The following is a 57,671-nucleotide window of genomic DNA, read 5'->3' on the forward strand; positions in this document are numbered from 1 at the left end:
TTGAATAAAAGAGGCTCTAAATGCTTTTGATTTTTATAAACGTATCAATAAAACGCTCTCATATTTAAAGGGCGTTATCTGAAATAAAGCACATGATCAAAATGCGTCTTTAAAACGTTTTAAAATACTAAGCTCAAAATAGAGCTGAGTGAATTCAAATAACTGACATTCTAAAATCAAAACGTTTGGTAGCTTTATATTAATAATCAAGAGACATGCGTGTCAAAGGAATGTCTATAACAAAACCCGTTTTTTATATTTATGTGCATTGTTTTTTAAAAGTAGCGTTTCATAAGACAAATAAACAAACGCTTTTTAGAATATAAGGTTTTTAAGATTTGCTCTGCTGTAAAATCTAGATCTTTGTTTTTCGTAAATGAAACGTTCTTAAGAGCAAATGATAACTAAGTTTATAGCTGTTATAGAAACATCAGTTTCAAATGTTTAAACGTTTCCTTAAAGAGGTTCTTATAAGCGTATTTTCACTTTTCATTAAAACCTAATTTCTTTAAAAATTAACCAGTCCAAATTTGGAGGCGTTATTTTTAGAATAGAGCATTCTTTAAACAGGGTAACTTTTGACTCAAAATTTAGAAAAATCCTATGCTTTTATGATGTTACAATGGTTTTGAATTTTTCTTGCTTCTCTAAAAAGGAAAGCTAAAATCGCTCAATCCAAATTTGGATTGTCCAGTTTTAAAAGAAAGCCTTTCAAACTTTATAACGATTTTGCTATTCGCTTGCTTGCGTTATATTATTCATAAAGGCTTTCAGTTTCATAAGACATAACATACCTCTTTATCGTTTTCTAAATTTTTAGAAAGCGTTTAAAAGTGATCTTGTCTTTAAATCCTTTTATGCAACCTTTTAAATTAAACCCATAAGCTTATGATAGTTTCAAACGATTATTCCTTTTAAGGATTCGCTCAAAAAAGAGCAAAACTCATACCATTCTCTAAACGCATGCGATTTTTGAATGATAAAAACGCATCATAAAGTTTATGAACTGTTATGAATGGTAGCTGCTTTTCATTTCATTTGAATGCACACATGCGTTATAATATTCACATCATGATTTGCTTTTTATGGTCTATTCATACATGGCAATCTTATATAAAAAATGGTCAAATGAATCATGCATAAAAGGATGGATTCTGATGGGAGTGCATATACAATTATTTAAATAACATATTGATTTATTTATATTTTTATGTCATATGTGGCGCCGGGTGTTCGCCCTTTATAGTGTTCTGCTTGGTTTGTTATTTGTAGCGGCCTTTGCGTGGCGTGGTAATAAAATAGCATGGGTAGCGGCCTTGCCAAAAACAGAAGCAGATATTCGCTAAGATCTTATTTGCATCGGGTAAAGTTTAGTAGATAGATTTTTCAGTTATTAAGTCTTTTGCATCTTTTTTAGTCTATGGGGTGCAGCTGGGTTGCACTCCGTTACTTGCGGCGGGATAAGTAGTTTTTATTTCTTCATGTCAGGTTAGTGCTTTTTTTATTCTCGTATTTATGATTGTTATTATACGTATTTTTAATAACTGCGTGGTCTATCGCGGGCTTGTGACGAGTTTCCAGATGGTGCTTTTATGCAGAAACGTTCATGTACTCGGTGGATGTAATTGCATTTCTTCAAGCAAGAGAACAAGCGCTGTCTGATGTCAGTCGTGTTTTGAAAGTAGAGGGTGTTCTTTGTACTTCAAATTTTTACTATAGAAGGGCGCTTAGCGATAAAATGATTATTGACGTTTATAGCGCCATAGGGTTCAAACCTGATCCTGCTTCGACGCTGCATTATTGGTATGACTTTTTGGGCAAAGCAGGATTGGAACTGGATCAAGAAAAAGATTATGAATTATCGTCTCGGTCCTATGATGAGCTTAAAGACAATCTTCGTAGATATATTAGAATTGAAAATAAGTTCATTTGTTCGCTTGAGGAAAATATACAGGATGCATTTTATGAGCGATATCTTGCTATCCGTGCTCCTCTTAATGCTCAACGAGATTATCAGGGAGTTACCGTACAGTTATGGCGCAAAAAATAGTAGCTCAAAATATCATCATGGCAGCTAAACGACTGCGTGAACGCCAGCCTTATAGCGACGAGCCATTTTTTATATTCGATGTTGATTCTGCGCTGGACCGGGTTCTGCATCTGCAAGCGGTTTGTCAGCAATATTTTCTGGACGCAGTTATTGCTGTTTCGGTTAAGTCATGCTCGTTAGGTTTGTTGTTGCGACTAATCGCTGAGCACGGACTCAGTGCAGAAGTATGCACGGCAGATGAGCTTCAGCTAGCTTTAAAGGCGGGTTTTACTGGCGATAGGATTGTATTGGATGGACCTTATAAATCTCTCAAAGATCTTTCTCAAGGGATTGCTGAAAAGGCACTCATTCATGTCGACAGCCCGCACGAACTCAAGGCCATAATTGATCTGGTTTCTGATACTGACCGCGTAGTGGGTCTGGGCTTAAGATTGGCGCATTTTTACAAAGATAGCCAGCGTTCTCGTTTTGGAGTGACAGTGGAAGAATTTGAGGAAGAAATCGTTCCCTTGCTGCAATCTTGCAAGAATGTTTATCTTAAGGGCTTTCATCTTCATATAGATGCGAATCTGGAAAGTTCGGCACGAATTATTGAGAACTTGCGTGATTGGCTTCCCTTCCTTTTAAAAAATATGCCTAAGGGAGGGCATCTTGATATGGGGGGCGGATTTCCAGCAGACTCCTTTTCAGCAGATGCTGGAGTTACGGCTACAAAACCACGGGAGTTTTTCCAAGAAATTTTTAATGTTTTATCTGAACAAGATCTCACTTTACCTGCTAGATGGAAATTGATTTTTGAGCTTGGTAGGTATATCAGCGAAGATCATGGTTATGCTGTAGGAAGAACTGTGAGTATTAAAAAGCGCGATCAGGTCGATATCATACAGACAAATCTTGGCATTAACTGGATACCTTCTGTGCGTGTTTGGCATCATTCGCTTGTGCCGTTAGAAGAGAAAAAAAACGCTTGTGGTAAACATGGTCAGATATTAGTAGGTTTTAACTGTTTTGAAAATGACTGCCTTTTTCCCAAGGCAGATTATGGTTTGGGCAAAGATCAGTTGTTTATTATTCGCGGTTGCGGTTCTTATGATTTACAAACTGCTCATGAATGGACGCGTTTTAAACCTCCCGTATACGCTTTATACAAAAAAGAAATCGTAACAGCTAGGCTTGCAGAAAATGCCTTACCAGCTGGGCGAGTAGATTTATTGTATAGAGAGGAAGCTATTAGTGTGGATAAAAATATTCAACTCGCACCCGCGTCCTCGAGATATGCTTCCGAACTTTTTAATATTATAGATCGTAATAGAAAGGAATTCAGTCAATATATGGCTTGGCCACGTTATGTTACGAATGAATATGATGAAGCTATTTTTCTTGACGTTTGCTTTTTACAACATCAGAAGAATGATGGAAAAACATATGCTATTTTGTTTGATGAAGTTCCAGTGGGATTACTTTCTTTCAATAGGATTGATAGTGGTAATAAGACCGCTTATATCGGCTATTGGCTTGATTTAAAACTTCAAGGAAAAGGGATTATCACTAAGTCTGTGGAGGCCTTGATACAGTCTTATTTGAAATCTGGCGAAATAAAAAGATTTGTCATAACATGCTCAGTAGACAACCAAAAAAGCAACGCAGTAGCACAGCGCTGTGGCTTTGAGCTTGAGGGAAGATTGAAAAAAGCTGAATTGTTAAACGGAGTTTTTCATGATCAGAATATTTATAGCTTTATAATGTATGATTAGCTAAAAAAGTATTTCTTGATATACTGTGTCAGTTTGTACCGATGAGGTAAATTGTCAATGCTGAATAAGATTCAGCTGGGCAAATAAGAAGTCAGAAGTCATATGTATAGCGTTTGGAGAGGGGCAAGAAAATCATTGAGGAGGGTGGTGTTCTCAATCAAGCTAGATTTGTTAGCAGAATAGGAAATTCGCCTTTCGTTCAGCTGTCCACGAATGCTGAGCGCTTCTCGTTGTCTCAAGCGTTTATCGCAGTTGCGGTAAGGCGCAGTTAATGAGAAGCTATGATTGGGTATTTTGTTGTATAGATTTAGGAAGCAGAAGTGGCGATGCGTATCGCTTCTTTGTGGACATTAAAAGTAGAGCTATCATAATTACGTTGATCTTCCACTATAAGATTTTATATGGTTATTGCTTGCCAGAATAGCTTTAGGACTTTTGTTTTTTATAAACAGAACGTTAGCACAGATGTATCACATGCAGTGTCATTTTTCACTATGTTTAATATGATAAGCAGCTTATAATAATAACAAGGACTCTTTTGCCTTGATGGGAGTTGCATATTCTCTAAAAATTAAGTTGATAAGGATTTTTAGTAACGCTTAAACATGAAATGATACCATAATAGCGGGCTTTGATTGTTTTTAAAATTGGTGTGTTATGGTTGTGAAAAATGGTAAACAAATGAAAAAAAAAGGCTCTAAGCCTGTTTCTGGTTTTCTTAAAAAATTACGAGGTGTAAGCAATTGGCAGCAAGTTTCGCAGTGGCTAGCTTTCCGTAATGTAGAAGATATTGAATGTATTACCCCTGATCAAGCGGGGGTACCCCGTGGCAAAATGATGCTTTCTAAAAAATTTACCTCGGAAACATCATTGGCATTACCTTCAGCGGTTTTTGTCGCAACAATCTCAGGAGATTATCCTGAAGATGGTCATGGTTTTGAATATCCCAAAACTGATGGTGATCTACGCCTTGAGCCTGATTTGTCTACATTAAGCATTGTACCATGGGAAGATGCTCCCACAGCACAAGTGATTTGTGATCTTGTGTATCAAAATGGACATGTTGTCGATTACACACCACGAAATGTTTTGCGAAAAGTCGTTGATTTTTATACACAAATGGATCTAATGCCGGTTGTTTCACCAGAAATTGAGTTTTATTTAGTACAGAAAAATCCTGATCCTGATTATCCTTTAGTTCCTCCAGTTGGGCGTTCTGGACGTTCAATTGGTGGGGGACAAGGGTATTCGATTGCCGGTGTGAATGAATTTGATGAGTTCATTGATGATATTTATCATTTTTCGGAAGCGCAAGGGTTGGAGATTGATACCCTCATTCATGAGGAAGGGGCAGGGCAATTTGAAATCAATTTACGCCATGGTGATCCCATCGAATTAGCCGATCAAGTTTTTATGTTTAAACGAACAATTCGTGAAGCAGCACTAAAGCATAATATGTATGCTACTTTTATGGCCAAGCCTATTCAAGGGCAGCCAGGTTCTGCGATGCATATTCATCAATCCGTTGTTGATAAGAAGACAGGTATGAACATTTTTACACAAAAGGATGGTGAAGAAAGTGTTTGTTTTCGTCATTTTATTGGTGGATTACAAAGACATATGGCAGGATCACTTGTAATGCTTGCTCCTTATGTAAATTCCTATCGACGTCTTATGCCTGATATTTCAGCACCGGTTAATTTACGATGGGGATATGATAACCGTACCACAGCATTTCGTGTACCTCGTTCTGCTCCTCAAGCACGGCGTGTTGAAAATAGGCTTCCCTCGTCAGATTCTAATCCTTATTTAGCGCTTGCGGCTTCTTTGGCTTGCGGTCTCATTGGGCTACAGCAAAAGCTTGAACCCGATGAGCCAACAACAAGTAATGTGAATGCTGATAGCATTGAATTACCGCGTGGTCTCATTGAAGCGGTCAATTTATTTGAACAAGATAGAGCGATACGTGCTATTTTAGGGGATGTGTTTGTCAGTACTTATGCTGCAATCAAACGACAGGAATTTGAAACTTTTATGGAAGTGATTAGCCCGTGGGAGCGCGAATATCTCTTGCTTAATGTTTGAGGTTTATCACGATGATTGATTATAATCCGATTTCTCCAGGAATTTCTTGGTATGAGGACACTTTAGAAGAACGCCCCTCTTATCCGTTTTTAAATGAAAATATACAGTGTGATGTGATTATTATTGGAGGTGGATTTACCGGACTTTCGGCTGCTTACCATTTAGCGAAGTCTGGAGTGCATGTTGTTTTGTGTGAAGCTTCGCGTTTTGGTGATGGTGCTTCAGGGCGCAATGGTGGGCAATTAGGAACGGGGCAACGGCAATGGGTAGAAACACTAGAGAAAAAATATGGTTTTGAGCGAAGCAAGGCTTTGTTTGATTTAGCTGAAGAAGCCAAAAGAGATATCTTATCTTGGTGTGCAATGCCCAATTGTCAATGCGATTTTATGCGAGGACAGCTTTCTGTTACCCATAAAAAACGTGAACGAGCATCTTATCAACGGCATATAGAAACGATGCAGCGTTATGGTTATTACGGTCTTACTTTTATGGATAGGGATGAAACAGTAAAACGGCTTGGTTCCTCTTTTTATCATGGTGGTATTTATGATGCCGATACGGGTCATATTAATCCCTTAAAGCTTATTGTTGGGTTAGCAAAAAATGCGAAAAATGTTGGTGCTAAGCTTTATGAGAAAACCCAAGCAACAGGAGTGGAACGCAATGGTAACCATTGGAGGGTGATAACAAAACGGGGAAATATAAGAGCGGAGCATGTTTTACTTGCGACCAATGCGTATAAACTTGGACTTCAAGGATTTGTTGAGAAAAAGATTTTTTCTCTTCGCTCTTATATTGGAGCAACAAAACCGTTAGAGAAAGACAGCCCGATTCTTCAAGGGGGCGAATCGGTTGATGATTCTCGTTTTATGGTTCGCTATTTTCGCAAAAGCGTGGATAATCACTTATTATTTGGTGGAGTAGAAAGCTACGATAATCAATATCCTGCAAATTTAGAAAAACGTATAAAACGCCAGATTACTGAAATTTATCCTCAGCTACACTCTGTTAATCTAACCCATCATTGGGGTGCAACGGTCGCCATCACGGTTGAACGAATGCCTTATGTTCGACAACTTTTCTCAAGAATTACTTATTGTGGTGGTTATTCAGGTCATGGTGTTATACTTGCTCCTTTTATAGGGAAATTGTATGCTGAGTGGCTGACTGGAAAACGTGAGCGTTTTGCCTCTTTTCAAGACTTAAAGATTTCGTCTTTTCCAGGTGGGAAAATTTTGCGTTATCCGTTGGTATTTTTTGCAATGCATTGGTTTTCCTTATTAGATCATTTTTAATGAAATACCCTTTACAATGAAGAAAATTAATGGCTTGTTTAAGATCTATCTGCTTTAATGGTGGGAGCCTCTCTAAATTGTTTCAGCTTTTATAATTGAATGGGAAAATAGACAAATTCATGGTGAGTAAAATTATTCCAGTCTCTCCCTTTGATTGTATTGTTTTTGGTGGTAATGGCGATTTAGCATCACGCAAACTCATCCCTGCTCTTTATCATTGTCAGTGTGTTGGGCAATTCAGTGAGCCAACGCGCATTATTGGGATTGCACGTTCTCCATGGAGCAATGAAGAGTACCAGAATTTTGTTCGCACTTCTTTAGAAAAACATGTTCATCAAAAAGATCTCAATCAAATTGAACTTACCCGTTTTTTTGCGCGCTTAAGTTATGTTTCTATTGATGTTACCTCAAACCAAGGATGGCGAGATCTGGCTTTATTACTGTCAAAAGGTTCAGCGGATATTCGGGCTTTTTATTTAGCCGTTGGATCGTCACTTTTTCGTGATATTGTGGTGCGATTAGGGCAAAAAAGTTTGGTGACACAGCAAACACGGATTATCATTGAAAAACCTATTGGCAGTGATGAAAAAACAGCAATTGAACTCAATGATATATTCGCAAAAGTATTTCATGAAGATCAAATTTTTCGTATTGATCATTATCTTGGCAAGGAAACTGTTCAGAATTTGATGGCATTGCGATTTGTTAATACACTTTATGAACCGTTATGGAATTCCAATTATGTCGATCATGTTCAGATCACGGTTGCTGAATCTTTAGGGTTAGAGGGGCGTGCGGAATATTATGAAAGTGCAGGTGCATTACGTGACATGGTGCAAAACCATATGCTGCAATTGCTTTGTTTAGTGGCCATGGAAGTACCATTTACCAATAGAGCAAATGCTGTGCGTGATGAAAAACTGAAAGTTTTACATTCTTTAACACCTCTTGATGTTCATAATGTAGAGCACCATACTGTACGTGGGCAGTATCTTTCTGGTGTCTTGAAGGGTGATCCTGTGGGATCTTATCTTGACGATCTAGGGAAAAAAGCCAGCGAGAGCGAAACATTTGTAGCACTTAAAGTTAAAATTAATAATTGGCGTTGGGCAGATACACCTTTTTATTTACGAACCGGTAAGCGTATGTCTACGCGGATGTCTGAAATCGTTGTTATTTTCAAATCCATCCCCCATAATATTTTTAATGTAGATTCGGGTGAGATTTTTTCTAATCGGCTTGTTGTTCGTCTCCAGCCTGATGAAGGCGTAAAGCAATGGTTGATGATTAAGGATCCAGGTCCTGGTGGTATGCGGTTTTGTCATATTCCATTGGACATGAGTTTTGCGTCTGCATTTTCTCAGCGTAATCCTGATGCTTATGAGCGCTTATTGATGGATGTTATTCGTGGAGATCAAACACTCTTTATGCGTCGTGATGAAATTGAAGCTTCGTGGCGTTGGATTGACCCTATTCTTGAGGGGTGGAGGGTAAGAAAACAGCCTATTCATGGATATAGTGCTGGTTCATGGGGACCGTCTGCTTCGGCACTTTTGATGGAACGGGATGGACGGATATGGAATAATTTGGTTTAGAGCAATCACTATGCATGGAATAAATATTGACCGCTTAAATTTTGAAACACCAACGACCCTTGCTTTAGCGTTAGCTGATCATGTTGCAGCAGAATTGAGTGTAGCGGTTCTGGAACGTAAGCGCGCAATTTTAGCAGTTTCTGGTGGAAAAACACCAAAACTATTTTTTCATTATTTATCAAAAGCTGATATTGATTGGCAAAATATTATTATCACTTTGGTCGATGAACGTTTTGTCCCTGCTCATCATGAGCGTTCCAATGAACATATGGTACGGCATCATTTATTACAAAATTTTGCAGCTAAAGCGCATTTTGTAGGGCTTTATCATAAGGCCCGCACCGTTGAGCTTGCTGCTTTTTCGGCAGCTAGTCGTATCAATACTTTGCCTCAGCCCTTTGATGTTATTGTTTTAGGAATGGGGAATGATGGACATACGGCTTCTTTTTTTCCTGATTCGGATCGTCTAAAGCAAGCTCTTGATCTTCAAACACGAGCACTCGTTTTACCACTTCATGCAAAAAGTGCTATTGAGCCAAGACTCTCGCTCACTTTGCCAGTTATCATTCAATCTCGTTGCATTATTCTCCATTTTGAAGGTCTTCAGAAACGCAATTGTTTTGAAGCGGTTTGCCAAGATGGATATGAAATGGAAATGCCTGTTCGCGCGGTTTTACGCAATGCCCATCATCTTGTTCAGGTTTATTGGTCTCCCGATGAAAATGAAATAAGCGAAGTGAATAGATGAAACAGATGTAGATGATACGTGGTCTCTCTCACCCATGATGAGATCTGTAAGTAAAGAGGGGGAAAAACATGGCACTTTCCAAGACAATTGCTGAGGTTACACGAAGGATTTATGAACGTTCTCTACCAACGCGAGAAATTTATTTAGATTGTATTGCGAGTGCACAGACCAATCATCCTAAGCGAAGTTTTTTAGGCTGCGCCAATCAGGCGCATGGTTTTGCTGCTTGTGGTTCAATAGATAAAGAACGTTTGAAGCGTAATGTTGCTGGGAATATTGGTATTATTACCGCATATAATGATATACTTTCAGCACATCAACCTTTTGAGTCTTTTCCTCGCTTAATTAAAGAGGCTGCCCGCAGAGTGGGTGGTGTCGCACAAGTCGCAGGTGGTGTTCCCGCGATGTGTGACGGTGTAACACAAGGGAATGCGGGGATGGAACTTTCTCTTTTTTCACGAGATGTGATTGCAATGGCCACTGCTATAAGCTTATCACACAATATGTTTGATGCTGCACTGTATCTTGGGGTTTGTGATAAAATTATACCTGGTTTAATGATTGGTGCGCTAACATTTGGTCACTTACCAGGAATTTTTGTGTCTGCTGGTCCCATGACAAGTGGTCAAGGCAATAATGAAAAAGCGAGAATACGCCAGCTTTACGCGGAAAATAAGGTGGATCGTCAAACATTATTGGAATCAGAAGCACGTTCTTACCATGGACCAGGAACCTGTACATTTTACGGGACTGCTAATTCAAATCAGATGATATTGGAGATGATGGGGCTACAGATGCCAGGTAGCGCTTTCATTAATGCGAATACACCATTGCGTGATGCTTTAACAAAGGAAGCAACAAAGCGTGTACTTGAAATGACAGCTCTTGGCAATGATTACAGTCCACTTGGTATGATAGTAGATGAGCGCTCTTTCGTGAATGCTATTGTAGGTTTAAATGCAACGGGAGGATCTACCAATCATGCGATTCATTTAATTGCCATGGCTGCTGCTTGCGGTATTCGATTGACATGGCATGATATTGCAGAAATTTCGTCAGTTGTTCCTCTTTTAGCACGGATTTACCCCAATGGTTTAGCTGATATCAATCATTTTCACGCAGCTGGTGGTATGGGATTTGTCATTCGCGAGCTCATTGAAGCGGGTTTGGTGCATGAAGATATTTGCACAGTTTTTGGTACAGGTCTGAATTCTTATGCAATTGAAGTAAAGTTTTATGCCGATAGTCGTATAGTACGTGAGCCTGCTATGAATGAAAGTGCTAATCATAAAATATTAACAGGGTGGAGAAAGCCGTTTCAGCCTGAGGGCGGTATTCGTGTTTTGTCAGGAAATTTAGGGACAGCTATTATGAAAGTTTCATCTGTTAAATCTGAACATTGGCTTATTGAAGCTCCTGTTCTTGTCTTTAATGATCAAGAGGAATTGCAAAAGGCTTTTAAATCTGGGTCATTGAATGATAAAGATTTCATCGCTATTATACGTTATCAAGGACCAAAAGCCAATGGTATGCCAGAGCTTCATAAATTAACAACAATTTTAAGTGTTTTACAAGATCAAGGGCAAAAGGTAGCACTAGTAACGGACGGTCGTATGTCAGGTGCATCAGGAAAAATTCCTGCTGCAATTCATGTCACACCAGAAGCTTTGGATAATGGTCCTCTTGCACGTTTGCAAGATGGTGATATTGTTTGTCTCGATGCGCATGTGGGGAAGCTAACTCTTTTGGAAGATTTATCAAAATTTAACGCGCGCGCAATTGTAGCTCCTGATCTTTCAAAGAATAAATACGGTTTTGGGCGTGAGCTTTTTCATGTTTTTCGTCAGTCTGTTAATCGTGCGGATCAAGGGGCCTCTGTTCTTATGACATGAATAAAGTACGAAAAAAATGACAGCGATATGCATACAATCAATATTTAAAATTTTGGTACGGGCAAATTGTGTGCTCGAGCAGCTGCTTTAAGCGTATTAACCATCAGCATAGCGATTGTCATAGGTCCAACCCCTCCTGGAACTGGGGTAATTGCGGCTGCTTTTTCTTTTATTTCTTCAAAATCGACATCACCAACAAGACGCGTTTTCCCTACACCTTTTTCTGGAGCTGTAATGCGGTTAATGCCGACATCAATTACAACAGCACCTTTTTTAATCCAGTCTTTTTTAATCATTTGTGGGCGCCCTATAGCTGCTACTAAAATATCAGCGCTACGACACACATCATCAAGGTCACGGGTACGGCTGTGGGCTATTGTTACAGTGGCATTGGCTGCTGTTAAAAGGGCAGCCATAGGTTTTCCGACAATGTTAGAACGACCAACGACAACAGCATCAAGACCAGATAAGTCTTGTCCACATTGTTTTTCAATCATCATCATGGCGCCAGCTGGTGTGCAGGGGATGATAGCATCCTCAAGAGCATTGGCTGCCAATTTTCCTATATTGATATAATGAAAACCATCAACGTCTTTTTGGAAAGCAACAGCTTGTGTTATGCGGTCCGTATTGATGTGTGAGGGCAAAGGAAGTTGCACCAAAATGCCATGAATTTTAGGGTCAGAATTTAATGTTGCAATCAGTTGGAGGAGTTCTTGTTCTTGCGTTTCTTTGGAAAGCATATGTTTGGTTGAAAAAAAACCACACTCTTCGGCTTTTTTGCTTTTTGATGTGACATATACTTGACTTGCAGGGTCGTCTCCGACAATGATAACGGCAATACCAGGTTGTACATTACAGTGATTACGGAGTTTTGTTGTTTCAGCCTTAACTTTTACAATAATCTCTTCAGCGAGCTTTTTTCCGTCAATAATATGATTCATGAGAGAGATCCTTTCGATAGGGCTGTTTATTTTTGTGTAAAGCATTTGCTGACAATACAATAGAGTTTTATGCAATATTCATATAAGAGCTATAAGAATGGTTCGATAGTTTTATATAGATTCTATAGTTTTTAGAAGATCTTAAAATAATTACTTTGTAAAAAAGCAGCAACATTGCTGTTTGAATAAACTTTGGATAAGAACAAGAATAATGAAGTTACTAAATGAGATAGAGCAAAGTTTAAGATTATAAGAATTTTTTTACAATCATTTAGGTTATTTTTTAATTTGTTACTGGGGTAAAATTGTAGAGGAATATTGTGCGCGCCAGAATAATAAAATTTTTGAGCGGGATTTTTATTACAATTACTTTTGTATTTGGAGTTGGTATTCTCATTTTACCTTATCTTGTGTCTACAGATATGATTCGTATTCGTTTAGCACAAGAGTTAAGTGCATGGACAGGCTATAATGTGCAATTGCGTGATCCACCGCGGTTGAATCTTTTTCCCTATCCTAAAGCATATCTTTCCGGTGTTACTTTAACAGCAAAAATGAATCATGTTGTACCGTTGATGGAAGCTGAATCCATAGAAGTTGATCTTTCTTTGATAGATCTGCTGCGAGGGCATATTTCTTTTTCGGAAACGCGCATTGTACACCCTCAGTTTGTTATGGAAAAACCTATTACAACAGTCGCGGATTTTTTTGAGAGATTTTCACGATCACAAGGTGCATTAGGATTGGCAATACGCAATGCGCGTGAAATATTGAAGCATAATCCGGATCATCCAGATATAGATCGTCTTTTAAACCAGCCTTTTGGGCGGATTTCTATTGAGAATGGTGTGCTCGTATATCATGATAGTATCTCTAATATAGCAGAAAAAATAACAGGATTAAATGCGACTTTAGATTGGCCAGAATTGACCAAAGAAGCGCGGTTTCGTGCAGATGCTCGTTGGCGTGGAGAATTGACAAAGTTATCCATTGATGCCGATCAAGCGTTGCTGCTTTTAGCAGGAGGGAAAAGTCAAGTTAAGGCAAGTCTCAATTCTGTGCGTGGTGGTACAACCTTTATAGGACAGGCACGATTGTCTGAATATTATATTTTTGACGGGAAAATACTAATGCGTTCTCCGGGGTGGAGTCAGACGTTATCTTGGATTGGGGGCAATCAGTTTTGGGGATATAAGTTAAGAGCGCCTATCATATGGGAATCTGATTTTTTAGCACAACCAAGGCACATCCAAATGGATAATGTTACATTTACCATAGGAACAGCAAATGCGCGTGGAGCTTTAGAAGTTGAGTTTCAGGACTATGTACCAATTATAATGGGATCTTTAGCATTTGATAACCTCGATTTTAACCTCTTGGGATCAGCATTTTTGCCCATTAACAAGAAGAATCTGCTCCTTAATAGGGAAATTTTTGATCATATTGGGGTGGATATACGGCTTTCTGCACCGCAAGCAAAAATAGGCAATATTGTGCTTACGAATTTGGCTGCTACGATACAAATAAGAAATGGGCATGGTATGTTTGATCTTGGTCATGCGAATATTTTTGGTGGATTACTGCAAAGCAATATTGAAATTGCACCAGCTGATGAAAAAATGCGACTTGAAGGACGTGCGACAGGAACTTCCATTGATATGCAGACTGTTTCAGAGGTTTTAGGGATTGTCCCATTTGCACAGAGCAAAACGAATTTTACCGTAATGGTACGAACGCTCGCTCGTTCTTGGTCAGAAATTTTTGCGAAAATGCAAGGTGAATTAGCACTGAGTATGTTTTCCGGTCGACTATTAGGATATGATTTAAATGATTTACAAACAAAGCTTTCAAAAAATGAACAATTTCTTTTAATAAATCAGGATACCCTTTCAACAGCTTTTGATCTTTGGAATATTCAAACCATCTTTTCAGATGGTACGATAAAGATAACAGAATCATTGCTGCGTACAGCAGATTGGAGTTTATCCATTTGGGGAAGGATTGTATCTACTGTCATGCAAAATCAGCAAAATGCGTTTACATTACAGGCACAATTGCGAAAAAGTCATAGTTCAGCAACCCTCTGTAGAGATGTTGAGTGCCTTGCTAACAGCCTTGCACAGCCTTTTACATTCTCTCTTAGCTCTCGGGGACAAAAACATGGCAGTTTCTGGGTTGTAAAAGATATCGATGCAGATTAATTGCTATTCTTTATCATTGCTAGTAGCAAGAATTTTAGAGAATTTCTAGAAAATAGAGTGTTGTCGTAAAATTTTTTAGGATAAGCTAACCTGCGTTTATTGAAGCTTTAGAAGAAATACCATAACCATCTTTGCTGATTGTATGATCCTCATCCGCTCCAACAGAGCCAATGCCTATAGTAATGAGAATAAAGGCTAAAAGAGTGGTAATAGTAATAATTGCGGCTTTTTTAGCAGTCATATTTCCCCTCCAATCATACTTCAATGATTGAATGTAATGATAAACAGTGTGTTTTTATAAAGTTGTAAACAGAATCATTTAGAGTCTAATTTGTTCCATGCCTATCTCATAAAGCTAAAAAATTCTATAGTTCTTTATATGTTATAGCTCTATAGATATAACTTTTTCTTTTTGTTATATGTTCTTCTCCGTTTTTTCGATAATCATAATGAGTTTTGGTACGATTTTTTATGCGCATAAATTATAAACTTAAAAGATTGTTTATCCGACAACCACTTGCTTTGAATGAAGAAATAAAGATAGAGGGGGAGCAAGCTTCTTATCTTGTCCGTGTTTTGCGGATGCAAGAAGGAGCGGAAATTTTACTTTTTAATGGACAGGATGGCGAATGGCTTGCTAAACTCATTACCGTTAAGAAAAAATTTGTTGTCGCTCAGCTTATCCATCAAGAAAGATTGCAAACGACGCATTCAAATCTCATTTATTGTTTTGCTCCAATTAAAAATGCGCGTTTGGATTATATGGTGCAGAAAGCTGTTGAGATGGGGGTGTCGACTTTGCAGCCTGTTATAACGCATCATACACAGGTTACGCGTATCAATATGGCGCGTATGGAGGCTAATGTTATTGAAGCTTCTGAACAATGTGGCATTTTATCGTTGCCTGAATGTGCAACTGCTGTCTCGTTAGCAGAACTTTTAGAAAATTGGGATAGAGTACGCCCTTTATTCTTTTGTGATGAAGCGTGCAAATCGCATAATCCATTACATCTTCTACAAAGGCATGACATGACGACATCTGGTGTTCTCATTGGACCAGAAGGTGGGTTTAGTGAAAAAGAGCGAAACTTTTTAAAAAAGCACCCTTTTGTAATTCCGATATCTTTAGGACCGCGTATTTTACGTGCTGACACTGCTGCTGTTGCTGCTTTGGCTCTTCTTAATGTTACGGTGGGAGATTGGTCAATTCATTAAGAAGCGTGTAAGAATTATTCTAAACGATTCATTTAAATGATGTCACTGATGATAGGATGTAATAAGTTATGGCGCTTGATGTAAATGATGAGAGTGAAATTGATAACTTAGATTCCTTGGTGAGCTATTTCCAAGGGGGGTGTAAAGAAGAGCATGATTGGCGTATCGGTACAGAACATGAAAAATTTCCGTTCTACATAGATGGTTTTCGCCCCGTCCCCTATGAAGGATCAAGAGGGATTCGTGCACTTTTAGAGGGAATGCAAGAAGCTTTAGGATGGCGATCTATTTTAGATGAAGGGAATATTATTGGGCTTATAGGATCAGTTGATCAAGGTGCCATTTCTTTAGAACCTGGAGGGCAATTTGAATTATCTGGTGCACCACTAAAAACAATTGGTCACACTTATTATGAGCTCATGGAGCATTTAACTCTTCTTAAGAAAATTTCAGAACCATTGGGGATTGGTTTTCTCGGAATGGGTGCTAGTCCAAAGTGGACCTTAGCGCAAACTCCGCGAATGCCTAAATCACGCTATCAGATTATGGCTAATTATATGCCAAAAGTGGGGCACAGTGGTCTTGATATGATGTATCGCACATCAACAGTTCAGGTTAATCTGGATTTTTCATCTGAAACTGATATGCGGCGAAAAATGCAAGTTTCTATGAAATTACAGTCTATTGCGACAGCATTATTTGCCAGTTCACCTTTTACAGAGGGGAAACCGAATGGCTTTTTATCTTGGCGCTCTGAAATTTGGTGCGATACTGATAATCAGAGATCTGGAGTCCTTCCCTTTGTATTTTCTGAGAGTTTTGGTTTTGCTGATTACGTTGAATGGGCACTTGATGTACCCATGTATTTCATTGTGCGCGATAGTCATTATTATGATTGTACACATATAACGTTTCGTCAATTTATAAATGGGGCATTAAGAGGGCAGGTTGCAAATTCAATACCCAATATGGGAGATTGGATTAATCATTTATCGACTTTATTTCCTGAAGTCCGTTTAAAAAGATTTTTAGAAATGAGAGGAGCTGATTGTGGCTCTTGGAAGCGTATCTGTGCATTGTCGGCTTTTTGGGTTGGACTTCTTTACGATAGTGAAGCGCTTAATGAAGCAGAGGCTTTGACAAAAGATTGGTGTTTTGAAGAAGTTTTGGAGATGCGTGGACGTGTTCCTAAAGAAGGATTAAGAACACCTTTTCGTCAGACCACCATTTTAGAAATAGCCCGTCAAGCTGTTGCTATTTCACGCAAGGGCTTAAAAAATCGCCGACAGTATGATGCTGATGGTTTGGATGAGACGATTTTTCTGGTTCCTCTAGAAGAAGTGATTGCAATGGGACAGACAGATGCGGATAGGTTTTTATCTTTTTATCATTCACTGTGGAGTGGTACTGTAGAACCTCTATTTTTAGAATGTGCTTATTAAATTTAAAAGCAAAAACTGCTCTGCACTTTTACAGAGTGGCGTATCATTATTATGACTCATTTGTGGTTTCTCTTTAGAGAGACATTTCATTTGGCTTTAAAGCCTATTTTTCAGCTTTATCAAAGGTATAATGTTAAAAGTAATTGAGCATTCTCATTTAACTTAATGGAAATAATAGATCAGCACCATTATAATATTTCCTCAATCAAAATTGTATCTCTGCTCTTAATATTAATATGATTCATAAAGAGGCATGAGCTATTTCTTAAATGTCTTTATCAATAAAGCGAGTTTCATTTGTAAAGTATAAGAAAACAATTTTTTAAATATAAATTAAGAAAATTTAAATTTTATTTAGAGATATATTTTAATTTATAGATAAATAAATTTTTTATAAATAAAATGTGTTATTCTAAGAAAGTATTTTTGAATAAGATTTCAAATTTAAATATTGTTTTGTTACTTAATTATTTCTCTTTTTATCTTAATATATTATTTATTCTATACAGAGAGTAGCTTATGTTATTAAAAATAAACCTATAAGCACTCAATTATTATGCGAATAAGACAAAAAACTTTTATTATGAGATAAAAGCATATATTGCTCTATTTTTACTTTTTAAAGTGGTAATATCTCGTTGAGGCTTTTATTCCTCTCTTTACGACATAATAAAAGACATCTATATAGCAAGAGCGCAAATTATAACAGCGTTTTTTAACGATTCAGAGGATTGGGTGTTATTTTTTCTCGTATCCATAAGTTGCTTTTCTCGGCTAATACCAGTTGGAGAATTGAGAGTTTTTTGTGTACTCAAACATTGAATCATGAAAGTTTGTTGTAAATTTTACTAAAAGAAAATTTCTTTTAAATTATTCCAATCATTAATTGCATAAAGTTTGGAAAGCTTTAATTTCCTAAATTGCTTATTATTATATTCTCTCAGTATAAGGAGCTCGATTTTTCTCTTGCATATCCTTAATATATCCTTTAGCGACACGGTACTCTAAATCATTATCGTTTTTATTTTAATATAGCTATAAAGCTTATTCTATCTGATTTAGACTATATATCTTAGTACATCTCAATAATACAAATATAGAAGACAAACAATAAATTAGGCATAAAGAAATTGAGTTCTTGTTATAATAAACAAGTAGATGTGGAAGACAACTGCTGGAGTGCCAAATATTGCTTAACTAATTTATACAGATAATATGTGCTGTTTTTTGATAATTTATTCCAATTTATATTAAATAATACGCGCGATATTTAGAATAAAACATTTGACTTATAACGATAATTTATTGTTTTGATATTAAATGAGAGTCTCAAATATTATAAATTTTTCTTATTTCAAATCCCCTTATAGTGAAACAATTAAAAACAGTTCCTTGTATGCCGCAAGCGAGATTTGTAGAGAAAAACTATTGAAAAAAATGCCTCTAATAAGCCGTTTCAATACAAGGACTCTCGAAAAATAGTGAGCTGGTAAATAATTATAAGGGCGCTAGCTTACCCCTTTATAGCTTTTAAAGAGCTTAGTGTTCAATGGTTTTATGTTATACTATTTAGAGGATACGCCGTGCGGTGGACTTGGGAGCATTGAAAGGCATTTCTTTAAAACCAGCGTATCAATGTGCAGTACAATAATATGGTGTGCTTTGTGAGGAGTAAAACTCTATTAAAGAATGCTATACGTAAAAGATAATATGTATCTATCTGTTCTTGAATATGACATTATAAGTTCCAAAATCATTATATTTATATTTTTGTTATTTAAAAGGAATATTTATCACAGCAGAGAATGTACAACAGGTGTTTCAAATAACAAAAAAGAGGGTTTTACCGAGAGCTGAGAAAGAATATGTCAAGGTTCTTTTCGATAATATGATCCGTATTTTAAAAGAAATGATGCGAAAAACAATGCAAAATATTGATTATAAAATTAGCAAGGATAATTTGGGGGTATATGAAGAAAAACAAGCTATAGAATTATCCGGAAATTTACAGAGCATTATAAAAGGTTTTGTTGCTTTAAAAAGCAGGAGAAAATGCTCATGCTATTTATACAATAAGGTATATTGAAATTGTTTTTTGAGTTTTGAGATATAATGTGCACTGTTTATATTTTATCCATAAACTTTGATAGATTAAGGGGGGAGTGCTTTTATTTAATTTTTTTATCTTCTTTAAACAGCTATTAATAGATAAAAATTCCTCTTTTAACCTATAAATTAAAAAAATAATGATTTTGTAAAAGCTTTGTAAGCTTTATATTCCATTTTCGAATATTAGGCATTGATTTTAGATTGTGCATATTATTCAATCTCAAGCATAACAATAGTGGGCATAAACAATGACATTTAATTTTTTTATCAATTTATTTCTATTTGTTATTTTCTTATTATGGCTTGCCCAAAGTAAGAGGATGAAATGGAGTCTCTCACTACGTGTTATGCTAGGGCTTATCCTTGGTTTAATTTTTGGAAGTATTTTGCAGGTTATTTATGGCGAAGGTGAAACCACTTTGTTGAAATCGGTTGAATGGTTTAACATTGTTGGTAATGGCTATATCCTGTTACTACAAATGATTGTGATGCCATTGGTTTTTATCTCTATCGTTTCAGCAGTTGCTCATTTGCATTCTGTTTATGCTGTTGGAAAAATGAGTATAATGACAATTTCAATATTGCTCTTTACCACTGCTCTTTCAGCGTTGGTTGGAGTCTTAGTTGTTAATGTCTTTGGATTAACAACGAGTGGTTTGATCCATGAAGGACAAAATGTTTCTGCTGTTCTTGGGGATCGTATTTCTCAACTTGGAGATATGAATATTCCGAAGATGATTTTATCTTTGATTCCTAAAAACCCCTTTGCTGAATTGAGTGGAGCTAAACGTACATCAATTATCAGTATTGTTATTTTTGCATCATTTTTAGGGACTGCAGCTCTTTTTTTAAAGAAAGATGATCCAGAAAAAGGGGAAAAAGCACTTTTATTTATTCAAGTAGCACAAGCTTGGATTATGCGGTTAGTCCGTATTGTGATTGCTTTGACGCCTTATGGTATTTTTGCACTGATGACTAAAGTAGGAGCATCTTCACACGTTGCCGATATTTTAAATTTATTGGTTTTTATTATCGCTTCCTATGTTGGTATTATACTTATGTTTGCAATTCATGGTGTATTGCTTGGCATATCAGGAATTAATCCCTTCCGGTTTTTCAAAAAAGTTTTGCCAGTTTTGACATTTGCTTTTAGCAGTCGTTCTAGTGCTGCAAGTATTCCTTTGAATATTGAGGCGCAAACGCAATGGATTGGCGTACCACAATCAATAGCCAGTTTTGCAGCTTCTTTTGGAGCAACAATTGGACAGAATGGTTGTGCAGGTCTTTATCCAGCAATGCTTGCAGCCATGATAGCGCCCTCTATGGGGCTTAATCCTCTTGATCCTATGTGGATTGCTACTCTTGTTGGTGTTGTAACGTTGAGTTCTATTGGTGTTGCTGGTGTTGGTGGTGGTGCTATTTTTGCTGCATTAATAGTATTGCCCATTATGGGGCTTCCTGTTTCCTTGGTTGCTGTACTTATGTCTATTGAACCTCTCATTGATATGGGGCGTACAGCTCTCAATGTAAGTGATTCAATGTTGGCTGGAACGATAACCAGTCAGATGTTAAGGACAACGGATAGAAGCATCTTTGAAAAATAATTTCCATGTTAAATCTACAGTTTTTTAGGGTGTTTTACAAAAACATTTGTAAGAGATATTTGTGCTGATCCTGGTTTTATAGGTTTTTGCTGATTTGGGTGAGGGGCCCAACCAGACAGCCAAATAAAAGAAAAATGTGCGCGAATGCGACCATCAGGATCGCTAAATTGTTGTGCATAAATTTCAGCTGCACGGAGAAAAAAGCGTTTGGATACAGGACGCCGTGAGCGATTGATGAGCGCATTTTGCATTCCCATAGCTTTAAGATCATTTATGAGATCAAACATTGTATTGTAGCGTATGGTAACATCTTCAATATCTGCGACAGGCAGAGCAAAACCAACACGCTGCAAAAGAGCACCAACCTCACGAATATCGGCAAAAGGATAGATCCTAGGGCTTGCTCCATCATAGATTTCCATTTCAGCTTGAAGGAGGCATTCACGTAATTCTCTAAGTGTACCAGCCCCCGCCATAACAGCCAGAAATAAGCCATCTGGTTTTAGGATATTTTTTATCTGACTAAGAACGCCAGGGGTATCATTGGTCAATTGTAATGAAAGAAGTGACACGATAAGGTCACAATAATTGGGGGGAAAATCAAGAAATTCTCGAGAACGTAAATGAAATTTTTTGTCATGGCTTTGATAAAGCATATCGGTCTCGATACGTTCTATGCAATGGACTTTTCCAGTTCTCAGAAGAGCTTGCGCAGCAAGATCTGTATGGCTGTGTAAATCGAGCGCTAATGTAAAGAGACGATCAACAGTACTGAGGCGCCTAAAGAGATCTTCAGCCATATGGGACAGTAAAAAGTCATGTCCTTCTTTTGCTTTTTGGAAAGCACGTTTGCGGAATTGTTCAATGCGGTCGTGATCAAAAATGAAAGGATGTGACATATTGTTAAAGTCTTTCAATTTGTAATGCGTATATTTTGAGAAGGTTCATTTTTGCGCAAGCTCTGTCAAGCTTATGATGTGAAAGAAAAACAAATTTATAAGAAGTAAGAGTTTTTAAAGGAATTAAAGTTAAAAAATGTAAAAGGATTTTTTGTATAGGGAAGCTATAAAAGCCTAAATTAACGATGTTATACTTTCAGGAAGTGGCGTTAAATGGCGGGAGTATATTAAGTAAGTTCTTTGAGCGCTTGCTCACAGTTTTGTATCCACCAATTTGTCCTGGATGTAAGCAAAGAGTTTCTTCTTGTGGTACGATTTGTCCTGAATGTTGGAGAGGACTCCAATTTATTACAAAACCCTATTGTCCTGTTATGGGAATTCCTTTTGTTTGTGATATGGGAGATGGTTTTCTCAGTGGTGAAGCTCTTAAACACTCTTATCCTTTTTCGCGTGTTCGCTCAGCTATTGTTCACAAAGGCGTGGCGCAAGCTTTAGTAACGCGATTGAAATATGGAGATCACATAGAACTGGCATCTTTTATGGCGAATTGGATGGTATCTGCTGGGCGCGAGATTATAGATGATTGTGATGTTATTATTTCCATTCCTTTGCATTTTCGTCGTTTTTTGAAGAGACGCTATAATCAATCTGCTGAGCTTGCTCGTTATATTGCAGGAGCGCAGAAAAAAAATTTTAAGCCTGGCTGGCTTGTGCGTTGTCGACATACCCGTCCGCAGGTGAATTTATCTGCTAGGGAACGAAAACTAAATGTGTTGAATGCCTTTGAGGTACCTGATAAAGTGAAAAAATATTTAAGGGGGCGTTCTATTTTGCTCATTGATGATGTTTTCACAACAGGTGCAACAGTTACAGCAGCTGCTGCAACATTAAAACGTGCAGGTGCGCGTCAAGTTGATGTGTTGACATTTTCGCGTGTACTAAACGAGGCTTCTATTTTTCCTAATTTTTAAGAGAAGCTTTAAGCCAAAACGAATTTGAAAAGATTGGAGAATAACATTATGAAAGAGATCGTACTTTATACACGTCCTCATTGTCCTTACTGCACGAGAGCAAGAGATTTACTTGATAAAAAAAGGGTAAAATATACAGATATTGATGCGTCTACTTCTCTCCGCCAAGAAATGGTGCAGCGCGCCAATGGGCGTAATACATTTCCACAAATTTTTATAGGTGATTATCATGTAGGCGGTTGTGATGATCTGTATACTTTAGAAGAAGAGGGGGAGCTCAATTCTTTGTTGCAAGACGTAGAGAAATTGTAGATGTATGCTTACCGATTATTTTTTGCCAGAAACATATAGTTAACAGCCATATCTTTTGAACGATTCCAGCTGTCATTTAATGGATTATAAGTAATACCAAGCTCATCAACAACAGTAAGAGTATTTTGGAATAGAAAATTTTTAAGTTCGTGAGGTTTTAAGAATTTTTTATAGTCATGTGTTCCTTTGGGAAGCCAACGTAGGATGTATTCAGCACCTATAATAGCCAGTCCCCATGACTTCCATGTGCGGTTGAGTGTCGAGACAAACATCAACCCTTGTGGTTTGAGCATTTTTGCTGTGGCTGCTATGAAGAGATTAACATCAGCCACATGTTCAACAACTTCCATATTGAGGATGATATCAAATTGTTCTCCGTCATTGGCAAGTGCTTCTGCAGTGGTGATACGATAATCAATTGAAAGACCATTTTGGGCTGCATGTTTTTTTGCGACTTCAATATTTGTATGCGCAGCATCAGCTCCCACAACCATAGCACCAAGACGTGCCATTGGTTCGCATAACAAGCCACCACCACAACCAATATCAAGAATTCTCAAATTTTTGAAGGGTGTAAGTGAAACAGGATCACGCTTAAATTCTAAACAGATTTTTTCTCTAATGTAAGCAAGACGTGTTGGATTGAATTGATGAAGAGGGCGAAATTTTCCTTGTGGATTCCACCATTCCGTAGCGATACGTGAAAAATGATCAATTTCATCTTGGTCAATAGTCGTACGCTTTTCATTTAGCATGTCACGCTCCTTTTACTTTTTTATGATTAAGTCAGATGGATTTTATTTTAAAGTCAAGAGAAAATAATATAAACATAACGAAACTTGCACAAATGATAGATATTCGGTATGTGAAAGGATAGTTTGCTGATACGGTAGTAAGTCTCTATTCTCACTGTCGTTTGAGAGAAGAAATGTAAAGGTAAGAGTGTGAGCGATGGCACGCATTGTCATGAAATTTGGCGGAACATCTGTAGCAAACATTGAACGTATTCATAATGTTGCACGGCATGTTAAAAGGGAGGTGGATGCAGGCAATGAGGTTGCGGTTGTGGTATCCGCAATGGCTGGAAAAACCAATGAGCTTGTTCAGTGGACTTGTGAGGCTTCGCCAATATATAAAGATACTTACGAATATGATGTCGTTGTTTCTTCTGGGGAACAGGTAACAGCGGGTTTATTGGCTCTTACACTCCAAGAAATGGGCGTGAATGCTCGTTCATGGCTTGGTTGGCAAATTCCTATTCGCACCGACAGTGCGCATAGTCGTGCACGTATTACAGATATTGATGGATCTTTTTTGATACAGTGTTTTCAGGAAGGTCAGGTTGCCGTTATTGCTGGTTTTCAAGGGTTATCTCCAGATAATCGGATTTCTACTTTAGGGCGTGGGGGATCAGACACCAGTGCTGTTGCTATAGCGGCAGCTATACAGGCTAACCGCTGCGATATTTATACAGATGTGGATGGTGTTTATACAACGGATCCACGTATAGAGCCTAAGGCACGCCGTTTATCAAAAGTTGCTTTTGAAGAAATGCTGGAAATGGCTTCTCTTGGTGCAAAAGTTTTACAGGTTCGTTCTGTTGAATTGGCAATGGTTCATAAAGTCCGTACTTTTGTGCGTTCGAGTTTTGAGAATCCTGATCTATTAGATGCGAGGGATGCAATGAATTCTTCTGGAACACTTATTTGCGATGAGGATGAAATCGTGGAACAACAAAATGTTACTGGTATTGCTTTTGCTAAGGATGAAGCGCAAATTTCTTTGCGTCGGCTTGCAGATCGTCCAGGGATCTCTGCAGCAATTTTTGGTCCCTTGGCGGAAGAGCAAATTAATGTCGATATGATTGTGCAAAATATTTCTGAAGATGGCTCGAAAACGGATATGACTTTTACTGTACCGTCAGCAGATGTAGATAAGGCTGTTACTCTTCTTGAGAAAAATCGTAAAGAAATTGGGTTTGATGTTATCCAATTTGAGAGTGATCTTGCCAAGGTTTCTGTTATTGGTATTGGAATGCGCAGCCATGCAGGTGTTGCGGCTACGGCATTTAAGGCTTTGGCAGAAAAGGGTATTAATATTCAAGCAATCACGACCTCAGAGATTAAGATTTCTATTTTGATTGATAGCGCTTACACTGAACTTGCTGTGAGAACATTACATGCTGTTTATGGACTTGATAAGGGATAGACATTCTTTAGATCTAAAAAGATTTCTAAAAATATGGACTATGCATATATACAGAGTGTATAGGACAGTGGAGAATTTGCTGCATAAATGCCGAGAAGAAAAGAATAAGTATACCATCTTTTCAAAGAAACATGTTTAGAGAGGAAATTTTGTAAATGCTAAGATGCGTCCATGTTTTTGATTTCATAGGATTGTTTACACAGTTATACAAAATTGGTTTGCTGTACTATGTTTCATGGATATTTTCTATTTTCATAAAGCGATGATTAGAAAACTCTATCTGTATCTCGTAGATTTATTCTTTTCGTGAAAGATGAATAAAAATCTCAAATAAATGTTTGTGCAATAGTTACTCCTAAAGAAATATTCTCAATTGAGGAAATGTACCAAAACTCTCTTTTTCCCCTATCGTAATTGATTTATTTGCGCTTACAGGTCTTGGATATGGGGTATTTACAGTAAGCGCAGTAAAACATTTTCTTCTGATCTTTTTCTAGTCCTCAATAACGAAGATTCCCACCACTGCTAATCTATAAACAATCCAGCTCCTCTCGGTTGGTTTCACCTGCTGACCATTCGTATAATTCGCGTCGTAAGGTTTTAAGGAAAAGTCCTGCTTTGAATATCCACCACATCATCTAAAAACATTTAAAGTGTGTAGGGTCTTATATCACTACCCTAAATGACAATATTTTATAGCATAATAGGATAGCTCTCAATCAACCAAACGTCATGTATTCTGTTGTATACAACACATTGATTTATAAAGCTAATTTAGTGTTATTCATATTGAAGGAGAGTCCCGAGTATCGTAAGATTCTTTCGTTTCAAATCTGCTTATCGTGAATCAATCAAGTTCACTTGCTTGCACGTCAAAAGCGGGGCTGGAGTGTGAGTAAAAACTGTACAAGAAAGGAGTAAAAATGCCTCTTATGAATCGTCTTAAGTGCCAAGGGCTGTAGCAACATTGGGGGCTGGTAAATATAAAGATGATGCCGGCTTATTACTCCACAAGCGTAAAGATGGCGGTGCTCAATGGCTTTATTGTTGTACCATTCATGGGTGCCGTCGCGAAATGGGCTTGGTACCTTGAGAGATGTCTCTTTAAAACAAGCCCGTGAATTGGCAACTGAGTGGCATTCTGTTTTAACCACAGTTTGCGCAATGGGAGTATGTTGAGATACTTTTAAATATTATCTATTTTTCTGCAAATACTTGCAATGAGCAATTTGTTCTATGATGATTGCTTTATTGATTATCTCAATAGGCAAGGTCTCTTTGCATTTGTGAGTTAAGATTTAATCAGATGCAGGCATATTTCTCTATGTAGGTCAGACATTATTTAAATTCCATTTTTTTTATAAAGTTTATCAGAGAATAAGTTTGAAAGAAAATAAGCCTTTTTTACTGACTTATTGATGATGAGATAAAGCAGGTTAGAAAATTTTCCTCATTTTTCTCTACCATTAGAATAAATTTTAGCGCAATGAATAAGCTAAATTACCTTTTAAAAGCGAGCATAAAAAATACTGTTATTTGTTTTACTGAGAACTATGAAGAGCTTTTTTATTGCGCTTGATATAAATGAATCCATATCCAAGACCAGCCAGAGCTGATAAACCAGACCCACAAAGGACACCAATTTTTGCAGAATCAAGCAGGATAATATCCTTAAAAGCAAGCATTGAAACGAAAATAGACATTGTAAAGCCAATTCCTGCTAAAAAGCCAATGAGTAAAAGGCCTGTCCACGTCATCTGAGGAGGCAGGCGACATAATCCTGATTTCACTGCGAAATAACTAGCAGCAATAATACCACAAGGTTTACCCACAAACAGACCAATCACAACACCAAGCACAATGAACAACGATTCATGAGAAGAAAGATCAAAATTTGCAAAACTAACACCAGCATTTGCAAAGGCAAAAATTGGCATAACGCCGTAGGCAACCCATGGATGCAATGCTTTTTGAACACGTATTACTGGCGCGATCATATCGCGTTGTCCTTTACGCATTTTTTTCAATGCAGTTGAAATATGATGTAGATCTGTTTTGGTATTTTTTTCTTGAAGAACTTGCATTGCGTTGCTCAACATGGTGAGCGGTGCTACAAGAGTACGAGTAGGAAAAACAGGGGTCATCATGCCTAAAATCACGCCGGCAAGGGATGGATGAACACCTGTTGCCATTAACCCCCACCAGATGATTGCACCAGGCAGAATGTAAAGCCATGCTGATGCAAGGCCAATCCATTGAAAAAAGAAAACTAAAGCAATACCTGCTGCGGCAATAATAAGTCCACTAGGGTCAATATTTGTTGAGTAGAAGAAAGCAATAATGAGAACTGCAATGATATCATCAATAATTGCTAAAGATAAGAGGATAATATGAAGATTAGAAGGAATTCTTTTGCCAAGGAGAGCCAGAATGCCTAGCGCAAAGGCAATATCTGTTGCTGTTGGCACAGCCCAACCATTCGTATGTCCCCCATTAAAGTTGAAGCTAAAATAAATAATTGCTGGAAGACAAACTCCACCTATTGCTGCAACGATTGGTAGTACTGCTTGTTTAAAGTCGGCAAGAGCACCTTCATGAATTTCACGTCGAATTTCCATTCCTGCGACGAGAAAGAAAATAGTCATAAGGGCATCATTAACCCAGAAATGCAAATCCCATGAGAGGGAGAAATGGCCAAAGTTAAAGCCAAAAGGTGTATGCCAAAAAGATTCATAAAGAGACGCATATTGAGAATTGGCAAAAATGAGTGCAGCAGCAGCAGCTAATAAAAGGACAATACCGCTGAGAGCTTCAATATGGAGAAAACGCTCGATAGCGGAAAGTGCTTGGTTGGTAACACGAGAAGCACGATTGGGTAGGCGATTTGAAGATAAATCAGACATGAACAACTCCAACTATCAGCAATTTCACAAATATATATTTTGCACAAGCTACTCCGTATGATACTTTTTTTGTATCATACAAAAGAAAAAAGAGGAATAAAGCTTTTAAATTATAGACAACAACATCATGCTGAATGCTAAAACATGGCTTTTAAGGTAATGCTTCATTCTTTACGGAGAGATGTACTTTGTTCAAAACTGTGGACAAATCATTTTGTAAGGCAGATTCAAGATCATTTATTGTGAGTCCCTTGTTGTCTTTTGCTTTAATTTTGATAACCAAGGTTTGAGGATTTTCAGCAAACTCGCCAAAAGCCTTTGAAATCTTTTCCGCTTCGTCATGACTTTTTAGCAGTAGTTTTGGAGTTTGTGTCATCATCAGATAGAAGTTATCATAGAGTTCTTTTTTAAGATCATGTTTTGTGTCACTAAGATTTTGTGCAAGATAAGAAAAAAGCTTATCAATAAAACCAGCATCCGTATAGCTGATGTCAATATCGGTAAGACCAAGATTTTGAGAAGCAGCGATCATAAAATCTTTTTGGGCAGAAAAAAGTTTTTCATCAACATCAACAACCTTTGCGGTTATTTTTCCAGATCCAATATTTTTGATGTTGAAAGACATTGCATTAAGAGAAAGCATACGTTTTTTTTCATCATAAGAAATATCTAGTTTTCCTGAAAGATCAAAACGTTCAAGGTTTATTTTTTTGAGTAAATCTAAGTCTTTTTTTTCTATTTTTTTAGGTAAAACTGAAAAGTTATTAAGAGAAAGAAGAAGTTTTTTCGGTATAGGTTGCTTCCACAGGCTTGGTTTGAATTGGAATGATTCAAGCGTTGCTTTCAACTGTGGTATATCAATGGCGAGATTATTCACTTCTGCATCAGCTGAGGTAATAGCGAGCAGTGTATTGAGAAGGATACCATTTCGTGCTGTTTTTTCAGCGTCCTGATTATTTTCTTTTCTGGCGTTAAGATAAGCTTTAATCAATTTTTCAGGCGTTTGTTTAAGCGGCTTCATTTTTAGACCAGATGTTTTAAATTGTCCGAGCAAGAAAGAAGCATTTTTTTCTGTTTCTTGAAAAAGATCAACTCTTATATTATTCAAAGAAATGGTGCCAGTAATGGTTTTTCCTTGATTGAGAACGTTGTTTTCCCCCAGAATAATGGAATATGCGTAATTAATATCAATGTCATGGGCTTTTATTGCATCACTTTTAGCGACAAGAGACATCTGTTTAGCACCATTTACTGCTATCGTTGTTAAGTCCATGTTTTTAAAGCCAATAGAGCGAATATGACCATTTTTTAAATCAGAAAGCTGAAAATTCTTCATTTCAAATTTTTCAACATTTTGATGGGTATTGTTCACAGAAAGCTGTATATCCGGAGCAACGATTGAGGAAAGTTCAATCCGCATAATTGATTGCAAAAGGCGCGATGTGATTGTACTATCTTTTTCCTTTAGAAAGACACCATTGAGAGAAATTTGGGGAATTCTCACATGAATATCATGATACGTCAAATCAACATTATAGAATGTAAAAGCGCCAGGGATAAAAGAAATAGGAGGACGAGCAGAAAGAGCACCAATTTTAAGTGATGTGCCAGCAGGGGTCGGGAGTGTAACATTTGTTAAGTTGACTTTACCTATGATACTAACATCGGATGTTTCCGCTTTTATAGAACGGCGGGCTATTTCTTGTTTCACAAAATTATTAAGATAGGGTTTTGCCATATAAAAACCACCAACAATTATAATTGCTAGGACAGTAAAAAAACCAATAATACAAGTTAGCCAATATCTTAGATTACTGTGATACTCACTATTAAGATTAACCATCATTTCTTCTTTCGCTTTTATCATTGTATGTGAGAATATAGACAAGTTCCTTTAAGCGAGGACAAAGGTTCAGATAGAGTATGCACCGAACAGTTATCTCCCTCCACCCGCTTTGTACATGTAGAATCATTCTCATCTTTTTGGCAATATGCTTTCATCAGATGTCACCAAATTTCTTTAATTTCAATATTTTATAAAAAATCATTTCATAAGAAGAAAGTCTGTGTCGATTACGATTATGTTTGTCATTAAAATATTTAAAAGTTTTCTCATGTAAGCTTTTATCTTGCTGCTATTTATAGGGAAAGTTAAAAAATAAAACATATGTTATTATTTATTGAAATCTAATGGGGAAAGATGGGTATCATGACAGAAGATCAAATAATGGCGTTTACTATCATTGGATTCATGATGGTTGTTTTTATTTGGGATAGATTCCGTTATGATCTTGTTGCTATTTGTACCTTATTGATTGCTTGTACTGTTGGACTTGTCAGTCCGAAGGAGGCATTTAGCGGTTTCAGTAATGATATTGTTATGATCGTGGGAAGTGTATTTGTTGTCAGTACGGCTATATCGCGTTCTGGTATCATGGAATTTATTATCCAACGGATATGGCCAGATGTAAAATCAGTGCGCTTTCAGTTGGCTTTTTTGGTTATTTCCGTGGTGTTTTTGTCAATGTTTGTGAAAAACATTGGTGCTTTAGCTATCATGCTTCCGATTGCTTTTCAATTTGCTCGCCGTTCTCAGGTTTCGCCCTCTGTTTTTTTGATGCCTATGGCATTTGGTTCTTTGTTGGGCGGTCTTATGACACAGATAGGAACTTCTCCCAACGTTGTTATTTCAGCGATGCAAGAGCGTTTAACGGGGGCTCCTTTTACCATGTTTGATTTTACGCCGGTTGGTGCAGCTGTTGCTACTGCTGGAGTATTATACGTGGTGTTTTTTTCTTGGCGTTTACCTGTTCGTGTCCGTTCAGGTGTATCGTTTGATGATGCTATTGATATTCGTAACTATGTTTCAGAAGTACATATTCCAACAAATTCACCGATTGTAGGAAAAACCATTGTTGATTTGGTGAAGCCATCAGGTGGTGATGTTATGGTGCTTCAAATCATCAGAAACAAAGTGTCTATTTCACCACTACCAGATTTTGTTTTGTCTGAAAACGATATTGTTTTGCTGGAAGGTTCGCATACAGGATTAGATAGTGTAATGAATTCTGCTCGTTTAGAATTTTCTACGGATAGAACTCTTCCTACGGGTGATAAAGACAGTGACATCGATATTATTGAGGCCGTTGTTACACATAATTCGCCTCTTATTGGTATCAGTGCAAAAGAGTTTTCACTCTTTGATCGCTATAATGTCAATTTTCTTGCCTTAAGTCGTCAGCATGAAAGGATACGGGGAAGGCTTGGTGATATTGTTTTTCATCTTGGTGATGTAATTGTTTTGCAAGGGCAAGATATGATTATTCCAAATTTGTTACGGGAATTGAAATGTTTGCCCTTAGCCAAACGTAATATTGTGTTCGGTAATTTACGACATGGTTTCATCTCTTTGGCTATTTTATTTATAGCGATCATTTTTACGGCTTTTCATATTGTTCCTGTTGCCTTTGCTTTTTTTTCTGCTGCTGCAGCAATGGTTATTTTTCGCGTTTTACCAGCCCGTGATTTGTATCAAGCATTAGATGGCCAAATATTAGTTTTATTAGCAACTCTTATTCCAGTTAGTGAGGCGCTAGAGAAGACAGGATGTACAGATCTTATAGGACAATGGCTGAGTGAATTGGCGGTATTTTTACCACCATCTGGTGCTTTAGCACTGATGCTGGTTACAGCCATGTTAGTAACGCCATTTTTGAATAATGCAGCGACAGTCATGATGGTAGCACCAATTGCATCAAGTTTTGCCCATTCTCTTCATTATAAGCCGGAAGCTTTTCTTATGGCAGTTGCCATTGGTGCAGGGTGTGAGTTTCTTACACCTATTGGACATCAAAGTAATATGTTGGTAATGGCCCCAGGGGGATACCGTTTTAGTGATTATCCACGCTTTGGTGCACCACTAGCAGTATTGGTAGTTATTGTTGCTGTTCCAATGCTCATGTGGATTTGGCCATTACAATGAAATGCTTTTAGAAACTGTAGGTATCAGGTACAAAAGTTTGTCAAGGAGTGAAGAGATATTATATATACAAAGAGTTTTGCTTAAGATTGAGATTTTTATTCATCTTTCACGAAGCTCCAGCATTTATTGATCGGATTATAGGTATTTTCAATCATGACAATAAAACAATAGCTTTTTGTTCAAGAATTTTTAAAAGAATTGCCTTCCCATTATCATTTTACAAGCGAAAATTAAAAAAATGTAATACAACTATTGTTTTAAAGTTAAAAAAATGGCTGCCATACATACAGGGGGAAGGGGAATATAAAGAACTCTTGATAGAAGGGGCGATGGTGACATGATAGATCTTAAGGCAATGATCATTTCTCTCAAAATTTAAAGAGGTAAAAAACGCAATATGAACCAAAAGGCAGTTATATCATTTTTTGTTGATGCCATTGCAAAAGTCCAAGCGATTCGAATACATGTTGATTTGAAACACATGGATGAGAAAATTTAAAATTTTTAGTTAATAAGGGCTACCATCTTTGTTCATTTATGCGTAAAAGCATAAGAAAGTAATTTTTCCAAGGTATGATACATGTCGTATGATAGTTTTATTGCTGAAGTTAATGCAGAATTTCGTCAGGAAAAGGCTCTTGCTTTTTGGAGGCGTTATGGTTTTTCAATTATTGGGGCAGTTGTTCTTTTTATATTCATGATAATTGCTTATCAAGTTTATCATCATGAGCAGATAAAAAAAGCCGGTTCTGTTGGTGATGCATTTGTTAAAAGCTTTGATTTTGCGGATAAACGTCAATTTGATGAGGCGCTAAAGCAATTGGAAGATGTTAAAGTCTCTCATTTTGGAGGATATCCTTTTCTTGCTCGTTTGCATGAAGCCTCTTTATTTATGGAACAAGGTGATGTTGTTAAATCGGTAGAGGCTTTTGATTCCGTTGCTGCTGATGAAAAAGCACCGCAAATTTTGCGGCAAGTTGCAAGAATTCGTGCTGCCTATATTTTGGTTGATACAGGAACCTTCGATGATGTCAAAAAGCGTGTCAAAGAGATGGCAAATGATATTGATCCTATGCGTATGTTAGCAAGAGAGGCTTTAGGTTTAGCAGCATATAAAGCAGGTAAGATGGATGAAGCAGCTGATTATTTTCGGAAAATTTCTACAGAAGGTGTGCTGAGATCAAAAGTAATAGATCGGGCTCGAATTATGCTTGAGCTTATGCAAGCTGAGGGCAAAGCAAATAAGGAATAAATCTATGTCCCTTGCCATTGCTATCGTTGGGCGCCCCAATGTTGGGAAATCAACACTTTTTAACCGGTTAGTTGGGCAAAAATTAGCCTTGGTTGATGATAAGCCAGGCGTTACACGTGATCGGCGTATTCATGCGGCAAAACTTCAAGATTTGCGTTTTGATGTGATTGATACAGCCGGTTTGGAAGAGGCTGCTGATCATACCCTTGAGGGGCGTATGCGTTCTCAAACAAAAGTAGCTATTGATGAAGCAGATCTTATTTTATTTATGTTTGATGCGAAAAGTGGAGTAACACCAAGTGATTTAAATTTTGCTTCGCTAATACGCAAGTCAGGAAAACCAATTGTGCTTGTTGCCAATAAGTCTGAGTCGAAAGCGGCAAAAGGGGGAGAGTATGAAGCGTGGTCATTAGGGTTTGGAGAGCCTTGTCCAATATCTGCTGAACATGGTTTGGGGCTTACAGATCTTCGTGATGCAATTATAGATGCTATTGGCAGAGCGCGTGCTTTTGAAAGAGAACACAAAGGAGAGACTATTGCTGTAGAGCCTGCATCTGTTGGTGATGATGTGGAAGATTTGCAAGAAGAGGAGTGTGTTTACGATGAAAATAAGCCCATTCGGATTGCAATTGCAGGGCGTCCCAATACAGGAAAATCAACTCTCATCAATAGCATGTTGAAACAAGAACGATTATTAACAGGACCAGAAGCGGGACTTACGCGCGATTCTATTTCGGTAGATTGGCAATGGCGCGGTCGACATATTAAACTTTTTGATACTGCAGGTCTGCGTCGAAAGTCAAAAATTCAAGAAAAATTAGAAAAACTTTCTGTTGCAGATACTTTACGTGCCATTCGTTTTGCAGAGGTTGTGGTCATTGTTTTTGATGCAACGATACCTTTTGAAAAGCAGGATTTGCAAATTGCTGATCTTGTGATTCGTGAAGGACGCGTTCCGCTTATTGCTTTTAATAAGTGGGATCTTGTAGAGAATAGTCAGGAAACATTGATTGATTTGCATGAAAAATGTAGCCGCCTTCTCCCACAGGTTCGTGGTTTAAGAGCTGTCCCTTTATCAGGACAATACGGTCAGGGAATTGATAAACTGATGGAAAATGTCATGATAATGCACCGTGTATGGAATCGCCGTATTTCCACGGGCAAATTGAATCGATGGCTTGAAACTATTGTTGCGCATCATCCTCCACCGGCAATTTCGGGGCGTCGACTTAAAGTTAAATATATAACACAGGTTAAGACACGTCCTCCTGGGTTTGTGATTTCTTGTTCGCGACCAAAAGTAATGCCTCAATCGTATTTACGTTATCTATCCAATGGATTGCGTGATATGTTTGATATGCCTGGTGTACCAATTCGCATATCATTACGAGCATCTGATAATCCTTTTGCAGTACGTTCCAGAAAGAAATAATTCTTCTTTGAGTAAGTGAAGGTCTGTTGAATAATGCATTGAAAAGTCAGCTTATTTCACAAATATAATGTATTATTCTCAAGATTGAATTGATCAATTCAATAGATAATGTCGTTATTTTTAATAAAAGAGAAAACAGCTCTTTATTGAGCAAGAGATTGCTTCATTTTGTTGTAGCGTAAACGTCATTCTTTAGCATAGTGATATGAGGCATATAAAACTGTACATGTGGGGTGTTTTTATGAATTGTATGGCGAATATTCAGAGTAGAGTCTGTCCAAAGTGTTTATGAGATGAAACATTATGAGTGTCAACAGTAAGGCTACCTTCGAGAAAATTCAGATTGTTTACAGAGAGGCTCTGGGAGAAGCCCTTGTGCTATTTCAACTTCTCTTGCCCAGAAAAAAGAAAATTGTTTATGGAGAGGTTGTGAGAAGAAGCAATATATGAAACAAAATCGTTTTGGGAAAAAACGCATAACAATGCTGTTTTGTGTCAAGAAAATTGCTAAACATTTAGCATTATGGGACAGAAAAGCAAATTTACAGTGATTTATTCAAATAAAAAGCAAAGCTATTTCCTAGTTTATCAATATTCAACAGTGAAGAGACGATCAAGAAAGCGCTTACAGTTGTGAAAAATTGTATTAGCTATATCTAAAATTCTCTTTATAGAAAAATCCATAAATCAGAGTCTGAAGATTATATTTTAAGATAAAAAAAGCTCTCATGAGAACCATATATTATTTACTTATGATGGATGAGATATACAATAAAGATATTTTTCAATATGTTTTAGAGTTGTGTTATAAGGAGAGAAAGTGCATTAGGGTGAGAGAGCACTGTATGATTTGCAGATGAGAGATGATTATTTTAAGATATATCAGTGATTGAAATTTGTAAAATTGGAAGGCATATTATTTATTGCGATAAATTGTGATAGATTTCTTTTAGCGTCTTGACGAATAAATTCGCGAACAATATGATGCCCAAGGTTTTGTAAAGTACGTTTTGACTCTGCTTTTTAACGAAGGAGCTGATGATGGCAAAGGACGGTGAACCCGTTATGCCAAGAGAGAGAGCTGAAGGAAAAAAGCAAGGAGACTGTTTTCATTCAGAGGATTTGGAATGTCGTAGTCATAAGTTAGGTTTAGCTTTAATGCGTAAACAGGCATTAAAGAAGCGGGAAGAGAAGGATGGGGGAGAAGAAAAAGACGGTGGAATTGCACGTGCAGTTAAGCTTTCCAGTGAGTTTTTGGCAAGTATTGTTGTAGGTGTTGTTTTGGGGTTGGGATTTGATAAGATAGCAGGTTCATTGCCATGGGGGTTGGTATTTTTTCTTTTTCTTGGATTTGCTGCTGGTGTATTGAATATTCTTCGGTCTGTGGGCTATATTGCTCCCAGTCAATTAGAGAAAAAAGGCGTATTGCGCCAAGACAAAGGGGCCAATGAAAGGTCCGATAAATGAGGTTGAAGTGACATCGCACGCTCCAGATCCTATTCATCAGTTTGAGGTTTCACGACTGATTAAGATTTCCATAGGAAATATGGATTTTTCATTTACAAATGTATCACTTTTTATAGTGGCGACAGTTGTTGTAACGTCAGTTTTTCTTTTCATGTCATCATCAAGTCGTGGATTAGTTCCAACACGGATGCAGTCTCTTTCAGAAATGGCGTATGAGTTTGTAGCGTCAACTTTGCGAGAATCATCTGGAGTGCAGGGAATGCAGTTTTTTCCTTTGGTTTTCTCCTTGTTTAGTTTTATTTTGGTTGCTAATTTTATTGGTCTTTTCCCTTATTTTTATACGGTTACTTCTCAGATTATGATCACGTTTGCATTGGCGATGTTGGTTATTTTGACGGTGATAGGTTATGGTTTTTATAAACATGGTATTGGTTTTTTGAAGCTATTTGTTCCCAGTGGTGTCCCTGTTATGATTTTACCTCTTGTGACGATGATTGAGGTTATTTCTTTTCTCTCTCGTCCCATCAGTCTTTCACTTCGTCTTTTTGCTAATATGCTTGCTGGTCATATTACCCTCAAAGTATTTTCAGGTTTTGTCGTTTCAATGGTTGGGGTAGGAATCGTAGGCATTGGTGGTTCAATTTTACCGCTTATTATGACCGTAGCGATTACTGCTCTTGAATTTTTAGTTGCATTTCTTCAAGCTTATGTCTTTACGGTTTTAACTTGCATGTATCTTAATGATGCAGTTCATCCAGGACATTAATAAAACTGGCGGTTTTCCGTCGAATGGTACAATTTCGCTTTAAAGGAGAATAATATGGAATTGGTGCTTGCAGCAAAATATATTGGTGCTGGTCTTGCTTGCTTTGGTATGGCGGGTACGGCTTTGGGTTTAGGAAATATCTTTGGGAGCTATCTTTCTGGTGCGTTACGCAATCCATCTGCTGCCGATAGCCAATTTGGCCGTCTCGTTTTTGGTTTTGCTGTAACAGAGGCTTTGGGTATTTTTTCATTGCTCATTGCTTTGTTGCTTCTTTTTGCGGTTTAATCAATTTTTAAGTAAGGGTATGTCTGTTGTCTTGTAACAGGCAGACATGCCCTTTTGCTTTTGAGCCAAAGGATGTGAGTGAATTGCTGTCAGTATCAAGGACTTTTCATTAAGTTATTTGGAGGATAAAAAAGGATGTTTGTTTCCAGCGCTTATGCACAGACCACTGAAGCATCGATAGAGCATATCAAGAATGCAGCAGGGCATGTAGATCGTGTATTTCCGCCTTTTGATTTTGTGCATTTTGCTTCACATCTTTTTTGGTTAGCGATTTCTTTTGGTTTTTTTTATCTCTTCATCTCTCGTGTGATTGTACCGCGTATTGGCGGCGTTATTGAAACACGTCGAGATCGAATCGCATCTGATTTGGATCAGGCAATGCGTATGAAGCAAGAAGCAGACACCGTGGTTGAAACTTACGAACGCAAATTAGCAGAAGCACGTTCACAAGCATATGTTATAGCACAGGCTGCTAGTGAGGAGATAAAGGAAAAGGCTGAACTTGAACGCAAGGAAATTGAAGCAAGTTTAGAGAAAAAGCTAGCAGATGCTGAGAGAAAGATAGTAAAAATACGAGATAAAGCTATGCAAAATGTTGGCTCAATTGCTGAAGAAGTAGCTTCTGAAATTGTAAAAAAATTGATTAATGTTGATGTTAACAAAGAGATTATTCATTCAACTGTTAAAGCTGCGGATTACTAAAGGATACAAAAATGACTGATACTTTTTGGGCTTTTGTTGGATTAGTTCTTTTTTTGGCTCTTTTGGTCTATTTCAAAATTCCACAGATGGCGGTGCAGCATCTTGATGCACGAGCAAAACGTATCAAAGATGAACTTGATGAAGCTCTGCGCCTTCGTGAAGAGGCACAAGAATTGCTGTCTGAATATCAGCGTAAACATGCGGAAGCGGAAAAGGATGCGCAAGAGATTATTGCAGCAGCTAAGCATGAAGTTGCAGCTGTGGTTGCTGAGGCGCGTGCAAAAGCAGAAGAGTATGTAAAGAATCGCAATAAATTGGCAGAGCAAAAAATTGCTCAAGCAGAAGCTGATGCGGTAAGGATGGTTTCTTCATCTGCTATTGATTTAGCAGTTTCTGTTGCTCGTACGCTTATTGCCAAAGAGTTGACTTCTAGCAAAGAGAATGAGCTTATTGAAGAGGCTCTTTGTGAAGAATCCCTTACTAAAATAAAAACATATCTTAATTAATAGCTTAGGCTTTTTAGAAAATTAATCCTTCACAGTACAGTTTCTTTTGAAGAATTGAGTTTTTACGTCTTTCGAATTTATCTCATGATATTAATTGATATACTTCATTGAGGTATATCTCTACAGCTTTCAGGCTTATCTTGGAATGCCGTTCATAAAGATGATAACGCAAGAACCATAAGATATGGCTATTTTTATCTTTATGAAAACATGAAGATTTCCTCGTCATTTTATTGATAAGCTCAAAATGTTGCAACAGCTCTTGTATTAAGATATTTCCTGAAAAGCCTATAGGCTTTTTTCTCAAAGAGTTTTTATCCATATATTTATTTCTCTTATAAGAGATAAAAAGATATTTTTTACCATGAAGAGAGTTCGAAGAGAGATATTTTTACTTATTTTATATTTTCTTTTAGATATCTAAAACGGTAAATTATCATTATCAATTCATGCGCTATTTTCTGAGGATGTACTAAATTTTTCACGAGCTATTATACTATCAAACACCATCATATAAGGTGTATAAAATTTTACAGATGAGATATGGAGATGAGTATTCAGTGTGTAGAGTGTCTTGCAGAACTTATAAGTAAACCGCATAGAATGATCAGATAAGTGAAGTTTGCCAAGAAAAGTTGAACTGTTTACAGAGAGGCACTGGTAGAATCCTTGGTTATTTAAAGCAGGGAAAAAGTCAGAAGTATTATTTACAATTATAAATTTTACAATGAATGAAATTTCTCTCAAGTTTTATAATGATATTTTCTATATTTAGTGCTCAAAATACTCAAATAGAATTCTCTTCTTTTTTAATATTTTTTCAGTTGAGAAGATGTTTAAATTTTAAATTACAAGTTTTGAAAAATCCGCTATTGCTTCTGTACTGGTATGAATACGTCTAAGAAGAGCAAGACGATTAGTACGAATATTAGGATCTTTATCATTTACCAATACTTTTTCGAAAAATCTATCGATCAATTTTCCCAGTGGGGTTAGGATATTGAGTGCATTTGATAAGTTTGTTGCACGGATGTCGTTACAAATCTTATCTTCTATCTCAATAATTGCTTGATAGAGTTGTATTTCTTCTATCTCAATAAAGAGCTCAGGATTAATTTCATTTATTATTGTTGCTGTATCTTTTTGAAATTCGTTCTCAAGAATATTTACGGTACGTTTCACGGCGGCTAAAAAATTACTTCCATCACTTGTATTGATAAAAACGATGAGTGCTTCGACGTGACGTGCAACGAGCAAAAAATCATCAGCATTTTTACTTAAGACTGCTTCAATAGCATCATAACGTGCACCTTCCTCTTTGAGATAAATTTTTAAACGTTCATGGAAAAAAACTAATAGATCTGATAAAATATATTCTACTTTTTCCAGAAAGCGATTTGGCGATTGTGTATTTTCTCTTTGCGATGTCTCATATTCTTTTTTTTGTTGTAAAAAAAGATTTGCTGCCAAATGAAACAATGGCATAAGATTAATTTTCCAGTCACGCAAAAGCACAAGCCTAATAATTCCCAATGCTGCTCGTCTTAATGCATAGGGATCTTTTGAGCCGGTTGGTTTTTCATTAATCAGCCAAAAACCGACAAGCATGTCAATTTTATCAGCTAGCGCAATTGTTATAGCAAGAGGCTCTTGCGGAATGCGATCTGTTGGGCCAAGAGGTTTATAGTGGTCTTCAATTGCTTCAGCTACGCGAGGATCTTCTCCCTGAAGAAGAGCATATTTTCTTCCCATGAGTCCTTGCAATTCAGGAAATTCTCCGACAACTTCTGTTTGCAAATCAGCTTTTGCAAGTACTGCTGCACGTTTTGCTAACAAAGGATCAGCTTGCACCAAAGGAGCAATTTTTTGTGCGAGTGCAGCGATGCGTTCTATTCTTGCACCTTGCGTACCTAATTTTGCATGGAAAATTACATTTAAATGATCAAGTCGTGCCATTCTTTGATCGAGAGGCTTTTTAAAATCAAGATCAAATTTTTTTATAGAAGATTCTAAGTTTTTGATATCAGGCAGATCATGCTGGTCTGTTTGCCAAAAATAGAGTGCATCCGAAAGACGAGCACAGACAACTCTGCTATTCCCCTTAGAGATTTCCTTGCCCTCGTCACTTGCAAGGATATTAGAAACAAGAATAAAATAAGGAGAAAGCTTAACTTTTTCACCTTGTTTTCTTGTTACAAAACATTTTTGATTGGCTCGAATGGTTAAGCGAATAATTTCTGGAGGAATATCAAGGAAAGATTTATCAAAATTTCCCATAAGCACCACAGGCCACTCAACGAGTCCTGCGACTTCTTCTAAGAGGGCACTATCTTGAACCAGCTCTAAGCCATTTGCAAAGCAAAGATTTTGGGCATCTGCCAAAATAATATTCTTTCGCTTTTCCGCATCAAGGATAACTTTATGGGCTTCAAGTTTGGTAATATAATCCTCAAAGCGGCGAACTTGGATTGGTTTTCCGTCACTTAAAAAACGGTGACCATAGGTCAGATTATTGCTTTTAAGGGAACCAATAGTAAAGGGAACGACATGCGTTTCACCAATTTCTGGTCCAAAGATGCAGAGAATATTTTGTAAAGAGCGAATCCATTTCAGTGCTCCACTTTGTTCTGAATCTTTTCCCCAGCGCATAGATTTTGGCCATGGAAAATTGCGAATAATATCCGGTACAATATCAGCGATAATTTCTTCTGCATTCCGGCCTTTTTTTATGATCTTAGCGATATAAAATTCACCTTTTTTACTATCATGCGCAATATGTGCTTCAGAAATATCCCTTAGACCTGTTGAGCGTAGAAAGCCATCAATCACATGCTGTGGTGATTTTGTACTGGGACCTTTACGTTCTTCATGGACATCTTTTGAACGCAGTGAAAGGCCACGGATGTCTAATGTTAATCGACGAGGTGTCCAATATTCACAGGCAGCTTTATAGGTTAAACCTGCATTGACAAGTTGATCTGTTACACATTTTTTGAGATCAGCGGCAGCTTTTCGTTGCATGCGTGCTGGGATTTCCTCGCTAAAAAGTTCAAGAAGAAGATCAGACATCAGGCTTCTCCTTTAGTATGTATTTGTCCTGCCTCTGTGTGTAAGAAGGCTTCTCCACAGCGGCGTGCGAGATCGCGAACGCGCAATATATAACTCTGTCGCTCAGTTACAGAAATAACACCCCGTGCCTGTAAAAGATTAAAGATATGGCTAGCTTTAATACATTGATCATAAGCCGGTAAAACACACAAGTGCATGCCATTTTCATGATTTGGTTTTCCCGCCTCAAGAAGTGCAATGCACTCGCGTTCTGCGTCAATAAAATGTTGATGGAGAAGACTAGTATCAGCAAATTCAAAATTATAGTATGAATATTCTTGTTCTGCTTGTAAAAAAATATCTCTATAAGTTATTTTGTCTTTTCCCTCTAAACCATTAAAGTTGAGATCATAGACGTTATTAACACCTTGGATATACATTGCTAGACGTTCAAGCCCATAGGTGAGTTCTCCTGAAACTGGAGCACATTCAATGCCACAAACCTGTTGAAAATAAGTAAATTGAGAAATTTCCATTCCATCACACCAACACTCCCATCCCAGTCCCCAAGCTCCAAGCGTTGGACTTTCCCAATCGTCTTCAACAAAACGGATATCATGAAGTTTTGTATCAAGACCAATCGCTTGTAGCGATTTAATATAAAGCTCTTGTAAATTGAAGGGCGAGGGTTTGAGAAGGACTTGAAATTGATAATAGTGCTGTAAGCGATTTGGATTTTTACCATATCGCCCATCTGTTGGGCGTCGAGAAGGTTGGACGTAAGCCACTTTCCAAGGGCGTGGTCCCAGAGAGCGCAGTGTGGTGGAGGGATGAAAAGTTCCAGCTCCAACCTCCATATCATAAGGTTGCAAAATTGCACACCCATAATGAGCCCAATAATTTTGCAAAGTTAAGATAAGTCCCTGAAAAGAACGTTTGGGATTAAGATGTTCAGGCAGTTTCACACTTTATACTCTTTAATACGTTATACTCTTTTTAATATTTAACCAACAGACAGCAACCAAAGGAGTTTCAGCCTCTATCACTGTCTATTATTTCATGTGCTTGTGGTCAAGCATCGTTGTTTATTGCAAGCCAAATTTCAATTTTTTTTCGATTTTTTTGGAGTCTTTTGCTTCATTATCAATGGCATGATTCCATTGAAAGATTGCTTCATGTTTGCGTCCGACTTGCCAATAGGCATCGCCTAAATGATCATTTAATGTTGGATCTTCAGGTTGCAATTTAACAGCATTTTCTAATATCTGCACAGCTTTGTTATATTGTTTAAGCTTGTAATAGGCCCATCCTAGAGAGTCGAGGATATAACTGTTTTGCGGCTGTAATGCAGAAGCTTTCTGGAGCATGTTGAGCGATTCCTCAAGTTTTTGATCACGATCAACAAGTGAATAGCCTAGATAATTAAGAACTTGCGGTTGATTGGGAACAAATTCAAGAGCTTTTCGCAGGTCGCTTTCAGCTTTTGACCATTGATCTAGACGTTCGAAAGCAATACCACGTTGATAAAAGAGTTTCCAATCATCTCGTTGAAAATTTTTTATCTGCGCAATAGCACGATCTAGGACTTTTGTAGCTTCTACAAATTTATGATCTTGCATATAAAAGGCAGCCAGCGTTATCAACATAGCGCGGTCATTGGGAAATTTTTTATTTAATGCGTTAAGTAATTTGATAGCTTCATTGTAATTATTGTGATTGGCAAGAAGAAATGCCAGCTGAAGCTGTCCATCTTTATAATAAGGCGACTTAGGTGGTAAAGCGCGATAAAGTTTAATGGCTTGATCAGGATTATCTAATTTAGCAGAAATAAGCGCGAGTTGGAACAGCGTTGCATCACTTTGAGGATAAAGGGCAAAAGATAATTGTTTGAAAATACGTGCAATTTGTCCTGAGTTTTTATAATTGAGTGCTGTTCCAAAGTTGTATAACACCTCACCAGCTCCCTGTTGAGGTGTCTTAATTAATCTTTCTAAGGAAGCACCTTTTTCAATTTTTTTCAGGATATTTTTAAGAACCTCTCGGCCTGACAACATTTGTTCGCCATGCTTCATAGTTTGAAGAGCCTGATTGCGCATGTTATGGCGCAATTGGAATGAGGCGTAGGCTATAATAATACGCTCATAGGTATTAGGAGCTATAAGATTCCCTTGTTTGTTATTGAGCGCCTGTATGAAATGTTTTTTTGCTTCTTGTGTTTGCTCTGCAAGGTCGTTCATAAGTGCAAGATGATAATGTATAAAAAGGCTATACCAAGCAGGTCCTTTGATCTTTTCAAGATCAGCAATTGCTTGAGCTTTTTGTCCAGAACCGAATGTGATCCATGCACCGATGAGTTCAGGTATTGGATTATTATGACGTGCAGGAGGTCCTTTTAATTGCAAAAGAAGTTGAGCATTCTTGTAATCTCTTTTGATGAGGCTTTCTATCGACAATGTCAAGGACACAAAAGGAGTTATAACATTTTGTTCTTTAAGTTTTTTTGCTTGCTGAACAGCTTCTTTAAAGTTTCCCACAGAAAGCATAGCTTCAAGGAGTTCTTTTTGTGTTTCAATGTTATCAGGTTTGTAAGAGAGTGCTTGTTCAAAATAATGAATGGCAAGATCTATTTTATTTTCATGATTTGCCACTCTTCCAGCTAAATAGGCACCCGTAAATGATGTTGGATTTATAGTGGTGTTTATTTTGCTAGAGGTTGCTGATGGCATCAGCATGATACCCACGATAAAGAATGTCAAAAAGCGGGATACCGTTGCATTGCACATAGGGCTAATCCTTTTCAAGATAATCAATCGATTGTATAGTTTATAGATCATGTCCGATTACTTTGTTGAAAAATATTGTGTTTCCTGCCAAGTATCAGTTTATGCGTGCAATACAAAAATCAACAGTCTCAATAAGAGCATTGTAGGCAAGATTTTTGTTGAGGTGGGCAAGAGCGTCAATTGCACGCTTTCCATAAAGGCGAGCTTGTTCTATGGTATCTGTGAGGCTATCATATTTTTCTATTAAGTGCCGTGCATATGCAAAGGCTTCATTATTGTTATGACCGTCTTCAAGAGCTTGTTTCCAGAATGCTTTTTCTACCGTATCACTACGTGCATATGCGAGAATAACAGGCATTGTGATTTTTCCTTCTCTAAAATCATCCCCTATATTTTTTCCCAAATTTTGAGCAGAACCACCATAATCAAGTGCGTCATCAATCAATTGAAAAGCTAGTCCTAGCAATGTTCCATATTCACGCAATGCAGAACGCTCTTTATCTCCATAGTCCGCAATAATTGGTCCGACTTCAGCGGCAGCTGAAAAAAGTGCTGCCGTTTTTGCATTGATAACTTTGAGATAGTCTGAAGCGCTGGTTTCAATGTTTTTTGCAACAGAAAGCTGCATCACCTCTCCCTCAGCAATAATTGCCGCAGCATTTGCAAGAACAGAGAGCGCTTCTATAGAACCAACATCAACCATCATTTTAAAAGCTTGTCCCAACAGAAAATCACCAACAAGTACGCTTGCTTGATTTCCCCAAATCATTCGTGCAGTAGATTTTCCTCGTCGTAACTCACTCTCATCAATCACATCATCGTGTAATAAGGTTGCTGTATGCATAAATTCAACGGCTGTTGCAAGCCTTATATGCCCTTCATTTTGATAACCAAACAGATGAGCGGAAGCTAGTGTGATCATTGGACGTAAGCGTTTTCCACCTGATGAAATAAGATGGTTAGAAATTTCAGGGATCATTTCAACCTCTGATTTTGCCATAGAGAGGATCAATTGGTTGACGCGCTCCATATCATTTTTGGTAAGATTAATGAGGGATTGGAGGGATATTTGATTGTTTTTTGTTTGATCTAGTTTTGTAGCTACGCGCAATATGTTTACTCCCAGAGTATTGCAATGGACTTATGTAATTTCTATTTTGTCCCTAACATAAAGGGGGTTTTGTTTTGACACAAGCTTTGGATGATATTTGCAAGAAATGTTTTTAAATTTATGGAATGTTGCTGTGATAAAATTTCAAGAGTAAAAGTTTGAAATAGCTTTGTTTGAGCAGTACTGAATAAGAAATAAAGACAGTTTATAATAAAATTAGGCTTATCATAAATGGATAAAACAACGAATCAGACTGATGAAACAATAGACAGTTTTCATCGCGGGAAGTTTTATTTGGTTCAACCACGCACCTATGGTCATCGCTCTGGAATGGATGCTATGTTGTTAGCCAGTTTGGTTCCCAGTAATTTAAAGGGCAAGGTTGTTGATTTAGGAGCGGGTACTGGTGCAGCAGGTTTGGCGGTTGCTGCGCGTTGCCCACAAGTTTATGTTACATTGGTTGAACGCTCAGTTTTTATGGTATCTTACGCACAAAAAACGCTTCAGCTCAAACAGAATGAAAAATTAGCTGAGCGAATTTGTTTGTTAGAAGCAGATGTTACTTTGAAAGGGAAGAATCGTTTAGAAGTAGGATTGGTGGATAATTCTTTTGATTTTGCGATTATGAATCCACCTTTTAACAATCCAGCCGATCGCAAAACACCGGATAAACAAAAGTCTGAGGCACATGTTATGCCTGAAGCCATGTTTGATCATTGGCTACGAAGTGCAGCCGCAATTGTTAAGCCAGGTGGATATTTAGGATTAATTGCACGTCCGCAATCATTAAATGATATTCTCTACGCTTTTAAAGGGCGTTTTGGTGGTATCTGTATCATTCCCGTTCATGCACGTGCAACAACGGCAGCAATTCGTATTTTATTTTATGCAAAACGAGGAAGTAGAGCGGCCTTGTCTATATTACCGGCATTGATTATGCATGAGGGCAGTAGCCATGCTTTTTCACCGCGGATTGACGCAATCAATAATGGATGTATAAGTTTGTGGGAACTTTTAAAATGATATCTTGTATTTTTCAAGTTATTATTTAAATTCAAACTTAGATCTTTAACCCTCTAAAGGAGATTTAGATTTTGAGTGAAGTGGGATGTGATACTATATTTTGGCTTTGTTTAGGCAATTTTGTGTTTAGTTATGTTGTTCCCTTTTTATTAGTTTATCTTTTCTCCTAGCTTATAAGGAAGTTTTATTTTGATGGAAGTTATCAAAAATCTTATTCCGCATCGTTTTTATTCTAGTAAACTTGAAATCCCTGTGGTGCGCCTTCATGGGGCGATTATGGATTCAACGACACTAATGTCACGTACGCTTTCCTTGGGGAGGTGTGCGAGTCTTTTAGACAAAGCTTTTGCATACAAAAAGGCACCGGCTGTTGCACTTATTCTTAATTCTCCTGGTGGTTCGCCGGTGCAATCGCGTCTTATTTTTAAACGCATCCGTGATTTGGCAGAGGAAAAAAAGAAACAGGTTCTTGTATTTATTGAAGATGTAGCTGCATCGGGTGGTTATATGATTGCTTGTGCGGGGGATGAGATTTTTGCTGATCCTTCTTCGATTGTTGGCTCTATAGGAGTTGTGTCAGCTTCCTTTGGTTTTCCTGAGCTTTTGAAGAAAATTGGTGTTGAGCGGCGTGTTTACACGGCAGGAAAAAACAAGGTTACCTTAGATCCATTTCAGCCTGAAAAGAAGGCAGATATTGAGCATTTGAAATCTCTACAACTTGAAGTTCATCAGACTTTTATTGATTTGGTTAAAGAACGGCGTGCAGCGAAGCTATCAAATGATCCGGATATTTTTACAGGAATGTTTTGGAGTGGGAAGAAAGGCATTGAACTTGGCCTTGTTGATGGATTGAATGATGTACGTTCTGTTATTAAAGAACGTTTTGGGGATGATACAAAACTTCGATTAATTACGCCTCCAAAAAGTCTTTTAGGACCTAAAACGCCTGCAGGAGTTACGGCTCATGTGGTTTCTACAGCAGTTGACAGTGTATTTATAACCGCACAAGAGCGTGCACTGTGGCAACGTTATGGTTTGTGATGAGGGCGACAATTTAAGAGCTACGCGGGAGAGCTAGTAATTTTACCTAAAAATACTTGTAAGAAAGAACGAACTTGAAATGGTGCGAATGATTGCATTCAGTTTATTGTGTATAGCAGCTTTTCATATTTATTATTTAATAAGAAAACGGTTGCAGAAGATGTTCTGGGGAGGAGGGGTAGAAGAAGCTAAACCGAGTACAAAAAAACGGGGTAGGTTGGTAAAGGATCCCTACACAGGTGAATATTACGTCAGATGATCTCGGATGTACGAACTTCATTCAAAGGTTATTCTTATAGATTCACCCCCATTAAGCTGAATTTGGCTTTGCATGTTGTTGGACAGCGCGCTGATGGTTATCATTTAATAGAAAGTTTGGTCTATTTTAGTCTCAGTGGTGATTGTTTAAGCTATGCTTCGTGTAAAAATGATCACTTTATTCTAACAGGTCCATTTGCAAAAGGGCTTATTGCTGATTCAGATAATTTGGTTATCCGCGCACGTGATTTTATGCGCAAGACCTTTCCTGAAAATGCTAAACCAGCTTTTTTTAAACTTGTTAAAACATTGCCTATTGCTTCAGGTATTGGTGGTGGCTCTGGTGATGCAGCGGCTGTTGTGAGTATATTGCATCAACAGTGGAATCTTGATGATTCTTGTGAAAAATTAGCAGAAATGAGCGTCATTCTTGGTGCCGATGTACCAATGTGTCTTTTGGCATTGGAATATCAGCAGCCGCTTTTTGTCAAAGGAATTGGCCAAGATATTACACGAATAAAGGAAGCTTGTTCTCTTGCAATGGTGTTAGTAAATCATGGACAACAGATTGCAACGGAAGCTGTTTTTAAAGCTGTAGAAAAGCACAACCATTCGCCTCTAAAGATTGATCCAGAAGCTCTGAAGACAGTTGATGCATTGGTTGAGGCGTTACAAGAAACGCGCAATGATCTTTTTGCTCCTGCTTTGAAAGTTGCGCCTCAATTAAAGGAAGTGTTATCCATATTAGATGGGTGTGGCTCTCTTTTTTCTCGCATGTCTGGAACGGGAGCAACTTGTTTTGGTATTTTTAAGAATCAACAAGCAGCACAAAAGGCAGCTCTTTTTATTAAATCAATGCATCCAAGTTGGTTTGTGCAACCGATTATGACTTTAGGAAAGATTTAAGAGAGAAAGATTTTTGTTATGTGCAATGGAGAGATTAGATACTAGAATAAGTATTTTTGGTTTCTAGATCAGAGGGGCACATGCTAAGATAATGTTTAGTGGAGGAATCAGAGAGTGGTGCGAAGACTCTATATTTAAGCTCTTTTATTTCTATGCTTGCAGAAAAAAGCAGGCTGTGAAATGGTGTATTTCTTTGTATTTGTGATTTATAAAAGATGTCTAATCTACCACTTCAGCCGAATTTTTCATATGAATTAGATTTGCAAAGCCAAGGTTTTTTTCATATAGCAGGTATTGATGAAGTAGGACGTGGGCCTCTTGCTGGGCCTGTAGTAACCGCGGCAGTCATTTTGGATAAAGATCATATTCCTGATGGGTTAAATGATTCAAAGAAGCTGTCTTTTCTACAACGCGAGAAATTCTATAATGAAATTTTACAAAATGCATTAGCAATTTCAATTACGAGTCTTTGCGCCCATACGATTGATCAGTCTAATATTAGAAAAGCAACTTTAGAAGCAATGCGTCGCTGTCTTACAGGATTAGCAGTTCCAGTTCACTATGCACTCATTGATGGACGTGATATTCCTTCTGAATTACCATGCCCAGCAACTGCTTTGATTAAAGGTGATCAACGTTCGGTTTCAATCGCAGCAGCATCTATTATTGCTAAAGTAACGCGGGATCGGATGATGGAATATGCAGGGCAAATTTATAAAGGCTATGGTTTAGAGAAGCATGTAGGATATGCAACGCGAGCACATCGTGTTGCTCTTGATAAATATGGGCCAATTGTGGGATTACATCGTTATAGTTTTGCTCCTCTCAAATGGCGCTATAGGAATGATGTTTTATGACAATTCTGCCTCTCAATAGCGCTTCGATAAAGCAAGCCGTTGCACTTCTTGAACAGGGGAAGTTAGTCGCTCTACCAACAGAAACGGTCTACGGATTGGCTGGTGATGCAACCAATGGGAGGGCAGTAGCTTCTATTTTTTCGACAAAGAGGCGTCCACAATTTAATCCTCTTATTGCTCATGTCAGTAGCATTGATATGGCGCAGCGCTACGTTGAAATTGATTTTCTTTCGCGTCGATTAATGGAGGTATTTTGGCCAGGACCTTTAACATTTGTTCTTCCTTTAAAGGTACAGCATAATATCCACCCTTTAACCACTTCTGGTCTGAATACACTGGCTGTTCGTTTTCCCAATAGTCGTTTTGCAGAAATTGTGGAATATTTTGGTCGACCTCTTGCTGCTCCTAGTGCCAATCAGTCAGGGCGTCTTAGTCCTACTTCGGCTGAAGCTGTTTTTGCATCTTTAGGGAGATCTGTTCCTTTGATACTTGACGGAGGAGTTTGCACAATAGGGATTGAATCAACAATTATTAAGGTTTGTAATGAAGATATTTACCTTTTGCGTGCTGGAGGGCTTGTGGTGCAAAAGATTGAAGAAGTTGCTGGAAGATCTTTAAAACGGATAGATCAGCGGGTTACGATTGAAGCACCAGGTATGTTAAAATCGCATTATGCACCAAATGCTGCGATTCGTTTGAATGTAGATAAGGTTGAAAATGGTGAGGCCCTTTTAGCATTTGGTAGACAACGCATTATGGGGGCTGAAAATGCTATTTCTGTTTTAAATCTGAGTGAGAGTGGACAGCTGGAAGAGGCCGCCTCTCATTTATTTCAATATTTGAGAGAATTGGATTCATTAAAGGTGAGATCTATTGCAGTAGGACCTATTCCAACATATGGATTAGGTGAGGCTATTAATGATCGTCTTATACGTGCAGCGGCTCCAAGAGAGGATTGAAGATGGAGAAGGAGTTAATTGAAAAATTTACAAAACTTGTTGGAGTTGGGAATGCTATAACAGATCAGGCATTGATTGCACCCTATTTGCTTGAAGAACGCGGACGATTTCATGGGAAAACATCATTGCTTTTACGACCATCTTCTCCTGCAGAAGTGTCGTCAATTATGCAACTCGCTAGCCAATCGCGCACACCGATTGTACCGCAGGGGGGAAATACGGGGCTGGTAGGTGGTCAACAACCAGATGAAAGTGGGAACAGCGTTCTTTTATCTATGGAACGACTTAATAAGATAAGATGTATAAATCTTGAAGGTAATTTTGCTGTGGTGGAGGCTGGAGTTATTTTACAAGACTTACAGAAAAAAGCAGATGAAGCAGGTCGTTTTTTTCCTCTTTCTTTGGCTTCAGAAGGTTCCTGCCAGATAGGGGGAAATCTTTCATCTAACGCTGGAGGAACAGCTGTCTTAGCTTATGGAAATATGCGTGAACTTTGTCTTGGTTTGGAAGTCGTTTTGCCTGATGGTCGTATTTTAAATGATTTACGTTTTGTTAAGAAAGACAATAGCGGTTATGATTTGAAAAACCTTTTTATTGGAGCAGAAGGCACTTTAGGAGTTATAACAGCAGCGGTCTTAAAATTGTTTCCAAAACCTAAAGGAAAAGCAGTTGCTTTAGTTGGTTTATGTAGTCCAGCTAAGGCTCTAGAGCTTTTATCTCTTGCACAATGTTATGGAGGAGAGATGTTGACAGGTTTTGAGCTCATGGGAAAACTGAGCTTACAAATGGCTTTAGACTATAAGATGTGTGATAGGTCTCCTCTTGAACAGGAGCATGAATGGTATGTATTGATTAATGTTTCATCATTACAGGGGGAAAATGAAGCCTTTTCAGTGCTTAGTGTTATTTTGGAAGAGTCTTTAAAGGATGCTGTGATAGAAGATGCTGTTGTTGCACAATCGTTAAAGCAGCAAGATTTTTTTTGGCAATTGCGTGAAAGTATATCACCTGCACAGAAATTAGTAGGAGCATCCATTAAGCACGATATTGCAGTACCTATTGCGTCCATTCCTGATTTTATCTCCGATGTAGAAAATATTGTTGAAGAAATTGTTCCAGGTGCGCGGATAGTTTGTTTTGGTCACATGGGCGATGGAAATTTGCACTATAATATTACCCAACCCGTTGAAGCTGATCCTGCAGTATTTTTGCAGTTATGGTCACAAATGAACCATAGTATTCATAGTTTAGTGATGCACTATCAAGGTGCGTTTTCTGCTGAGCATGGAATTGGTCAACTTAAGCGTGAGGAACTTCGTGCCTTCAAATCGCCTGTCGCATTGGATATTATGCAAGCGATTAAGAAAGAGCTCGATCCTTTAGGGATTATGAATCCTGGAAAAGTCTTATAATGCAAGAGAGATAAATTGTATCATGTGTTTTTGTTTAGATTTCAATAACCAAAAAAGAAACCAGTTGTTTTTTATTCAATCTTTTAATAATCCAATGAGAAAAAGCTGTTAAAGGGTGTAGTATTATTAAAATAAATTGGGACACTATATATGGCTAATCAATGCTTTAATCAGGCAAAAGCGGTGCTTGAATTTCGGTTGGATCCGTGCCATTTGCCACAAACAACAACCTATTTTTCATCAAAAACGGGCAATAAAATACTTTGTTCGTTAAGTGAACGTGGTGTTTTCTTTAAAACAGAGACCCCTTCAAGCTTATCGCATTTAATGCCCTCTTATCATTTCAAAGGAATTGTAGCACGTACTGTAAAAACGCATTCAGGAGAAAGAGCCGTTGCATTAGAATTGCTGCATAGAGATGAGGAAGTTTGCATCCCCCTTTTAGTTTCTAGAGATTTGAATAATGTTCTTTTAGACTGGCGCTTATGGGCAGATACTTATGATCTTCCTATGCTTATGATCAATGAAGATAATCGTGTTATTGTTGTCAAAGATCGTTTCGATTTACGCCGGTTCTTTTATAAAACTCTGCATTCTAAGCAAAAGCGTTTCTCACTTCGTTATAGCAATCCGTTAGGTTTGCGTTTGGTTATCGCGAATCGAGTTACCCTACAGTAGATCTTATATGCTTTCATGTTTTAGGATTATGCTGCCATAGCTGTTTATTCTGCTGTGTTTTGCTTTTGATTATCAATAAGAGTTTTGCTGGACAACATATGTTGACAGAAGGTTTTCGCGTTAGATATTTTTATTATTTTAAAGGCAAAAATAATATCTTTCCAATCCATGGCTGTTATATTTTGTGTTTTATGGAGTTGTTGACGTAAAAGAGCACGTGCTTTTTCTACTGCCTGTAAATCAACATCCAAACCTAATGCAGCCGCATGTTTGAGACACATATTGAGACGCTTGAGAGCTCTATAAGCAACTCCAGCTTTTGTATGCCAAATGGGGGTAAGAATATTGCGTATCTCTATTTGCGTAATCTCTGAAACCGGTAAACAGCCTAATTTTGGTAGAATATAAAGGCGTAAAGGCGAAAACCAGTTTCCATTTTTACCATCCCCTTTTAATTCAGCTTTACGACTTTCAAAAGCATCTAGTGCAATATCTTTTAAATAATGAAGATTGCTTACTGCTTCACGCTTTTGTTTGTTGCGTTCTTTAATGGGGTCACGACCCTCACGTAAAACAGAACGCCATTGGTTTGCTAATTCACGGGCTTGTTTTAAAGAGACATGTCTTAAGGCACCCAAACCCATTTCACGACGGCGCCCGTGAATGGTATAACGATAAAGCCATTGAGCACCTCCATCTTTACGCTTATGGAGTAACAAGCCGGCACCATCATTATATTTGCCAGCTCCCAATGTTGCGACAGCCCTTGTATTAAGACGGTTCATAAGAGCCATTTTTAGTCCTTTCTTATACAATTTTTACTAACACACCAGCCCCGCTTTTGACGTGCAAGCAAGTGATATTAATTGATTCAATCTGAGAGGGTTTAGAATGAAAAAACCTTACTATATTCGGGTCTTTAATTCAACATGCAGAACAGTGAATTATCTATATAAATCAGTGTGTTGCTAGCACCAGGCGCCTTTATAGGCTGTCAATTGAAAACAATATTAACCCGTAAGGATTTAGTTATGACAAATATAGCAAAAAACCCCCGTTATTTCTTCTATTTCAAATAAAACCGCCCTTGTTAATAAACAAGAGCCTACAAAAAAATACGAATTTACAGGTGAAACAATAGAGGTCGGTGATTATACTCTTTATCGCATTCGTGCTTTAAGGGATTTTGCCAATGTAAAGGCGGGGAACCTTGGCGGCTTTATACATAAGGTTGCAAATTTAGCTCATAATGGCAATTGCTGGGTCGGTGGCGATGCCATAGTTTATGGCGATGCGCGGGTTTTCGATAATGCTTATGTTTCTGATAATGCAAAGATTACTGGATCTGCTAAAACTTATGAAAATGCAAGGGTTTATGGCAATGCTAGCGTGCATATTAGAGCTGAGATTTATGGAAATGCACAAGTCTATGAGAACGCATTGATTTATGGCAATGCTGAGGTTTATGATAAAGCATGTGTGCTAGGAAGCTCTCAAGTTTATGATAATGTTCATGTTTATGAAAAAGCTATAGTTAAGGAAAGTTCAAGGAATTCAGCTTTTTTGCGCAATGGCTCTCCAACCAATATCGCGGCGGACAAAACCTTCGGGCCAATCAATACAATCGACAGCTTCATAGGCGCGCTTTTGCGCATGTATGACGGTTTTGCCCATTGCTGTTATATTTAAAACGCGTCCACCATTGGCAATGAGTTCTCCATTGCTCAATAGAGTGCCAGCTTGAAAAACTTTCACATCAGAAAGAGCCTTTACCTTATCAAGATTACGGATAACAGTACCTTTTTGGGGAGATTCTGGATAACCTTTTGCAGCCATAACGACAGTCAAGGCAGTTTTTTGAGACCATTGCAGGGGCTTTTGTTCAAGATTTCCCTGAGCAGCAGCAAAAAGAATTGGCAGAATGTCATCTTCAAGACGCATCATTAAAACCTGACATTCAGGATCGCCAAATCGCACATTAAATTCAATAAGTTCAGGTCCTTTTTGTGTTATCATCAATCCGACAAAAAGAATACCTCTAAAGGGAGATCCCATTGCATTCATACTATGTAGAACCGGTTCAACAATCTCTTTGAGAGTACGATCAATTATTTTTTCGGTCATGATAGGAGCTGGTGAATAAGCCCCCATGCCACCGGTATTTGCTCCAGTATCACCATCCCCCACACGTTTATGATCCTGAGCTGATCCAAAAGGCAGGGCAATTTTACCATCACAAAGACAAAAGAAGCTTGCTTCTTCACCTTCAAGAAAAGACTCTACAACAACTTTTTTTGCCACATTGCAGGAGGTACTTTTAAAGCAGGCATCAACAGCATTAAATGCTTCTTCCATAGTTATTGCAACGACAACACCTTTACCGGCCGCTAAACCATCATCTTTAACAACAATGGGAATACCTTGTTGCTGAATATAGGCTTTGGCTTTTGCAGAATCATCAAAGCATTGATAGGAGGCTGTAGGAATGTTATTTTTACGGCATAGATCTTTCGTAAAAGCTTTTGAACCTTCCAACTGGGCAGCTTTTTGAGTAGGTCCAAATACACAGATACCAGCCTTATTAAGGGCATCTGTTATACCTGCAACGAGTGGTGCTTCTGGTCCAACAACGACAAGATCAATAGAATGCGTTTTACAAAAGTCAATGACGAGAGAATGGTCATCAATGTTTAAATCAATATTTTCACCATGTTCCATTGTTGCAGGATTTCCAGGAGCACAATATAATTTCGTTAGCAGTGGCGATGCTGCTATTTTCCACGCCAAAGCATGTTCGCGTCCGCCCGAGCCGATAAGAAGGATGTTCATCATTTGCTCCTATCATAGAAGATAATTAAATTGATTCTTGTCATAAGAATGAAATGCCTCTATCGCAAGACTAAAGGTAAGATTATTTAATGAAAAAAAGTAAAAATATTGCACATATTCAATCCTGCGAGAATCAGGGACGAGTGATGGATGCATCTTCCAAACAGTGGGTCTATCGTTTTCTGCCTGCTTCGATATGGTTTTATGCTCAATTAGCACGTTGGGACCGTCCTATCGGGTGGCAGTTACTGATGTGGCCTTGTTTTTGGTCAACAACGATGGCTTTTCTCTCTTATAAAATGCACCAATTACCTTTTATATCAATGTTCTTTCATTGGTGTTGGTATCTCTTTCTGTTCTTTTTAGGTTCTGTAGCGATGCGGGGGGCAGGGTGTACTTGGAATGATCTTATCGATCATCAAATTGATTCTCAGGTAGAGAGAACACGTTCTCGTCCATTACCAACAGGGCATGTGAGTCGTTTTCAAGCAAAGCTTTTTATATTGGTGCAATGTTTGGTTGGTTTAGGCATTCTATCACAATTTAATAGATACAGTTTTTTTCTAGGGATTTCGTCATTGGTAGCAGTTGCACTTTACCCTTTTATGAAACGCGTAACATATTGGCCCCAGTTTTTTTTAGGTATTGCATTTAATTGGGGGGCATTAATGGGGTGGGCAGTTGTGTATGGGAGTCTGAGTTGGTCACCAATTTTACTTTATATGGGATCCATCTTATGGACAATAGGATACGATACAATTTACGCACATCAAGATAAAGAGGATGATGCTACAGTTGGGGTATGTTCTACGGCACTGCTCTTTGGTGAAGGCACCAAGCGTGCTTTGGTCTTTTTATATAGTGGTTTTGTGGTGCTTACCAGCTTGGCATTTTATTTGGCAGAAGTCCCTCTTATTAGCTTTTTGGGGATTTTTATGGCAAGTGTCCACATGTTTGTTCAAATTAAAGTCATTGATATAAATGACAGTTCACAATGTCTCAAGCTGTTCAAATCGAATTCGTTTATTGGTTTTGCGGTTTTCGCTGGTTTAATATGCGGTGGTATATGGATGATGTTTTATCCTGCGATTTAAGAATACGAAGCTAAAAATAAAACCATCGTTATGTAATGCTATCATGAATATGTGTTATAAGATATCGCTTTATCATGCTGACAGATTGTCATTCATATTGAATAACAACTTCAAAAACAATCAGTTTCTCTTATCTTAAATCTTTTTACATTAAATCAATGAAAATGATTTTCTTGCATGTTTATAAACATGGTTCCTGTGTAGGTAAAAACAATTAAAGAGAGAAGTAAAAGTGCTTTCTCTGAACACTCTCCAATATAAGAGCTGTTATAACACTGGGGCTGGCAAATGGTATGATATTGCCTGCATGTACTTGTGCAAGCGTCAAGATAGTGTGGCATAATGTTTTTTACGTTATATTCATGGGCACTGTCGTAAAAGAGCCTTGAGTGCGTTGAGAAATGTTTTTTGCAAAAAGCACATAAATGCGCAACAAAATGGCGTTCTGTTTTACATAAGGAACGTATCCCCATTCAAAAACGAGAGGACCAAAAATATGAAGCAATGCTTTCATTGATTTTTGAATTTCTTGTACTTTACAATTTGCATCGTCTGTCTACATTCTATTTAAGCTTTGTCCTTCTAGCCTTAGAAATCTTTCACAATGTAAAACAACAATCTTAATAAATTTTACTTCTTATCTAAGATAAACTGAAAACCAATTTAATTAAGGATATTCGCTCTCCCCTTTGTTTTAATATAAATTATGATTTCCACTTAGGTCGTTGGGATTGAAATAGGCAAGATTATTTTATCTTTCTACGCTCCATTTGAATATGACAGATGATCTCATTTAAGGTTCGCTGAATATAGCCTTTTCTTTTAAATCAATCTTGATCACTGAAACTTTATTGAAATTATACAGTAAGAAAATGATTATTATCAAAAAAATCCTCATAACCATGAAAGTTTGAAAAATTAGGGATAAAGTTTTTGCCTTTGCCAATTATCCTGTTCAACAGAATCGCGTGTAAAGAGCAAGCGGTCATGTAAACGAAACGGGCGATCACGCCAGAATTCGATAGAAAGGGGTTTAACGCGAAATCCAGACCA

Annotated in this window: 42 protein-coding genes and 2 pseudogenes (1 of these 44 running past the window's edge); 31 read left to right on the plus strand and 13 right to left on the minus strand. The window is 37.7% G+C overall.

What is annotated here, in order from left to right; all coding sequences use genetic code 11:
* The first annotated feature begins 1,606 nt into the window (after window positions 1-1,606).
* From PVV69_RS03675 to edd, 7 genes are all read left to right on the plus strand, one after another.
* A complete protein-coding gene (locus PVV69_RS03675; protein WP_273756490.1) occupies window positions 1,607-2,050 on the plus strand; it encodes a hypothetical protein in 444 nt (147 codons plus the stop codon).
* Window positions 2,035-3,804 (plus strand): 50S ribosomal protein L7/L12-serine acetyltransferase, encoded by a 1,770-nt coding sequence (gene rimL / locus PVV69_RS03680; RefSeq protein ID WP_273756491.1) that lies wholly within the window; start codon window positions 2,035-2,037, stop codon window positions 3,802-3,804. The genes PVV69_RS03675 and rimL overlap by 16 nt, the downstream gene beginning before the upstream one ends.
* Window positions 3,805-4,461: 657 nt before the next feature.
* A complete protein-coding gene (locus tag PVV69_RS03685) occupies window positions 4,462-5,889 on the plus strand; it encodes a glutamine synthetase family protein (RefSeq protein ID WP_273754830.1) in 1,428 nt (475 codons plus the stop codon).
* Between the two features lie 11 nt (window positions 5,890-5,900).
* Window positions 5,901-7,184: an FAD-binding oxidoreductase gene (locus PVV69_RS03690; protein WP_273756492.1), complete on the plus strand. Its 1,284-nt coding sequence runs from the start codon at window positions 5,901-5,903 to the stop codon at window positions 7,182-7,184.
* A 119-nt stretch (window positions 7,185-7,303) separates the two neighbouring features.
* Window positions 7,304-8,779, plus strand: a complete 1,476-nt coding sequence (zwf, locus tag PVV69_RS03695; RefSeq protein WP_273756493.1) for a glucose-6-phosphate dehydrogenase — start codon at window positions 7,304-7,306, stop codon at window positions 8,777-8,779.
* A gap of 10 nt (window positions 8,780-8,789) precedes the next feature.
* Complete coding sequence (gene pgl / locus PVV69_RS03700) at window positions 8,790-9,527, plus strand: 6-phosphogluconolactonase (RefSeq protein WP_273721509.1); 738 nt, start codon at window positions 8,790-8,792, stop codon at window positions 9,525-9,527.
* Window positions 9,528-9,595: 68 nt separating this feature from the next.
* A complete protein-coding gene (gene edd / locus PVV69_RS03705) occupies window positions 9,596-11,419 on the plus strand; it encodes a phosphogluconate dehydratase (protein ID WP_273756494.1) in 1,824 nt (607 codons plus the stop codon).
* 44 nt (window positions 11,420-11,463) lie between these two features.
* Here the strand turns inward: edd and folD are convergent, their stop codons facing one another.
* Window positions 11,464-12,363, minus strand: a complete 900-nt coding sequence (gene folD / locus PVV69_RS03710; protein ID WP_273756495.1) for a bifunctional methylenetetrahydrofolate dehydrogenase/methenyltetrahydrofolate cyclohydrolase FolD — start codon at window positions 12,361-12,363, stop codon at window positions 11,464-11,466.
* Between the two features lie 320 nt (window positions 12,364-12,683).
* Between folD and PVV69_RS03715 the strand changes: the two genes are divergently transcribed.
* Window positions 12,684-14,564: an AsmA family protein gene (locus tag PVV69_RS03715; RefSeq protein WP_273756496.1), complete on the plus strand. Its 1,881-nt coding sequence runs from the start codon at window positions 12,684-12,686 to the stop codon at window positions 14,562-14,564.
* Between the two features lie 85 nt (window positions 14,565-14,649).
* Here the strand turns inward: PVV69_RS03715 and PVV69_RS03720 are convergent, their stop codons facing one another.
* Window positions 14,650-14,805, minus strand: a complete 156-nt coding sequence (locus PVV69_RS03720; RefSeq protein WP_273756497.1) for a hypothetical protein — start codon at window positions 14,803-14,805, stop codon at window positions 14,650-14,652.
* Window positions 14,806-15,035: 230 nt separating this feature from the next.
* Here PVV69_RS03720 and PVV69_RS03725 point away from each other — a divergent pair, with 230 nt between their 5' ends.
* The 3 genes from PVV69_RS03725 (at window position 15,036) to PVV69_RS03735 (ending at window position 20,934) form a co-directional block, all read left to right on the plus strand.
* Window positions 15,036-15,779 carry a 16S rRNA (uracil(1498)-N(3))-methyltransferase gene (locus tag PVV69_RS03725; protein ID WP_273756498.1) on the plus strand — a complete coding sequence of 248 codons (744 nt, stop codon included), beginning with the start codon at window positions 15,036-15,038 and terminating at the stop codon, window positions 15,777-15,779.
* 68 nt (window positions 15,780-15,847) lie between these two features.
* Window positions 15,848-17,221, plus strand: a complete 1,374-nt coding sequence (locus PVV69_RS03730; RefSeq protein WP_273756500.1) for a glutamate--cysteine ligase — start codon at window positions 15,848-15,850, stop codon at window positions 17,219-17,221.
* Window positions 17,222-19,578: 2,357 nt separating this feature from the next.
* Window positions 19,579-20,934 (plus strand): L-cystine transporter, encoded by a 1,356-nt coding sequence (locus PVV69_RS03735; RefSeq protein WP_273756501.1) that lies wholly within the window; start codon window positions 19,579-19,581, stop codon window positions 20,932-20,934.
* 14 nt (window positions 20,935-20,948) lie between these two features.
* On the opposite strand, the gene PVV69_RS03740 is transcribed toward PVV69_RS03735, so the two are convergent.
* Window positions 20,949-21,833: a methyltransferase domain-containing protein gene (locus tag PVV69_RS03740; RefSeq protein WP_273756502.1), complete on the minus strand. Its 885-nt coding sequence runs from the start codon at window positions 21,831-21,833 to the stop codon at window positions 20,949-20,951.
* A gap of 185 nt (window positions 21,834-22,018) precedes the next feature.
* On the opposite strand from PVV69_RS03740, the gene PVV69_RS03745 reads away from it, so the two are divergent.
* Complete coding sequence (locus PVV69_RS03745) at window positions 22,019-22,804, plus strand: ComF family protein (RefSeq protein WP_273720785.1); 786 nt, start codon at window positions 22,019-22,021, stop codon at window positions 22,802-22,804.
* Window positions 22,805-22,852: 48 nt separating this feature from the next.
* Window positions 22,853-23,116 (plus strand): glutaredoxin 3, encoded by a 264-nt coding sequence (grxC, locus tag PVV69_RS03750; protein WP_273756503.1) that lies wholly within the window; start codon window positions 22,853-22,855, stop codon window positions 23,114-23,116.
* Between the two features lie 8 nt (window positions 23,117-23,124).
* Here the strand turns inward: grxC and ubiG are convergent, their stop codons facing one another.
* On the minus strand, window positions 23,125-23,871 hold the full coding sequence (gene ubiG, locus PVV69_RS03755; RefSeq protein ID WP_273756504.1) for a bifunctional 2-polyprenyl-6-hydroxyphenol methylase/3-demethylubiquinol 3-O-methyltransferase UbiG: 747 nt from the start codon (window positions 23,869-23,871) through the stop codon (window positions 23,125-23,127).
* 196 nt (window positions 23,872-24,067) lie between these two features.
* Between ubiG and PVV69_RS03760 the strand changes: the two genes are divergently transcribed.
* Together PVV69_RS03760 and PVV69_RS03765 are read left to right on the plus strand one after the other, a co-directional pair.
* A complete protein-coding gene (locus PVV69_RS03760; RefSeq protein ID WP_273756506.1) occupies window positions 24,068-25,324 on the plus strand; it encodes an aspartate kinase in 1,257 nt (418 codons plus the stop codon).
* Between the two features lie 923 nt (window positions 25,325-26,247).
* Window positions 26,248-26,473 (plus strand): annotated as a pseudogene (locus PVV69_RS03765) (Arm DNA-binding domain-containing protein); the annotation flags it as partial.
* Between the two features lie 392 nt (window positions 26,474-26,865).
* Here the strand turns inward: PVV69_RS03765 and nhaA are convergent.
* Both nhaA and PVV69_RS03775 read right to left on the minus strand, forming a co-directional pair.
* Window positions 26,866-28,227, minus strand: coding sequence for a Na+/H+ antiporter NhaA (gene nhaA / locus PVV69_RS03770; RefSeq protein WP_273756507.1), 1,362 nt, complete (start codon window positions 28,225-28,227; stop codon window positions 26,866-26,868).
* 151 nt (window positions 28,228-28,378) lie between these two features.
* A complete protein-coding gene (locus PVV69_RS03775; protein ID WP_273756557.1) occupies window positions 28,379-30,070 on the minus strand; it encodes a hypothetical protein in 1,692 nt (563 codons plus the stop codon).
* Window positions 30,071-30,436: 366 nt separating this feature from the next.
* On the opposite strand from PVV69_RS03775, the gene PVV69_RS03780 reads away from it, so the two are divergent.
* The 8 genes from PVV69_RS03780 to PVV69_RS03815 all read left to right on the plus strand — a co-directional run bounded on the left by PVV69_RS03780 (window position 30,437) and on the right by PVV69_RS03815 (window position 38,619).
* Window positions 30,437-32,209, plus strand: a complete 1,773-nt coding sequence (locus tag PVV69_RS03780) for an SLC13 family permease (RefSeq protein WP_273756508.1) — start codon at window positions 30,437-30,439, stop codon at window positions 32,207-32,209.
* 580 nt (window positions 32,210-32,789) lie between these two features.
* Entirely contained in the window at window positions 32,790-33,461 is a 672-nt protein-coding gene (locus tag PVV69_RS03785) for a tetratricopeptide repeat protein (RefSeq protein WP_273756509.1), read from the plus strand.
* 4 nt (window positions 33,462-33,465) lie between these two features.
* On the plus strand, window positions 33,466-34,893 hold the full coding sequence (gene der, locus PVV69_RS03790; protein WP_273756510.1) for a ribosome biogenesis GTPase Der: 1,428 nt from the start codon (window positions 33,466-33,468) through the stop codon (window positions 34,891-34,893).
* 1,041 nt (window positions 34,894-35,934) lie between these two features.
* Window positions 35,935-36,360, plus strand: coding sequence for an AtpZ/AtpI family protein (locus PVV69_RS03795; protein ID WP_273756512.1), 426 nt, complete (start codon window positions 35,935-35,937; stop codon window positions 36,358-36,360).
* 7 nt (window positions 36,361-36,367) lie between these two features.
* The gene (locus PVV69_RS03800; RefSeq protein ID WP_273756558.1) at window positions 36,368-37,126 is read left to right on the plus strand and encodes a F0F1 ATP synthase subunit A; all 759 of its coding nucleotides are present in this window, start codon (window positions 36,368-36,370) and stop codon (window positions 37,124-37,126) included.
* A 54-nt stretch (window positions 37,127-37,180) separates the two neighbouring features.
* A complete protein-coding gene (locus tag PVV69_RS03805) occupies window positions 37,181-37,411 on the plus strand; it encodes a F0F1 ATP synthase subunit C (protein WP_006589457.1) in 231 nt (76 codons plus the stop codon).
* Window positions 37,412-37,546: 135 nt separating this feature from the next.
* Window positions 37,547-38,113, plus strand: a complete 567-nt coding sequence (locus PVV69_RS03810) for a F0F1 ATP synthase subunit B (protein WP_273756513.1) — start codon at window positions 37,547-37,549, stop codon at window positions 38,111-38,113.
* 11 nt (window positions 38,114-38,124) lie between these two features.
* Complete coding sequence (locus PVV69_RS03815) at window positions 38,125-38,619, plus strand: F0F1 ATP synthase subunit B (protein ID WP_273756514.1); 495 nt, start codon at window positions 38,125-38,127, stop codon at window positions 38,617-38,619.
* Window positions 38,620-39,462: 843 nt separating this feature from the next.
* Here the strand turns inward: PVV69_RS03815 and glyS are convergent.
* From glyS to PVV69_RS03835, 4 genes are all read right to left on the minus strand, one after another.
* Window positions 39,463-41,688, minus strand: coding sequence for a glycine--tRNA ligase subunit beta (gene glyS, locus PVV69_RS03820; RefSeq protein ID WP_273756515.1), 2,226 nt, complete (start codon window positions 41,686-41,688; stop codon window positions 39,463-39,465).
* The gene (locus tag PVV69_RS03825; protein ID WP_273756516.1) at window positions 41,688-42,632 is read right to left on the minus strand and encodes a glycine--tRNA ligase subunit alpha; all 945 of its coding nucleotides are present in this window, start codon (window positions 42,630-42,632) and stop codon (window positions 41,688-41,690) included. Before PVV69_RS03825 ends, glyS begins: the two co-directional genes overlap by 1 nt.
* A 120-nt stretch (window positions 42,633-42,752) precedes the next feature.
* Window positions 42,753-44,450, minus strand: a complete 1,698-nt coding sequence (locus tag PVV69_RS03830) for a tetratricopeptide repeat protein (protein WP_273756517.1) — start codon at window positions 44,448-44,450, stop codon at window positions 42,753-42,755.
* Between the two features lie 94 nt (window positions 44,451-44,544).
* Entirely contained in the window at window positions 44,545-45,561 is a 1,017-nt protein-coding gene (locus PVV69_RS03835; protein WP_273756518.1) for a polyprenyl synthetase family protein, read from the minus strand.
* 231 nt (window positions 45,562-45,792) lie between these two features.
* Between PVV69_RS03835 and PVV69_RS03840 the strand changes: the two genes are divergently transcribed.
* The 7 genes from PVV69_RS03840 (at window position 45,793) to PVV69_RS03870 (ending at window position 52,695) form a co-directional block, all read left to right on the plus strand.
* Window positions 45,793-46,584, plus strand: coding sequence for a tRNA1(Val) (adenine(37)-N6)-methyltransferase (locus PVV69_RS03840; protein ID WP_273756519.1), 792 nt, complete (start codon window positions 45,793-45,795; stop codon window positions 46,582-46,584).
* Between the two features lie 192 nt (window positions 46,585-46,776).
* Entirely contained in the window at window positions 46,777-47,625 is an 849-nt protein-coding gene (locus PVV69_RS03845) for a S49 family peptidase (RefSeq protein WP_273720794.1), read from the plus strand.
* 255 nt (window positions 47,626-47,880) lie between these two features.
* Window positions 47,881-48,789: a 4-(cytidine 5'-diphospho)-2-C-methyl-D-erythritol kinase gene (locus PVV69_RS03850; protein WP_273756520.1), complete on the plus strand. Its 909-nt coding sequence runs from the start codon at window positions 47,881-47,883 to the stop codon at window positions 48,787-48,789.
* Window positions 48,790-49,004: 215 nt separating this feature from the next.
* Window positions 49,005-49,646 (plus strand): ribonuclease HII, encoded by a 642-nt coding sequence (locus tag PVV69_RS03855; protein WP_273720769.1) that lies wholly within the window; start codon window positions 49,005-49,007, stop codon window positions 49,644-49,646.
* Window positions 49,643-50,605: an L-threonylcarbamoyladenylate synthase gene (locus tag PVV69_RS03860; protein ID WP_273756521.1), complete on the plus strand. Its 963-nt coding sequence runs from the start codon at window positions 49,643-49,645 to the stop codon at window positions 50,603-50,605. The genes PVV69_RS03855 and PVV69_RS03860 overlap by 4 nt, the downstream gene beginning before the upstream one ends.
* 2 nt (window positions 50,606-50,607) lie before the next feature.
* Window positions 50,608-52,017, plus strand: coding sequence for an FAD-binding oxidoreductase (locus tag PVV69_RS03865; protein WP_273756522.1), 1,410 nt, complete (start codon window positions 50,608-50,610; stop codon window positions 52,015-52,017).
* Between the two features lie 150 nt (window positions 52,018-52,167).
* A complete protein-coding gene (locus tag PVV69_RS03870; RefSeq protein ID WP_273756523.1) occupies window positions 52,168-52,695 on the plus strand; it encodes a DUF6101 family protein in 528 nt (175 codons plus the stop codon).
* A gap of 131 nt (window positions 52,696-52,826) precedes the next feature.
* Here the strand turns inward: PVV69_RS03870 and PVV69_RS03875 are convergent.
* Window positions 52,827-53,489: pseudogene (locus PVV69_RS03875) on the minus strand (tyrosine-type recombinase/integrase); the annotation flags it as partial.
* Between the two features lie 760 nt (window positions 53,490-54,249).
* Window positions 54,250-55,524 carry a phosphoribosylamine--glycine ligase gene (gene purD, locus PVV69_RS03880; protein WP_273756559.1) on the minus strand — a complete coding sequence of 425 codons (1,275 nt, stop codon included), beginning with the start codon at window positions 55,522-55,524 and terminating at the stop codon, window positions 54,250-54,252.
* 89 nt (window positions 55,525-55,613) lie between these two features.
* Between purD and ubiA the strand changes: the two genes are divergently transcribed.
* Window positions 55,614-56,618 carry a 4-hydroxybenzoate octaprenyltransferase gene (gene ubiA / locus PVV69_RS03885; RefSeq protein WP_273756524.1) on the plus strand — a complete coding sequence of 335 codons (1,005 nt, stop codon included), beginning with the start codon at window positions 55,614-55,616 and terminating at the stop codon, window positions 56,616-56,618.
* Window positions 56,619-57,536: 918 nt separating this feature from the next.
* Here the strand turns inward: ubiA and pdxH are convergent.
* Window positions 57,537-57,671, minus strand: partial view of a pyridoxamine 5'-phosphate oxidase gene (gene pdxH, locus PVV69_RS03890; RefSeq protein ID WP_273720762.1) — the final stretch only. 489 nt of this gene lie beyond the right edge of the window; only the last 135 of its 624 coding nucleotides appear in the window; its start codon lies beyond the right edge, outside the window — the gene reads right to left on this strand; it ends in the stop codon at window positions 57,537-57,539.

This window comes from Bartonella sp. MM73XJBT (assembly GCF_028618465.1).
Lineage (GTDB): Bacteria > Pseudomonadota > Alphaproteobacteria > Rhizobiales > Rhizobiaceae > Bartonella.

What these genes read in the sequence shown, in the direction of transcription:
- PVV69_RS03675 (WP_273756490.1), top strand. Translation starts at nt 1,607, where the DNA reads ATGTACTCGGTGGATGTAATTGCATTTCTTCAAGCAAGAGAACAAGCG.
- rimL (WP_273756491.1), top strand. Translation starts at nt 2,035, where the DNA reads ATGGCGCAAAAAATAGTAGCTCAAAATATCATCATGGCAGCTAAACGA.
- PVV69_RS03685 (WP_273754830.1), top strand. Translation starts at nt 4,462, where the DNA reads ATGGTTGTGAAAAATGGTAAACAAATGAAAAAAAAAGGCTCTAAGCCT.
- PVV69_RS03690 (WP_273756492.1), top strand. Translation starts at nt 5,901, where the DNA reads ATGATTGATTATAATCCGATTTCTCCAGGAATTTCTTGGTATGAGGAC.
- zwf (WP_273756493.1), top strand. Translation starts at nt 7,304, where the DNA reads ATGGTGAGTAAAATTATTCCAGTCTCTCCCTTTGATTGTATTGTTTTT.
- pgl (WP_273721509.1), top strand. Translation starts at nt 8,790, where the DNA reads ATGCATGGAATAAATATTGACCGCTTAAATTTTGAAACACCAACGACC.
- edd (WP_273756494.1), top strand. Translation starts at nt 9,596, where the DNA reads ATGGCACTTTCCAAGACAATTGCTGAGGTTACACGAAGGATTTATGAA.
- folD (WP_273756495.1), bottom strand. Translation starts at nt 12,363, where the DNA reads ATGAATCATATTATTGACGGAAAAAAGCTCGCTGAAGAGATTATTGTA.
- PVV69_RS03720 (WP_273756497.1), bottom strand. Translation starts at nt 14,805, where the DNA reads ATGACTGCTAAAAAAGCCGCAATTATTACTATTACCACTCTTTTAGCC.
- PVV69_RS03725 (WP_273756498.1), top strand. Translation starts at nt 15,036, where the DNA reads ATGCGCATAAATTATAAACTTAAAAGATTGTTTATCCGACAACCACTT.
- PVV69_RS03730 (WP_273756500.1), top strand. Translation starts at nt 15,848, where the DNA reads ATGGCGCTTGATGTAAATGATGAGAGTGAAATTGATAACTTAGATTCC.
- PVV69_RS03735 (WP_273756501.1), top strand. Translation starts at nt 19,579, where the DNA reads ATGACATTTAATTTTTTTATCAATTTATTTCTATTTGTTATTTTCTTA.
- PVV69_RS03740 (WP_273756502.1), bottom strand. Translation starts at nt 21,833, where the DNA reads ATGTCACATCCTTTCATTTTTGATCACGACCGCATTGAACAATTCCGC.
- PVV69_RS03745 (WP_273720785.1), top strand. Translation starts at nt 22,019, where the DNA reads ATGTTATACTTTCAGGAAGTGGCGTTAAATGGCGGGAGTATATTAAGT.
- grxC (WP_273756503.1), top strand. Translation starts at nt 22,853, where the DNA reads ATGAAAGAGATCGTACTTTATACACGTCCTCATTGTCCTTACTGCACG.
- ubiG (WP_273756504.1), bottom strand. Translation starts at nt 23,871, where the DNA reads ATGCTAAATGAAAAGCGTACGACTATTGACCAAGATGAAATTGATCAT.
- PVV69_RS03760 (WP_273756506.1), top strand. Translation starts at nt 24,068, where the DNA reads ATGGCACGCATTGTCATGAAATTTGGCGGAACATCTGTAGCAAACATT.
- nhaA (WP_273756507.1), bottom strand. Translation starts at nt 28,227, where the DNA reads ATGTCTGATTTATCTTCAAATCGCCTACCCAATCGTGCTTCTCGTGTT.
- PVV69_RS03775 (WP_273756557.1), bottom strand. Translation starts at nt 30,070, where the DNA reads ATGGTTAATCTTAATAGTGAGTATCACAGTAATCTAAGATATTGGCTA.
- PVV69_RS03780 (WP_273756508.1), top strand. Translation starts at nt 30,437, where the DNA reads ATGACAGAAGATCAAATAATGGCGTTTACTATCATTGGATTCATGATG.
- PVV69_RS03785 (WP_273756509.1), top strand. Translation starts at nt 32,790, where the DNA reads ATGTCGTATGATAGTTTTATTGCTGAAGTTAATGCAGAATTTCGTCAG.
- der (WP_273756510.1), top strand. Translation starts at nt 33,466, where the DNA reads ATGTCCCTTGCCATTGCTATCGTTGGGCGCCCCAATGTTGGGAAATCA.
- PVV69_RS03795 (WP_273756512.1), top strand. Translation starts at nt 35,935, where the DNA reads ATGGCAAAGGACGGTGAACCCGTTATGCCAAGAGAGAGAGCTGAAGGA.
- PVV69_RS03805 (WP_006589457.1), top strand. Translation starts at nt 37,181, where the DNA reads ATGGAATTGGTGCTTGCAGCAAAATATATTGGTGCTGGTCTTGCTTGC.
- PVV69_RS03810 (WP_273756513.1), top strand. Translation starts at nt 37,547, where the DNA reads ATGTTTGTTTCCAGCGCTTATGCACAGACCACTGAAGCATCGATAGAG.
- PVV69_RS03815 (WP_273756514.1), top strand. Translation starts at nt 38,125, where the DNA reads ATGACTGATACTTTTTGGGCTTTTGTTGGATTAGTTCTTTTTTTGGCT.
- glyS (WP_273756515.1), bottom strand. Translation starts at nt 41,688, where the DNA reads ATGTCTGATCTTCTTCTTGAACTTTTTAGCGAGGAAATCCCAGCACGC.
- PVV69_RS03830 (WP_273756517.1), bottom strand. Translation starts at nt 44,450, where the DNA reads ATGTGCAATGCAACGGTATCCCGCTTTTTGACATTCTTTATCGTGGGT.
- PVV69_RS03840 (WP_273756519.1), top strand. Translation starts at nt 45,793, where the DNA reads ATGGATAAAACAACGAATCAGACTGATGAAACAATAGACAGTTTTCAT.
- PVV69_RS03845 (WP_273720794.1), top strand. Translation starts at nt 46,777, where the DNA reads ATGGAAGTTATCAAAAATCTTATTCCGCATCGTTTTTATTCTAGTAAA.
- PVV69_RS03850 (WP_273756520.1), top strand. Translation starts at nt 47,881, where the DNA reads ATGATCTCGGATGTACGAACTTCATTCAAAGGTTATTCTTATAGATTC.
- PVV69_RS03855 (WP_273720769.1), top strand. Translation starts at nt 49,005, where the DNA reads ATGTCTAATCTACCACTTCAGCCGAATTTTTCATATGAATTAGATTTG.
- PVV69_RS03860 (WP_273756521.1), top strand. Translation starts at nt 49,643, where the DNA reads ATGACAATTCTGCCTCTCAATAGCGCTTCGATAAAGCAAGCCGTTGCA.
- PVV69_RS03865 (WP_273756522.1), top strand. Translation starts at nt 50,608, where the DNA reads ATGGAGAAGGAGTTAATTGAAAAATTTACAAAACTTGTTGGAGTTGGG.
- PVV69_RS03870 (WP_273756523.1), top strand. Translation starts at nt 52,168, where the DNA reads ATGGCTAATCAATGCTTTAATCAGGCAAAAGCGGTGCTTGAATTTCGG.
- purD (WP_273756559.1), bottom strand. Translation starts at nt 55,524, where the DNA reads ATGAACATCCTTCTTATCGGCTCGGGCGGACGCGAACATGCTTTGGCG.
- ubiA (WP_273756524.1), top strand. Translation starts at nt 55,614, where the DNA reads ATGAAAAAAAGTAAAAATATTGCACATATTCAATCCTGCGAGAATCAG.